General features: G+C 72.7%; 34 protein-coding genes and 1 tRNA gene. 26 read left to right on the plus strand and 9 right to left on the minus strand.

Going from position 1 to position 43,250, the window contains the following annotated elements; all coding sequences use genetic code 11:
- Positions 1-754 precede the first annotated feature (754 nt).
- Entirely contained in the window at positions 755-2,212 is a 1,458-nt protein-coding gene (locus ABD879_RS17205) for a glycosyltransferase family 2 protein (RefSeq protein WP_345022445.1), read from the plus strand.
- Between the two features lie 312 nt (positions 2,213-2,524).
- Positions 2,525-4,318, plus strand: coding sequence for a hypothetical protein (locus ABD879_RS17210; protein WP_345022446.1), 1,794 nt, complete (start codon positions 2,525-2,527; stop codon positions 4,316-4,318).
- Between the two features lie 28 nt (positions 4,319-4,346).
- Here ABD879_RS17210 and ABD879_RS17215 read toward each other — a convergent pair whose 3' ends face one another.
- Positions 4,347-5,948 (minus strand): ArnT family glycosyltransferase, encoded by a 1,602-nt coding sequence (locus tag ABD879_RS17215; protein ID WP_345022447.1) that lies wholly within the window; start codon positions 5,946-5,948, stop codon positions 4,347-4,349.
- A gap of 194 nt (positions 5,949-6,142) precedes the next feature.
- On the opposite strand from ABD879_RS17215, the gene ABD879_RS17220 reads away from it, so the two are divergent.
- From ABD879_RS17220 to ABD879_RS17250, 7 genes are all read left to right on the plus strand, one after another.
- Entirely contained in the window at positions 6,143-6,973 is an 831-nt protein-coding gene (locus tag ABD879_RS17220; protein ID WP_345022448.1) for a TatD family hydrolase, read from the plus strand.
- A gap of 213 nt (positions 6,974-7,186) precedes the next feature.
- Entirely contained in the window at positions 7,187-7,990 is an 804-nt protein-coding gene (locus tag ABD879_RS17225; protein WP_345022449.1) for a resuscitation-promoting factor, read from the plus strand.
- 75 nt (positions 7,991-8,065) lie between these two features.
- Positions 8,066-9,064 carry a 16S rRNA (adenine(1518)-N(6)/adenine(1519)-N(6))-dimethyltransferase RsmA gene (rsmA, locus tag ABD879_RS17230; RefSeq protein WP_345022450.1) on the plus strand — a complete coding sequence of 333 codons (999 nt, stop codon included), beginning with the start codon at positions 8,066-8,068 and terminating at the stop codon, positions 9,062-9,064.
- The gene (locus tag ABD879_RS17235) at positions 8,979-10,010 is read left to right on the plus strand and encodes a glycoside hydrolase family 26 protein (RefSeq protein WP_345022451.1); all 1,032 of its coding nucleotides are present in this window, start codon (positions 8,979-8,981) and stop codon (positions 10,008-10,010) included. The genes rsmA and ABD879_RS17235 overlap by 86 nt, the downstream gene beginning before the upstream one ends.
- A 76-nt stretch (positions 10,011-10,086) precedes the next feature.
- Complete coding sequence (locus tag ABD879_RS17240; RefSeq protein WP_345022479.1) at positions 10,087-10,986, plus strand: 4-(cytidine 5'-diphospho)-2-C-methyl-D-erythritol kinase; 900 nt, start codon at positions 10,087-10,089, stop codon at positions 10,984-10,986.
- Positions 10,987-11,010: 24 nt separating this feature from the next.
- The gene (locus ABD879_RS17245; RefSeq protein ID WP_345022452.1) at positions 11,011-11,208 is read left to right on the plus strand and encodes a hypothetical protein; all 198 of its coding nucleotides are present in this window, start codon (positions 11,011-11,013) and stop codon (positions 11,206-11,208) included.
- Between the two features lie 48 nt (positions 11,209-11,256).
- The gene (locus tag ABD879_RS17250) at positions 11,257-13,053 is read left to right on the plus strand and encodes an ABC-F family ATP-binding cassette domain-containing protein (RefSeq protein ID WP_345022454.1); all 1,797 of its coding nucleotides are present in this window, start codon (positions 11,257-11,259) and stop codon (positions 13,051-13,053) included.
- A gap of 28 nt (positions 13,054-13,081) precedes the next feature.
- Here the strand turns inward: ABD879_RS17250 and ABD879_RS17255 are convergent, their stop codons facing one another.
- Entirely contained in the window at positions 13,082-13,600 is a 519-nt protein-coding gene (locus ABD879_RS17255) for a MarR family winged helix-turn-helix transcriptional regulator (protein ID WP_345022455.1), read from the minus strand.
- Positions 13,601-13,675: 75 nt separating this feature from the next.
- Here ABD879_RS17255 and ABD879_RS17260 point away from each other — a divergent pair, with 75 nt between their 5' ends.
- Positions 13,676-14,479: a trans-aconitate 2-methyltransferase gene (locus tag ABD879_RS17260; protein ID WP_345022456.1), complete on the plus strand. Its 804-nt coding sequence runs from the start codon at positions 13,676-13,678 to the stop codon at positions 14,477-14,479.
- Positions 14,480-14,792: 313 nt separating this feature from the next.
- Here ABD879_RS17260 and ABD879_RS17265 read toward each other — a convergent pair whose 3' ends face one another.
- On the minus strand, positions 14,793-15,491 hold the full coding sequence (locus ABD879_RS17265; protein WP_345022457.1) for a TetR/AcrR family transcriptional regulator: 699 nt from the start codon (positions 15,489-15,491) through the stop codon (positions 14,793-14,795).
- 53 nt (positions 15,492-15,544) lie between these two features.
- A complete protein-coding gene (locus ABD879_RS17270; protein WP_345022458.1) occupies positions 15,545-16,504 on the minus strand; it encodes an acyl-CoA desaturase in 960 nt (319 codons plus the stop codon).
- A 485-nt stretch (positions 16,505-16,989) separates the two neighbouring features.
- Here ABD879_RS17270 and ABD879_RS17275 point away from each other — a divergent pair.
- The 12 genes from ABD879_RS17275 (at position 16,990) to rfbD (ending at position 29,799) form a co-directional block, all read left to right on the plus strand.
- Positions 16,990-17,060 (plus strand) — tRNA-Gln (locus ABD879_RS17275).
- Between the two features lie 257 nt (positions 17,061-17,317).
- Positions 17,318-18,778 (plus strand): bifunctional UDP-N-acetylglucosamine diphosphorylase/glucosamine-1-phosphate N-acetyltransferase GlmU, encoded by a 1,461-nt coding sequence (gene glmU / locus ABD879_RS17280; protein WP_345022459.1) that lies wholly within the window; start codon positions 17,318-17,320, stop codon positions 18,776-18,778.
- A 365-nt stretch (positions 18,779-19,143) separates the two neighbouring features.
- Positions 19,144-20,112: a ribose-phosphate diphosphokinase gene (locus ABD879_RS17285; RefSeq protein ID WP_378271828.1), complete on the plus strand. Its 969-nt coding sequence runs from the start codon at positions 19,144-19,146 to the stop codon at positions 20,110-20,112.
- A gap of 239 nt (positions 20,113-20,351) precedes the next feature.
- The gene (locus ABD879_RS17290; protein WP_345022461.1) at positions 20,352-20,969 is read left to right on the plus strand and encodes a 50S ribosomal protein L25/general stress protein Ctc; all 618 of its coding nucleotides are present in this window, start codon (positions 20,352-20,354) and stop codon (positions 20,967-20,969) included.
- Positions 20,970-21,148: 179 nt separating this feature from the next.
- Positions 21,149-21,724 carry an aminoacyl-tRNA hydrolase gene (gene pth, locus ABD879_RS17295; RefSeq protein ID WP_345022462.1) on the plus strand — a complete coding sequence of 192 codons (576 nt, stop codon included), beginning with the start codon at positions 21,149-21,151 and terminating at the stop codon, positions 21,722-21,724.
- 246 nt (positions 21,725-21,970) lie between these two features.
- On the plus strand, positions 21,971-23,449 hold the full coding sequence (locus tag ABD879_RS17300) for a sugar transferase (protein WP_345022463.1): 1,479 nt from the start codon (positions 21,971-21,973) through the stop codon (positions 23,447-23,449).
- Positions 23,450-23,591: 142 nt separating this feature from the next.
- On the plus strand, positions 23,592-24,407 hold the full coding sequence (locus tag ABD879_RS17305) for a 3'(2'),5'-bisphosphate nucleotidase CysQ (RefSeq protein ID WP_345022464.1): 816 nt from the start codon (positions 23,592-23,594) through the stop codon (positions 24,405-24,407).
- Positions 24,408-24,497: 90 nt separating this feature from the next.
- Positions 24,498-25,412, plus strand: coding sequence for a sulfate adenylyltransferase subunit CysD (gene cysD, locus ABD879_RS17310; RefSeq protein WP_345022465.1), 915 nt, complete (start codon positions 24,498-24,500; stop codon positions 25,410-25,412).
- A gap of 50 nt (positions 25,413-25,462) precedes the next feature.
- Entirely contained in the window at positions 25,463-26,725 is a 1,263-nt protein-coding gene (locus tag ABD879_RS17315) for a sulfate adenylyltransferase subunit 1 (RefSeq protein ID WP_345022480.1), read from the plus strand.
- 178 nt (positions 26,726-26,903) lie between these two features.
- On the plus strand, positions 26,904-27,971 hold the full coding sequence (locus ABD879_RS17320) for a glucose-1-phosphate thymidylyltransferase (protein ID WP_345022466.1): 1,068 nt from the start codon (positions 26,904-26,906) through the stop codon (positions 27,969-27,971).
- Positions 27,968-28,957: a dTDP-glucose 4,6-dehydratase gene (rfbB, locus tag ABD879_RS17325; RefSeq protein ID WP_345022467.1), complete on the plus strand. Its 990-nt coding sequence runs from the start codon at positions 27,968-27,970 to the stop codon at positions 28,955-28,957. The genes ABD879_RS17320 and rfbB overlap by 4 nt, the downstream gene beginning before the upstream one ends.
- On the plus strand, positions 28,954-29,799 hold the full coding sequence (rfbD, locus tag ABD879_RS17330) for a dTDP-4-dehydrorhamnose reductase (RefSeq protein ID WP_345022468.1): 846 nt from the start codon (positions 28,954-28,956) through the stop codon (positions 29,797-29,799). The genes rfbB and rfbD overlap by 4 nt, the downstream gene beginning before the upstream one ends.
- A 32-nt stretch (positions 29,800-29,831) precedes the next feature.
- On the opposite strand, the gene rfbC is transcribed toward rfbD, so the two are convergent.
- The 4 genes from rfbC to ABD879_RS17350 all read right to left on the minus strand — a co-directional run bounded on the left by rfbC (position 29,832) and on the right by ABD879_RS17350 (position 34,397).
- Entirely contained in the window at positions 29,832-30,431 is a 600-nt protein-coding gene (rfbC, locus tag ABD879_RS17335; protein WP_345022469.1) for a dTDP-4-dehydrorhamnose 3,5-epimerase, read from the minus strand.
- Between the two features lie 22 nt (positions 30,432-30,453).
- Positions 30,454-31,806: an O-antigen ligase family protein gene (locus ABD879_RS17340; protein WP_345022470.1), complete on the minus strand. Its 1,353-nt coding sequence runs from the start codon at positions 31,804-31,806 to the stop codon at positions 30,454-30,456.
- Positions 31,807-31,900: 94 nt separating this feature from the next.
- A complete protein-coding gene (locus tag ABD879_RS17345) occupies positions 31,901-33,709 on the minus strand; it encodes a right-handed parallel beta-helix repeat-containing protein (protein WP_345022471.1) in 1,809 nt (602 codons plus the stop codon).
- A gap of 76 nt (positions 33,710-33,785) precedes the next feature.
- Complete coding sequence (locus tag ABD879_RS17350) at positions 33,786-34,397, minus strand: hypothetical protein (RefSeq protein ID WP_345022472.1); 612 nt, start codon at positions 34,395-34,397, stop codon at positions 33,786-33,788.
- 334 nt (positions 34,398-34,731) lie between these two features.
- On the opposite strand from ABD879_RS17350, the gene ABD879_RS17355 reads away from it, so the two are divergent.
- Positions 34,732-37,842, plus strand: coding sequence for a LamG-like jellyroll fold domain-containing protein (locus tag ABD879_RS17355; RefSeq protein WP_345022473.1), 3,111 nt, complete (start codon positions 34,732-34,734; stop codon positions 37,840-37,842).
- A 180-nt stretch (positions 37,843-38,022) separates the two neighbouring features.
- Complete coding sequence (locus ABD879_RS17360; RefSeq protein WP_345022475.1) at positions 38,023-39,651, plus strand: PQQ-binding-like beta-propeller repeat protein; 1,629 nt, start codon at positions 38,023-38,025, stop codon at positions 39,649-39,651.
- A 136-nt stretch (positions 39,652-39,787) separates the two neighbouring features.
- Here the strand turns inward: ABD879_RS17360 and ABD879_RS17365 are convergent, their stop codons facing one another.
- Positions 39,788-40,918 carry a DUF1972 domain-containing protein gene (locus ABD879_RS17365; protein WP_345022476.1) on the minus strand — a complete coding sequence of 377 codons (1,131 nt, stop codon included), beginning with the start codon at positions 40,916-40,918 and terminating at the stop codon, positions 39,788-39,790.
- Between the two features lie 197 nt (positions 40,919-41,115).
- On the opposite strand from ABD879_RS17365, the gene ABD879_RS17370 reads away from it, so the two are divergent.
- On the plus strand, positions 41,116-42,369 hold the full coding sequence (locus ABD879_RS17370; RefSeq protein WP_345022477.1) for a glycosyltransferase family 4 protein: 1,254 nt from the start codon (positions 41,116-41,118) through the stop codon (positions 42,367-42,369).
- Positions 42,366-43,250 (plus strand): GumC domain-containing protein (locus tag ABD879_RS17375; RefSeq protein WP_345022478.1); only part of this gene is annotated, 885 nt, incomplete at its 3' end. The genes ABD879_RS17370 and ABD879_RS17375, both read left to right, overlap by 4 nt.

Raw genomic sequence — 43,250 nt, forward strand, 5'->3', positions numbered from 1 at the left:
AAGGAGTTGGTGAGTGATGTTGTCTTCCTAAGACCGCTTGGCCTCCGACTTCGCGCGGCCGCCTCGGCGGCGCGGCGGCCCGTCCGCAGCGCCCAGGGCCCGGCCTGCCGCCACGACAGCGCGCGCACCCGCCCGGCCAGGGCCCGCGGCCGGGACGTGGACGCGGGCGACGTGGACGCGGGCGACGTGGACGCGGGCGACGTGGACGCGGCCGACGTGGCAGTGGACGAGGATGAGGCGTCCGGCGGCTCCTCGCCATCGGACCCGGTGCGCCGCGTCGTGCTCCGCGGCGTCTTCGGCGCGGCCGTCACTCGCCGGCTCCGGAGCCGTCCGGGCGCGCCCCCGCAAGCGCCGCCGCCCCTTCGGACCGCGTGGTCTCCGCGTCCTGTCCGAGCATCGTGCCCCGCGCCGCGATTCCCGCCACGGCCGCACCTCCCACTCGTTGTCCGTCGCCGGTTCCCCGTTCGGCGGCACACCCTCGCCGCGTCATCGAGCCGTGCCGCGGCACGGCCGACCCGCCCCCGCCGGACCGCGGTGCCCGTATGCTTGTCCCCCCTAGCCTGCCGCCCGCGGCCGTGACGGAGCGGGTGTTCGGGTAGCAAGTGCGCAACACGATACGGGCGCTCTTGGCGGGAGCGGCGCGCAACGCCCCTCCCGGGCAGGCATCATTGCGTACGACAGGCCGCCCGGCGGGACATGACGAGATTAGTGGAAAATACCGCAGACGGTCACCAGGGGTAACGAAGGAGATCGTGTGGAACTCTCCGTAGTGATGCCGTGCCTCAACGAGGCCGAGACGGTGGAGACCTGCGTCCGCAAGGCGGTCGGGTTCTTCGAGGAGCACGGCATCGACGGCGAGGTCGTCGTCGCCGACAACGGCAGCACCGACGGCAGCCAGCAGCTCGCCCGCGACGCCGGGGCCCGGGTGGTGCCCGTCATCGACAAGGGGTACGGCAACGCCCTGATGGGCGGCATCCGCGCGGCCCGCGGCAAGTACGTGGTCATGGGCGACGCCGACGACTCCTACGACTTCACCTCGCTGCTGCCGTTCCTGGAGGAGCTGCGGGACGGCGCCGACCTGGTCATGGGCAACCGCTTCAAGGGCGGCATCGCCCCGGGCGCCATGCCCCCGCTGCACCGGTACCTGGGCAACCCGGTGCTCAGCTTCATCGGCCGGCTGTTCTTCGGCAGCAAGATCGGCGACTTCCACTGCGGGCTGCGCGCCTTCAACAAAGAGTCGATCATGCGGCTCGGCCTGCAGACCGGGGGCATGGAGTTCGCCAGCGAGATGGTGGTGAAGGCCACGCTGGCCAAGTACGACATCCGCGAGGTGCCCACCACGCTGTCGCCGGACGGGCGCTCGCGTCCGCCGCACCTGAACACCTGGCGGGACGGCTGGCGTCATCTGCGCTTCCTCCTGCTCTACAGCCCGCGCTGGCTGTTCCTCATCCCCGGCCTGCTGTTTATGACGCTCGGGCTGGTCGCCGGGATCGCGCTGTCCTTCGGCCCGGTGACCGTGGGCGAGATCGCCTTCGACGTCGACACCCTGGTCGGCGCCTCGGCGGCCATGATCATCGGCTTCCAGTCGGTGATCTTCGCCCTGCTCACCAAGGTCTATGCGATGCAGGAGGGATTCCTACCGCACGATCCGCGGGTCAAGCGCGTCATCGACTGGTTGAGCCTGGAGCGCGGCCTGGTGCTCGGCGGGCTGCTGGCCCTGGCGGGCCTGGCCGGCCTGGTCGCCTCGCTGCTGCACTGGCGCGTCAACAACTTCGGCGAACTCAACCCGCGCGAGTCGCTGCGCATCGTCGTCCCGGCCGCCACCGCCCTGATGATGAGCCTGCAGGCGGTGTTCGCCGCGCTGTTCGTGAGCATCCTGCGCATCCGCCGCCGCCAGCACCCGCCGGTCGTGGACGTGGCCGAGGAGGCCGCGGGCGTGGTGGACGCCGCCGCCCACCGGGTGTCGCGCGAGGCCGCCGAGGCCGCCAAGGCGGACGAGGACGCCGCGCCCGCGAAGGCCGCCACCGGTGCCAAGGCCGCCAGGACCGCCAGGACCGCGAAGGTCGCGAAGTCGGCGAAGGGCGACAAGGCCGCGAAGTCCGCCGAGGCTCCCAAGCCCGCGGAAACCTACGGCGGCGGCAACGTCAAGATCGTCAACGTCAAGCCCAAGAAGGCGGACGACTCCGCCGGGGACGGGGACGCCGAGCGCTGACCCGATCCGGCCGGGGCGTTCCGCGCCCGGCCGCCCGATCGCGTCCCGCCCACCGCCGGACCGCCGAAAGCGCAACGTCATGTCATCCCGCGAACCCGTACGCACCCGCGCCGTGGCGCAGCGTGACCGGCATGTCGCGCGCCGCGCCGGACGCCGGGAGCGCCGCGCCGGACGCCGGGAGCGCCGCGCCGTATCCCGAGAACCGGCTGAGCGTTTTCTACCCTTGTACGCCTTGACTGCCGGATTGTGACAGGCTGACTCGGCGATGGATCTTCCACCCGTGGGGCCCGGCGACCGTCCCGGCGCGCCGTGATGGGCCCGCAGACGGCGACGCTTCCGGCCGCGCGCACCCCGGTCCGCTCCACCGGTCCCCGGGCCGTGCGGGCGGCGCGTCGGCTGCGCGGCTGGGGGGCGCTGCTCCTGCTCGGCTGGCTGGGGCAGGTCGCGGTGCGGCTGTGGCTCGCCTCGGGGCAGACCCTGCCGGTCGCCACCCCCGACGAGACCGGCTACCTGTTCGCCGCCCGGGTGCTGACCGGCGGCCCGGACGCCGACCTTTCCTGGAGCACGATCTACCGCGGCGGCTACCCGCTGCTGCTGATGCCGGCGTACTGGCTGGCCGACGAGCCGGTCTCGGTCTACCGCCTGTGCATCGGCATCAACGCGCTGATCAGCGCGGGCATGCTGCCGCTGGCCTTCGTCCTGCTGCGCCGCCTCGGGCTGTCGCGGCGCAGCTCGTACGCGCTGGCGCACGCCACCGCGCTGATCCCCGCCGTCGTGTTCTTCGCCGAGTTCGTGCTGACCGACGCGGTGCTGCCGGTGGTGGTGCTCGGCTGGCTGCTGCTCGCGCACTCGTGGCTGACCGCCGAGGCGTCCCCGGCGCGGACGACGCTGTACGGGGCGGCCGCGGGGCTGCTGGCCGCCTACGCCTACACGACCCACACGCGCGGCATCATCGTCCTGCTGGTGCACGCGGGCCTGGTCGGCCTGGTCGCCGTGTTGCGCTGGCGGCCCTGGCGCGCCACGGCCCTGGGCGCGCTGCCGCTCGCCGCCGCCACCGCGGCGGGGACGATGCTCAACGGCTACCTGCTGCCGCACATGTACCCCCACGGGGACAACAACCTTGAGGCCAACGTCGTGCAGCGGCTCACCACCCTCGACGGCTGGGGGTGGATGCTGTCGCTGGGCACGGGCCAGCTCTGGTACCAGATCGCGGTCACGGGCGGCCTGGCGGGCGTCGGCCTGGCGGTGACGGTGGCGGTGGCCGTCCGCCGGGGCACGCCGCCGCGGCTGCGCGCCCTGGCCCTGGCCCTGCTCGCGCTGCTGGCGGGCATCGCACTGGCCACGTCGGCGGCGCTGCCGGACGAGTACCGCGTGGGCAACTACGCCTACGGCCGCTACCTGGCGTGCGTGGTGCCGATCCTGTTCGCGGTGGGCGCGGCGTTCGTGCTGCGCGCGCCCCGCAGGGACGTGCTGGCCGCGGCGGGGGCGGCGGCCGGGCTGGCCCTGCTGACCGCCTGGGCCGTCCAGTGGTACGCGGGGGACCGGCTCACCACCTACGCCTTCACCCAGTACGACTTCCCCGAGCCGTCGTTCCTCACCTGGAACTGGAACGAGTTCCGGCTGTGGCCCGCCACGTTCGCCGGTCTGGCGCTGCTCGCCGTGGCGCTGCTGGCGGTCCAGGTGCCCAGGCACGGGTACCTGGCGCTGGCCGTGCTGTTCGTCGGCCTGCACCTGGCCATGAACGTCACCGCCACCTGGTACATCGCCCGGCCGCTGGTGCGCGACTACACGGCCATGACCGACGTGCGGCAGATCGCCGACCCGCGCGAGCAGCGCACCGTGGCGATCGACTGGTCGGTCGCCTGGAAGATCCGGCTGCCGCAGATGTACTGGGTGTGGTGGACCGAGGTGCGCGGCTTCGACGGCCTCAACCAGGCGCCGCCCACCGACGTGGACCTGGTGATCCTGGCCTGGGACAAGAGCACGTCGGCGTCCGCCACCTGGCGCACCGCGCCGCCCGGCTGGCGCGTCGTGGCCCGGCACCGCACCGCCGAGGGCGACTGGGTCGCCTGGCAGCGCCCCTCACCGGGCGCGGCCCAGAAGTGAACGGCCCGCGGGCGGAGCGGCCCGCGGGTCAGCCGTCGCGGCCGGAGTGGTCCCAGATCTCCAGCACGCCGTCGGACGAGCGCCACAGCAGCCGCCACCCGTTCTGCGGGCCCGGCCGGTACCCGGCGGCGATCTGCGACTCCATGCCGCGCCAGCGCGTGTAGAGCATGGGGGCCTGGTAGGCGCCCGCCGGCAGGGCCTGGGTGTAGTGCTCGAAGTCGCGGATCCGGCCGTGCCACCGCACGTCGCCCCACATGGTCCGGGTGTAGAACGTCATGGTCTGCGCCAGGCGCCGGTCGGCCCAGATCACCGGGATGTCGTCATGGTCGGCGAGCCAGCCCCGCAGCTCGTCCCAGGCGCGGTCGCGCGGCAGGTCGGGCACCGCCTGCACGGCCGTCACCGCGTACGCGGCCGCCAGCACGGCCGCGGCGGCGCCGCCCGCCGCCCGGAACCGGGCGGCCGCCGCGGGCAGCCGCCGCGCCAGCAGGATGAGCGCGCCGAACCCGCCCGCCAGCAGGGCGGGCAGCACCGAGAACCAGTAGCGCACCAGCCAGCCCCGCAGCGAGATGTCGTGCGGGTCGATCACCCCGGACAGCAGCGTGATCGGCACGCACAGGGCCAGGAACCACACCAGCACCAGCGCCAGCCGCCGGTCCCGGGTCACCGCCCAGCCCACCACGGTCAGGCCGAGCGCCACCAGGAAGACGACGCCGAGCCAGTGCCAGTCCTCCATGGCGCGGGGGAACGAGCCCGCCGCCCAGAGCCGCGTCACCGGCTCGTTGGGCTCCCCGCCGTGCCCGGCCGCCGACCGCAGCCCCGCCATCGGGGTGCCCCACACCAGCGCGTTGTGCACCAGGTTGAACGCCAGGACCGCCACCATCGGCGCGCCCACCACGATGTTGCGGCGCCACGGGATCCGCAGCAGCCACAGGTACAGCGGGATGGGCAGGAACAGGAACGCCAGGAACTCGCGGACCAGGTACGAGGACCCCAGGAAGAACCCCGCGGCCAGCAGCAGCCGGGTCTGCGCCCGCCCCGTCCGGCGGCTCGCCGTGACCAGCGCGGCCATCCCGATCGCGAACAGCCCGGCCCCGGGCATGTCCGGCAGCATCACCCCGGTCGACCAGGTGATCTCGTGGCCGAACGGGTTGGTGATCGTGAAGAACGGGTGGACGATCATCAGCAGCGCGGCCGCCACTCCGGCCGCGTCGCCGAACAGCGACCGCACCACCAGGTAGCAGCCGACGAAGAACAGGCAGCCGCCCGCCGCCGCGACCGTGAAGTAGGCCGCCTGCCCCTGCCCCAGCACCTCCATGACCAGCCGGGCGGGCAGCACCAGCCCGATCCGCGTCACCTGGTGCGGGACCTCGCTGAACGGCCACTGGTCCAGCGGGATGTCCGGCCAGTGCCGGGCCGCCTCCCACACGTAGTACGGATCGAAGTACAGCGGCGGCACCATCAGCACCCACTGCGCCAGCACCGCGCACGCCGCCACGAACAGCGACAGCAGCACCGCGCGGCGCCGCGAGGAGACCCGCCGCGGCCACGCAAGCGGCCGCCGCCGTCCGCGTGACCGCCCCTTTGACGCGCTCGTCGGGGCGGCCGTCTCACGCATCGTGGTCTCGGTCATCTGGCTGCTGCTCTCCGCGTCCGGGTCCGGGCCTCCCGCAGGTTATCGGCTGAACCCGGAGCGGCATGGCGAACCGGGCCCAAAGCGCCGTCCAACACCGCGTCGCCGGGGTCGAGAGCGCCCGGCCGGGCCCGTAGTCTTGATTGCGTGGCCTCGTCCCCTTCGGCGAGGAACGGTGCGATGGAAGGTGGGCAGTGAGCGAATCCGGCAGCTCCAACGGCTACGCGGCCGAGCGGTTCCCCCCGCTTCCCGACCCGCTGCCGGTGCACGTCTTCGACAGCCACTGCCACCTGGACATGCTCGATGTCCCGGTGGAGGAGGCGCTGGCCGCGGCCAAGGCGGTGGGCGTCACCCGGATCGTCACCATCGGCTGCGACCTGGCGTCCTCGCGCTTCGCCGCCGACGCCGCCGCCGAGCACGACGACGTGTACGCGGGCGTGGCGATCCACCCGAACGAGACCACGGGCATCAGCGACGCGGTGCTCGACGACGTCGCCAAGCTGGCCGCGCTGCCCCGGGTGCGGGCGGTGGGGGAGACCGGCCTGGACTACTACCGCGACTGGGCCCCCAAGGACGACCAGCACCGCTCGTTCCGCGGGCACATCGACATCGCCAAGCGCACCGGCAAGGCCCTGGTGATCCACGACCGCGAGGCCCACGACGACGTGCTGCGCATCCTGCGCGAGGAGGGCGCCCCCGACAAGGTGGTGTTCCACTGCTTCTCCGGGGACGCCGCCATGGCCAAGGAGTGCGCCGACCGCGGCTACGTGATGAGCTTCGCCGGCAACGTGACGTTCAAGAACGCCGAGCCGCTGCGCGAGGCCCTGCGGGCGGCCCCGGCGGACCTGCTGCTGGTGGAGACCGACGCGCCGTTCCTGACGCCCGTCCCGCACCGCGGCAAGCCGAACTCCTCGTACCTGATCCCGCACACCGTCCGCTTCATGGCCGAGGTCAAGGGCGTGGACGTGGACGAGCTGTGCGCCGCGATCGCCGCCACCGGGGAGCGCGTCTTCGGCCCCTGGTGATCCGCCCCCGGTCTGCGGGCGGCAACCTTTTCCTCGTCCTGTGTGCTCGATCCTCCGGCTTCCGGGCGCCGCCTGACGGGTCGTCCGCTATGTCATTCGCCGTCACATCTGCCGTTGTGGTGGCGGAGGGTGGTCGGGTGGCTCTAATGTGCTGCGCCGTCGGCCGAGCCCTTTGTATGCCTCGGCGCCCCCTTGGCGTAGCTGGAGGATTAGGTGCGTCGTTCCCCCCGTACCTCGGCGTTCTGCGTGCTCCTGACGGTTCCCCTCGCCCTGGCGGCCGGTTGCGGCGGTGACGGCAAGCCCGCGCCGCGCAACACCGCCGCCGTCGCGGACGCGCCGCGCACCAGCGCCCCGCCCGCGCGCAAGGTCGTGATCGTGGTGGACGGCAAGAAGACCACGGCCATGACGACCGGGACGACCGTCGACCAGGTGCTCGCCGAGGCCAAGATCACGCTCGGCCCCTACGACCTGGTGGCGCCGCCCCGAACCGCCCGGGCCGGCGACACCATCAAGATCAGGCGGCTGCTGTCCAAGCCGGTGACCACGACGGTCAAGGTGCCCGCCCCGGTGGTCCGCAAGAAGTCGTCGTCGCTGCCGCCGTTCAGCGAGAAGGTGCTGCGCAAGGGCCAGGACGGGCTGAAGGTCGTGCAGACCGCCTACGTCAAGCGGCGCGGCAAGAAGGTCAAGGTCGTGCTGGCGCAGAAGGTCAAGCGCAAGCCGGTGGCGCAGATCATCGGGATCGGCCCCAAGCCCAGCGGCGCCGGCGCGGCCTCCCGGCTGAACTGGGCGGCGCTCGCCAAGTGCGAGTCCGGCGGCAACCCCAAGGCCGTCAACCCGGCCGGGTACTACGGGCTGTACCAGTTCTCGCTCCAGACGTGGGCGTCGGTCGGCGGCACCGGCAAGCCCAGCGACGCCAGCGCCGCCGAGCAGACCTACCGCGCCCAGCTGCTCTACAACAAGGTGAACGGCCGCTGGCAGGGGCAGTGGCCCAACTGCGGAAGCCGCCTGTTCTCCTGATCCCCGGGCGCTCGGCGGACGGCCGCGGCCACGTGGGTGGCGTGAGCTGCCGTGAACCACTGGGACACTGGACGGGTGGGGGACTGCGAAGCGCTGCTGGGCCCGGCGGACATACGCGAGCTGGCCGGACGGCTCGGCGTGCGGCCGACCAAGACGCTCGGGCAGAACTTCGTCGTCGACGGCAACACGGTGCGGCGGATCGTCCGCGCCGCCGAGGTGGCGTCCGACGACGTGGTGATCGAGGTGGGGCCGGGGCTGGGGTCGCTGACGCTGGCGCTGCTGCCGGCGGTGCGCCGGGTCGTGGCCGTGGAGATCGACCCGGTGCTGGCCGAGGCGCTGCCCGGCACGGTCGCCGAGCGCGCGCCCGGCCTGGCCGACCGGCTGGAGGTCGTCAACGCCGACGCGCTGCGGCTGACCCGCCCGCCGGGGCCCGAGCCGACCGCGCTGGTCGCCAACCTGCCCTACAACGTGGCCGTGCCCGTGGTGCTGCACCTGCTGGCCGCGCTGCCGTCGCTGCGGCGCGCGCTGGTGATGGTGCAGGCCGAGGTCGCCGACCGGATGACGGCGGCGCCGGGCGGCAAGATCTACGGCGTGCCGTCGGTGAAGCTGGCCTGGTTCGGGGAGGCGCGCCGCGCCGGACCGGTGGGCCGCACGGTGTTCTGGCCGGTGCCGAACGTCGACTCGGGCCTGGTGGCGTTCGAGCGCCGCGACCCGCCGCCCACCACCGCCACCCGCGAGGAGGTCTTCGCGGTGATCGACGCGGCCTTCGCGCAGCGCCGCAAGACGCTGCGGGCCGCGCTTTCCGGCTGGGCCGGAAGCCCCGACGCGGCCGAACGGGCGCTGCGCGCGGCGGGCGTCGACCCGCGAACCCGGGGCGAAGCTCTGGACGTGGCCGCCTTCGCCCGCATTGCCCAGTATGGTCCTGGAGGCGGACCGGAACCGGCGGGCGACCGGACGACCGGGCGTAACCGGAATGAGGCGGAGGAACATGTTCAAGGCGCGTTCGCGGGCGGCGCGGGCCCTGGCGCCCGCGGCGGCTCTGGCCGTGACGGCGGTCGCGGCCGGGTGCGATAGCAGCGGCGCGGTCGCCACACCCAAGATCAGCACCACCGCCCGGGCGGGCGTCGCCCCCACGCCGCCCGGCAAGGGCGCCTACTTCGGCGCGTGGGTGCCCGCCGAGCAGGGCGGCGACGCCGAGGACGCGCCGGGCGGCCCCGGCATGGCGGCGGTCACCGGGTTCGAGCGCGGGCTCGGCCGGAGCCTGGACATCGTGCAGACCTTCCACGGCTGGAAGTCGCAGTTCCCCGACAAGACCGACACCGCCGTCGCGCAGAGCTCCCGCTACCTGCTGCTCACCTGGTCCGGCACCGACACCCGGGAGATCGTCCGCGGCGAGCACGACGCGCTGATCCGGGAGCGGGCGCGCGCCGTCAAGGCCCTCGGCAAGCCGGTGTTCCTGCGCTGGCAGCGCGACATGGACAAGGACGGCCTGCAGGCCAAGGTGCACTCGGCGGGCGACTACGTGGCCGCCTGGAAGCACATCCGCGCGCTGTTCGCCCAGGAGAAGGTCGCCAACGTGGCGTGGGTGTGGTGCCCCACCGCCGGCGGGTTCGCCTCCGGCAAGGCCGAGCCGTTCTACCCCGGCGACGACCAGGTGGACTGGATCTGCGCCGACGTCTACCCGGGCGCCGACTACGAGTACCGCGACCTGTCCGAGCCGATCCGCGGCTTCCTGGAGTGGGCCGGCGGACGGGCCAAGCCGATCATGGTGGCCGAGTTCGGGGTGCCGCGCTCCTACGGCGAGCGGCGCGCCGAATGGCTGCGCAAGGCCGCCCAGACGCTGCAGCACCCGCAGGTCAAGGCCGTGGTGTACTTCAACTCCAACGAGAACGCCACCGATCCGCGCGACGAGCGCCGCAAGTACTCGGTGACCGGCGACCGGCACGCCGTCTCGGCGCTGCGCGAGTTCGCCACCGTCCCGTACTTCAACCCGCGCAACCTGCCGGTCAGCGGCGGCTGAGGGGGTGCGGCACGGTGTTTGCGGCGCGGGCCCTCCGGCGTCGGGTCTGGCATAGGGTTGTCGTTCCGTGACCGCCATTACCGTTCGGGCGCCCGCCAAGGTCAACGTCCGGCTCAGCGTCGGCCCGCCGCGCGAGGACGGCTACCACGACCTGGTGAACGTCTTCCACGCCGTGTCCCTGTTCGACGAGGTGACCGCCGAGCCCGCCGACCGGCTGCGGATCGAGGTGCGGGCCGCGCCCGGGTCGCCGGTGCCGGTCGCGGACGTCCCGGTCGACGACGGCAACCTGGCGGCGCGGGCGGCGCGGCTGGTCGCCGCGCGGCTCGGCGTCGAACCCCGCGTGGCGCTGCGCATCCGCAAGGCGATCCCCGTGGCGGGCGGCATGGCGGGCGGCAGCGCCGACGCCGCCGCCGCGCTGCTGGCGTGCGCCCGGCTGTGGGACGAGGGCGGCCGGCTCGACCTGATGGAACTGGCCGCGGGCCTCGGCAGCGACGTGCCGTTCGCGCTGCTGGGCGGCACGGCCGTGGGCCTGGGCCGCGGCGAGCGGCTGACCCCGCTGCCCACCGGCGGCACCTTCCACTGGGTGTTCGCGACCGCCCACGGCGGCCTGTCCACGCCCGCCGTCTACGCCGAGTGCGACCGGCTGCGCGAAGGGCGCGACGTCCCGCCGCCCGAGGCGTCCGACGCGCTCGCCGCCGCCCTGGCCTCGGGCGACGCCAAGGAGCTCGGCGCGGCCCTGCACAACGACCTGCAGCCGGCCGCGCTGTCGCTGAAGCCGGAGCTGCGCCGCACCCTCGACGCCGGCCTGGAACTCGGCGCCCTGGGCGCGCTGGTCTCCGGCTCGGGCCCCACGTGCGCCTTTCTCGCCGAGACCGGCGCCCACGCCGCCGACCTGGCCGCGGCCCTGGCGGAGAAGGGCGTCGCCGCCTCCCTGCTGTGCGCTCACGGCCCCGTTCCCGGCGCCACCGTCGTCTAGTCCGTCCTCACCTGGGAGCCCGGCATGGTCTCTTCCCTCCTCCTGGTCCTGTTCGTGCTCCTGGGCGTGGTCGTGCTGGCGGCGCTCGTGGTGGTGGTCGCCGTCATGGTCAGGAAGAGCGACGCGCCGGCGCCCTACCCGCCCGCCCAGCAGCCCCCGTACGGCCAGGGGCCGCAGCAGTACGGGCAGGCGCCTTATGGGCAGGGGCCGTTCGGCGGCTGACGCCGTGCGAGCCGCGCACCTGGCGGGATCGGTAGCCTTGAGGACGTCGTGAATCTGATCAATCTGGAGAACGTCGGCAAGGCCTACGGGCCGGTCCCGCTGCTGGAGTCGGTGTCGCTCGGCCTCGACGACGGCGACCGCGTCGGCGTCGTGGGACGCAACGGCGGCGGCAAGAGCACCCTGGTGTCGATCATCGCCCGGCGGATCGAGCCGGACGAGGGCCGCGTCACCCACGCGCGCGGGCTGCGGCTCGGATACCTGACCCAGCGGGACGAGTTCCCCGAGGGGGCGACCGTGCGGTCGCTGGTGCTCGGCGACCGCGCCGAGCACGAGTGGGCGGGCGACACCCGCGTCCGCGACGTGCTCGCCGGCCTGCTGGCCGATCTGGACCTGGACGCGCCCGTCGCCGGGATGTCCGGCGGCGAGCGGCGCCGCGTCGCGCTGGCCCGGCTGCTGGTCCCCGAGCACGACCTGCTGGTGCTGGACGAGCCCACCAACCACCTCGACATCGAGGCCATCGACTGGCTGGCCCGGCACCTGAGGGCCCGCGGCACGGCGCTGCTGGTCGTCACGCACGACCGGTGGTTCCTGGACGAGGTCACCGACCGCACCTGGGAGGTCGTCGGCGGCCGCGTCGAACGCTACGACGGCGGCTACTCGGCGTACGTGCTGGCCAAGGCCGAGCGGGCGCGCATCGCGGCGGCCGCCGAGGCCAAGCGGCGGAACCTGCTGCGCAAGGAGCTGGCCTGGCTGCGCCGCGGCCCCCAGGCCCGCACGTCCAAGCCCAAGTTCCGGGTGGAGGCGGCGCAGGCGCTGATCGCCGACGAGCCGCCGCCGCGCGACACCGTGGAGCTGACCCGGTTCGCCACCGCGCGGCTCGGCAAGACCGTCATCGACGTGGAGGACGCCACCGTCACGGTCGGCGGCACGGACCTGTTCGAGCGCCTGACCTGGCGGCTGGGCCCCGGCGAGCGGGTGGGGCTGGTCGGCGTCAACGGCAGCGGCAAGAGCACGCTGCTGCGGCTGCTGGACGGCGGCGTCACCCCGGCGGCGGGGCGGGTCGTGCGCGGCAAGACCGTCCGCCTGGCGCACCTGTCGCAGAACCTGGCGGAGCTCGACCCGGGCCGCCGGGTGCTGGAGTCGGTCGAGGAGATCAGGCGGCGCATCACCGTCGGCAAGCGCGAGTGGACCGCGAGCCAGCTGCTGGAGCGGCTGGGCTTTCGGGGTGAGCGGCAGTGGACGCCGGTCGGCGACCTGTCCGGCGGCGAGCGGCGCCGGCTGCAGCTGCTGCGGCTGCTGATGGACGAGCCGAACGTCCTGCTGCTCGACGAGCCCACCAACGACCTGGACATCGAGACGCTCAACGAGGTCGAGGACCTGCTCGACGGCTGGCCCGGCACCCTCGTCGTCGTCAGCCACGACCGCTACTTCCTGGAGCGCGTCACCGACCGCGTCATGGCGCTGCTGGGCGACGGCAGGCTGTCGCTGCTGCCCGGCGGGGTGGACGAGTACCTGGACCGCCGGCGCCGCGGCGCGGCCCCCACCCGCACGTCGGCCGCCCGCACCGGCGGGGCGCCCGCCGCCAGGGCGTCCAAGGAGGCCACGGCGCCCGAGGCCAAGCCGAAGAGCTCCGCCCAGGCGTGGCGGGCCCGCAAGGAGCTCGACCGGCTCGAACGGCGGCTCGACAAGCTCGCCGCACGCCAGGCGGAACTGCACGAGCTGCTCGCCGCGCACGCCACCGACTACGAGCGCCTCCAGGAGCTGGACGCCGAGCTGAAGGCCGTCCAGGCCGAGGCCGCGCAGGTCGAGGAGCAGTGGCTGATGCTCGCCGAGGAGGCCGGCTGAGCGGCCGGCCGAGCGGCCGGCCGAGCCGTCACGCCGGGTTCCGCGGCGCGGCTTCGGCGTCGGCGTCGAACGGGATCAGCAGGGTGCGCAGCAGCCCGGCCAGCGCGTCGCGCTGCTCGGGGGTGAGCGACTCCAGGATGGCGTGCTCGCGGTCCAGCAGGTCGGCGAACGCCGCGTCCACCCGGGCCCGGCCGGCCGCGGTGAGCCGCACCAGCACGCCGCGCTTGTCCTGCGGGTCGGGATGCCGCTCGACCAGCCCGGCGGCGGCCAGCCGGTCGATCCGGTTGGTCATGGTGCCCGAGGTGACCAGCGTGGCGCGCAGCAGGCGGCCCGGGCTGAGCTGGTAGGGGGCGCCCGCCCGGCGCAGCGCGGTGAGCACGTCGAACTCCCAGGGCTCCAGCCGGTGGGCGGCGAACACGGCGCGCCGGGCACGGTCCAGATGGCGCGCCAGCCGGGACACGCGGCTGAGGACGTGCAGCGGCCGCACGTCGAGATCGGGCCGCTCGGCGTGCCACGCCTCGACCAGCCGGTCGACCTCATCCTGCATGCGCACAGCCTACTCGTCTTGATATCGAGACGACTTTCTTGACATCAAGATATGAGCCGGGCATGATGTATCTCGATGTCGAGACAAGCAGGGGCCGCCGTGTGGGATCCGGCGCAGTACGGGGCGTTCGCCGCCGAGCGCTCCCGTCCGTTCGCCGAGCTGCTCGCACGCGTCGATCTGGCCGCGCCGCGGCGCGTCGCCGACCTGGGCTGCGGCTCGGGCGAGCTGACCGCCGAGCTGGCCCGCCGCTGGCCCGAGGCGCGGATCGAGGCCTTCGACAGCTCCGCCGAGATGATCGCCGCGGCCCGCGCGCACGCGATCCCCGGGCGGCTCGACTTCTCCGTCGGGGACGTCGCGACGTGGCGGCCCGCCGAACCGGTCGACCTGATCGTCTCCAACGCCGTCCTGCACTGGGTGCCCGGTCATGAGGACCTGCTGGTCCGCTGGGCGACCGAGGCGCTCGCCCCGGGCGGTCGGCTGGCCTTCCAGGTCCCCGGCAACTTCGACGCGCCCAGCCACGTCCTGCTGCGCGAGCTGTGCGAGTCGCCGCGCTGGCGCCACCGCCTGGGCGGACTGGCCCGGCCGGCCCCGGTGCGCGACGCCGCCGGCTACCTCGACCTGCTGACCCGGCACGGCTGCGCGGTCGACGCCTGGGAGACCACCTACCTGCAGGTCCTGCACGGCGACGACCCGGTGCTCGAATGGGTCAAGGGCACCGCGCTGCGCCCCGTGCTCGCCGCGCTCGGGCCCGCCGAGGCGACCGAGTTCCTCGACGTCTACGGCGCGTGTCTGCGCGGCGCCTACCCGTCCACCCCGGCCGGGACGGTCTTCCCGTTCCGCCGGATCTTCGTCGTGGCGGCCGCCCGCGAGGGCCCCTAGAGCGTGGTGCCGCCCGCCGCGCGAGAAGCGAACCTTTCCCCTGGTGTGCCGGCTCGCGCGACGGGCGGCATCCAGGCGCGCCGCACCCGGCGCGCCGCCCAGACCCCGGACTCGCGATCCGAGCCCGGCGACCCCGGCCGGTGGCCGCACGAACGAACTTCACGCGGCCACCGGCTCAGTATGTCCGCGCCCGCCCGGCCTGCGGAACGGCAGGGCCGGTCCGGCGCCGCCCGCGCGGCGGGCGGAACGGATGCGCAAACGAAGGGCGGCCGGGGGAACACCGCCCCGGCCGCCCCGCGCCGCCGCGGCCGGCTCAGTGCTCCTCGGCGCGGCGGGCCTGCTTGCGCTGGGCCTTCTCGGCCTTGGCGGCGGCCTTCTCCGCCGCCTTCTCCATGCGCTCGCGTTCCTTGCGGCGGCGCTTGGGGTCCAGGGACGGGCGCGGCTCCAGGCTGGACAGGCCGTTCCACGCCAGGTTGACCAGATGCGCGGCGACCTCCTCGCGCTTGGGCTTGCGCACGTCCAGCCACCACTGCCCGATCAGCGCCACCATGCCGACCAGCATCTGCGCGTACATCGGCGCGTTCTTGTCGTCGTACCCGTGCCGGTCGAACTCACGGGCGAGGACGTACTCGACCTCGCCCGCGATCTCGCTCAGCAGGCTGGCGAAGCTGCCGGTCCCGGTGCCGCCGTGCGAGTCGCGCACCAGGATGCGGAACCCGTCGGGGTTCTCCTCGATGTAGGCCAGCAGCGCCAGCGCCGCCTTCTCCAGTTTGCTGCGGTAGTGGATGGCCGAGGTCAGCGCCTCGGTGATCAGGGCGAGGAGTTTCTCGAACTCCCGGTCCACCACCACCGCGTAGAGCCCTTCCTTCCCGCCGAAGTGCTCGTACACGACCGGCTTGGACACGCCCGCCGCGCCGGCGATCTCCTCGACCGAGGTGCCGTCCAGGCCGCGCTCGGCGAAGAGTGTGCGTCCAATGGTGAGCAGCTGCTCCCGTCGTTCCTTTCCGGTCATGCGCTTGCGTCTCGACCGGGGGGCAGGTTCAGTCACATCGCCAATTGTCTCGCTCAGGCGGCCTGCTTCGCGCGCTTGCGCTTGGCCGCCAGGCGCTCCTCGTTGGGCCAGCGGACGTCGTAGGTCCAGCCGGCCTTCTCGAACGCCCAGATGATCCGGGCGCTGATGTCGATCTGCCCCTTCAGCACGCCGTGCCGCGCGCAGGTGGGGTCGGAGTGGTGCAGGTTGTGCCACGACTCGCCCAGCGACGGGATGGCCAGCCACCATACGTTGCGGGACTTGTCGCGCACCTCGAAGTCCTCCTTGCCGAACACGTGGCAGATCGAGTTGACCGACCACGTGACGTGGTGGACCAGGGTGACGCGCACCAGCCCGGCCCAGAAGAACGCGGTCAGCGCGCCCTGCCAGGACATGGTGAGCAGGCCGCCGAGCGCGGCGGGCAGCAGCAGCGACACCGCGACCAGCGCCGGGAAGAACCGGTGCACCCGCATCACGTCGCGGTCGCGCAGCAGGTCCTTGGCGAACCGCTCCTTGGAGGTGCGGTTGCCGTCGAAGAGCCAGCCGTAGTGCGCCCAGGCCAGTCCCTTGGTCAGCGCCTTCCAGTCGTTGCCGAACCGCCACGGCGAGTGCGGGTCGGCCTCCTTGTCGGAGTGCTTGTGGTGGCGCCGGTGGTCGGCCACCCAGGTGATGACCGCGCCCTCCATGGCCAGGCTGCCGGCCACCCCGAGCGCGATCTTCAGCCAGCGGCGGGCCTTGAACGAGCCGTGGGTGAAGTAGCGGTGGTAGCCGACGGTGATGCCGGCGGCGGAGACCAGGTAGAAGACGACGGCCAGCACCACGTCCGTCCAGCCGAGGATGCGGTTCCAGGCCATGGGGACGGCGGCGAACAGGGCGAGGAACGGGACGCCGGTGAACACCGCGACGAGGACCCGTTCGAACATCCCCTGCGGCTCCGGCTCGATCTCGGGACGAGGCTCTCGGCGAGGGGGATCGAGGACGGGGGCTGAAGTCATGCGGTCACCACTTCCTGCGACTCGGAACCAACCGTACCTACGCCACCGTAACCTACGCTGCCGTAAGTTGGACAGGCCCGATTCGTAAAATCGGTGGGAATCTGTCCCAGCGGTCACAAAACTCACGCCGGTCGCACGGCCGCACACCGTCCGCAGCCTCCGCTCGGAGAACGGGCGTGGAGCGCTTGCGCAGCCCTCCCCGCACGAACGCGCGACACCGCCGCGAAGTTCGCCGCCCCGGCCTCCTTGCCGTGGCGGCCGTCTGTCACCTGTCTCACGTGCTCGTCTTCGGCCGCCCTAAACCACGATCAGCGCGTCACAAAGTGTTCACGCCGCGTGTCCGGGCGAGTCCGCGCGGACGGCGAAGATCCCCCCGAATGCCCCCCAGGGGCGGGGAAATAGAGGTGGGCCCCTGTGAAGGGAGTCGGTATCGTTAAGCCCGGCGAACCGGCGCCCCTTGTACGGGGCCGCCCGGGTTCGGCCGGTCCCGGGTCGTCTAGGGGCAGGACTACTGATTTTGGTTCAGTCAACGGAGGTTCGAATCCTCCCCCGGGAGCTCCATCGTCGTGACGCCGACGCGGCGGCGCACCGCACCCGTCCCGCCGGTCCCATGGCGCACCCTGCCTGGTAGCGGACCGGAAAGGACGTACCGCCCCCGGGGTGACAGAAGGCAGACGGGCGGTATCCTTCCGATGTCGGGTGAGCCGCGGCCTGCCGCCTGCCCCCCATTCGGGCAGGTCGCCAGCCTGTTGGACATCTCCATACGGTTGCGCCCGTGCCGAGTTCCCAACCGCGATGCCGAGGAGCCTCCCAGTGAGCGCTAGCCGCCCGGCTGCCGTCATCGTCCTCGCCGCGGGCGAGGGCACCCGGATGAAGTCCCGTACCGCGAAGGTCCTCCACGAACTGGGCGGGCGCACCATGCTCGGCCATGTGCTGGCCGCCGCGGAGGAGCTGGACCCCGAACGGCTGATCGTGGTCGTCGGGCACCGCCGGGAGCAGGTGCTCGCCCATCTGGAGCGCGACTGGCCCAAGGCCGAGGCGGTCGTCCAGGAGCGGCAGGGCGGCACCGGGCACGCGGTCCGCACCGTCCTGGAGCAGGTCGGCGAGCTGCGCGGCACCGTGGTCGTCACCAACGGCGACCACCCGCTGCTGCGCGGCGGCACGCTCGCCGCGATGGTGCGCACCCACGAGGACGAGGGCAACGCCGCCACCGTCCTGACCACCGAGATCCCCGACCCCGCCGGCTACGGGCGCATCCTGCGCGCGGCCGACGGCTCGGTCGCCGCGATCGTCGAGCACAAGGACGCCACCGACGAGCAGCGCGCCATCCGCGAGGTCAACGTCGGCATGTACGCCTTCGACGGGACGCTGCTGGGCGCCGCGCTCAAGCGGGTCACCACCGACAACGCCGGCGGCGAGGAGTACCTGACCGACGTGGTGGAGATCCTGCGCGGCGACGGCCACCGCGCCGGGGCGCACCTGGCCCCCGACTGGGTGGAGACGCAGGGCGTCAACGACCGCGTCCAGCTCGCGCAGGCGCGGCGGCAGCTCAACGACCGGCTGCTGGAGGCGCACATGCGGGCCGGGGTCACCGTCGTCGACCCGGCCACCACGTGGATCGACGTGGACGTGACCATCGAGCGGGACGTCGAGATCCTGCCGGGCACCCAGCTGCACGGCCGCACCCACCTCGCCGAGGGCGCGCGGGTCGGCCCCGGCTGCACGCTCACCGACACCCGGGTCGGCGCGGACGCCACCGTGGTCAACGCGGTGTGCGTCGAGGCCGAGATCGGCCCGCAGGCGTCGGTCGGCCCCTACGCCTACCTGCGGCCCGGCACGCGGCTGGCCCGCAAGGCCAAGGCCGGCACCTACGTCGAGATGAAGAACGCCCAGGTCGGCGAGGGGTCGAAGGTGCCGCACCTGACCTATGTCGGCGACGCCGAGATCGGGCAGGGCAGCAACATCGGCGCCAGCACCGTGTTCGTCAACTACGACGGCGTCAGCAAGCACCGCACCGTGGTCGGCGACCACGCCCGGGTCGGCAGCGACACCATGCTCGTCGCGCCGGTCACCGTCGGGGACGGCGCGTACACCGCGGCCGGCTCGGTGATCGTGCAGGACGTGCCGCCGGGGGCGATGGCGGTCGCCCGCGGGCGGCAGCGCAACGTCGAGGGCTGGGTGGAGCGCCGCCGCGCGGGCACGCCCGCCGCGGAGGCGGCCCGCCGCGCCAGGGAACGGGCCGCCGTCGACGAGGACGGCCGCGACGCCCGCTGACGGCCGCCTGGCCGAAACGAGGGCCGTGAGTCCGGGTGATGGCCGACAGGCCCGATGACAGCCGCCGTCCGGTGCCGTCCGGGCGGCGGGCGGGCGGGGCGTGCGCGCCCCGCCGACGGCAGCGTCCGCCGGCCGACGAAGAGGTCCGTCGGCGGAGCGCGGGCGCGGGCAGCCGCGCGTCCGCGTGCGACGGCTCATCGGCCGGGTTCCTCCGGTCGGCGGGCGGGTGGGGGTCCTCCCCACGCACAACGACATCAGAATCCCTGCGAAACCGCCGAACGGCTTCTTTCGGCGTGCGTGGAGTGGGGACAACACCCACGTAAGAACCATCCATTGAGGGGGAGTTGTCAGAGGTGAGTGGGATCATGGCGAACGGCCAGAAGAAGCTGATGCTCTTCACCGGCCGAGCCCACCCGGACCTGGCCAAGGAAGTGGCCGCCAACCTCGACGTCGAGCTCACGCCGACCTCGGCGTACGACTTCGCCAACGGTGAGACGTTCGTGCGCTTCCTGGAGTCGGTCCGCGGTTCGGACGCCTTCGTGATCCAGAGTCACACGGCTCCCATCAATCAATGGATCATGGAGCAGCTGATCATGGTGGACGCGCTGAAGCGGGCGTCCGCCAAACGGATCACCGTCGTGGCCCCGTTCTTCGGCTACGCCCGCCAGGACAAGAAGCACCGCGGCCGCGAGCCGATCTCGGCCCGGCTGATGGCCGACCTGTTCAAGACCGCCGGCGCGCACCGCCTGATCACCGTGGACCTGCACACCGCGCAGATCCAGGGCTTCTTCGACGGGCCCGTCGACCACCTGTTCGCGCTGGACCTGCTGGCCTCGCACTTCGAGAAGCGGCTGGACCTGTCGCAGGTCACCGTGGTCGCGCCGGACGCCGGCCGGGTGCGGGTGACCGAGCGGTGGAGCGACCGGCTGGGCGGCGTGCCGATGGCGATCATCCACAAGAAGCGCGACCCGGACGTGGCCAACGAGGTCAAGGTGTTCGACGTGGTCGGCGAGGTGGAGGGCCGCACCTGCGTGGTGGTGGACGACATGATCGACACCGGCGGCACCATCGTGAAGGCGGCCGACGCGCTGTTCGACCACGGCGCCAGCCGCGTCGTCGTGGCCGCCACGCACGGCGTGCTGTCGGGTCCGGCGGTGGACCGGTTGAAGAACTCGCGCATCTCCGAGGTCGTGCTGACCAACACGCTGCCGATCCCGGAGGAGAAGCAGTTCGACAAGCTGACCGTGCTGTCCATCGCCCCGCTGGTGGCGCGCGCCATCAACGAGGTGTTCAGCGACGGCTCGGTGACCAGCCTCTTCGGCGGCCACAGCTGACCGGCGGCCCGGTAACCGGCGCCCTGCGGGCGCTCGGGCGGTCGCACATCGGCTAAACTCGGGGAACCTGCGTAAGCCCCGGGTCGTTCAGTGCGGCTCCGCGTCGGACACCCGCTCCCCGGGGGAACGCACAGAGTCTTCGAGGCGCCCGACGCATCGAGCAACCGCCTGATCGCTTTGTCCGTAGCGGACGTCCGTGACCGGACGGCCGTGGATCGCAAGAACGAGGAGTTTTCGCCGTGTCCGAGGTACGCATCGCCGCCGAGCCGCGCACCGAGTTCGGTAAGGGGGCCGCACGGCGGGCCCGCCGGGCCGGCAAGGTGCCCGCCGTCCTCTACGGCCACGGCACCGCCCCGCAGCACATCTCGCTGCCCGGGCACGAGCTGATGCTCGCGCTCAAGACCCCCAACGTGCTGCTGCGCGTCGAGGGCCTGAACGGCGGCAGCGAGCTGGCCCTGCCCAAGGACGTGCAGCGGGACCCGATCAAGGGGTTCCTGGAGCATGTCGACCTGCTGCTGGTCTCGCGCGGTGAGAAGGTCACCGTCGAGATCCCGGTGAACGTCGTCGGCGACGTCGTGGCCGGCGGCCGGGTGGCGCAGGAGGTCGTGCAGCTGTCCGTGGAGGCCGAGGCCACGCACATCCCCGAGGCCGTGGAGGTCGACGTCACCGGCCTGGCGGTGGACACGCAGGTCCTGGCGAAGGACCTGAAGCTGCCGACCGGGGTGTCGCTGGCCACCGACGAGGAGACGCTGATCCTGCAGATCGGCGACGCCTCGGCGTCCACCGCCCCGGCCGCCGAGGCCGCGGCCGAGGAGGCCGAGGCGGAGGCCGCGCCCGCCGCCGCGTCGGCCGAGTAGCCGAGTACTCGCACGGCCGAGCAGTCTTCCGCCGGGCGCGCGTCGCCGCGCGCGGCACGAGACCGTCGACGGCCCCCGCCGGTCGCGCACCGGCGGGGGCCGTCGGGCGTGCCGGGCGGTCGTTTCGGGGGGCGCGCCGGACCGTCGGTTGGGACGACACGCGCTGAGGAGGTGCGGTGGTGAGCGCCGAGCCGTGGCTCGTGGTCGGCCTGGGCAACCCGGGGCCGTCGTACGCGGGCAACCGGCACAACGCCGGGTTCATGGTGCTGGACGCGCTGGCCGGGCGGGTCGGCGGCCGGTTCAAGGCGCACCGCGGGCGCGCCGAGGTGGTCGAGGGGCGCCTGGCGGGCGAGCGCGTCGTGCTCGCCAAGCCCCGCAGTTACATGAACGACTCGGGCGGCCCGGTGAAAGGGCTGCGCGACTTCTTCAAGGTCCCCGTCGAACGCGTCGTCATCGTGCACGACGAGTTGGACATCCCTTACGGTGCGATACGGCTCAAGCAGGGCGGCGGTGACAATGGCCACAACGGGTTGCGGTCGATCACCAAGTCGCTGGGCGACAGGAATTACCTGAGGATCCGCTTCGGCGTGGGGCGTCCCCCCGGACGCATGGATCCGGCCGCGTTCGTCCTCAAGGATTTCTCGGCCGCCGAGCGCAAGGAGCTGGACCTGCACGTCGAGCGCGCCGCCGACGCGGTGGAGGCGTTGCTCACCCGGGGGCTCGGTGCGGCCCAGAACCTTTTCCACGCGTCCTGATCGGCGGGCCGCGCCCGGGGGTGGCCTCCGAAAGGTCACCATTTTGGGCCCCCGCGGTGAGCCGATCCTTTAGCTTGGGTAACAAAACCGCGGCTGACCGTCCGTTTTGCGAGCCCCGCGGGGTGAAGCGTCCCTAAGATGCGGCCATCTGAGGTTCGCACACATGTGAACCTCAAAGGCCGTTCAGCCGTCTCCGAGGTGGACCTCGTCTTACGGGGCGCATGTGGCAGGGGTGGTGAGACGTCTATGGCCGTCGTTGACAGGGTCCAGGTGGCGGACGCGTCCGAGCAGGACAGGCCGCGGCAGGGGAATCCGGTCAACTGGACGAACTCCTACCGCCGGCGTGCGCTGACCCTGGACTTCCTCAGCATGCTCACCGCCGGCGCGATCGCGTTCGTGCTGCGCTTCCCCGGCATGCCGGGCGAGTTCACGCTGCCGTACGTCGCGCTGACCGTCGCCCTGCCGCTGGCGTGGCTGCCGATCCTGGCGCTGTGCCGCGCCTACCAGCCCCGTTACATCGGCGTCGGCTACGAGGAGTTCCACCGCGTGCTGCGCGCGGGGTTCATCCTCACCGCCACCGTGGCGATCGTCGCCTACGCCACCAAGACCGAGGTGGCCCGCGGCTACGTGGTGATGGCGCTGCCGCTCGGCACCTTCCTCGGCCTGGTGGCGCGCTACCGGCTGCGCAAGTGGCTGCACCGGCGGCGCTGGGAGGGCGAGTGCATGCGGCGCGTCGTCGCCGTGGGGCACCGCACGTCCGTCGCCGACCTGATCCGGCTGCTGCGGCAGAAGCGCTACCACGGCATGGACATCGTCGCGGTGTGCCTGCCGCCCGCGCTGGTCGAGGGCGAGGACGCGGTCACCGAGGTGGAGGGCGTCCCCGTGCTGGGCGACTTCCGCGAGACCGCGGCCGTCGTGGAGCGGGCGGGCGCCGACTCGGTGGCGGTGCTGGCCTGCCCGGAGATGGACGGGGTGGCGCTGCGCCGCCTGGCCTGGCAGCTCGAACGCGACGACGTGGAGCTGGTGGTGGCGCCCGCGCTGATGGACGTGACCGGGCCGCGCATCTCCATCCGCCCGGTGTCCGGGCTGCCGCTGCTGCACGTGGAGCATCCCGAGCTGGACGGCGGCCGCCAGGTCGTCAAGGACCTGTTCGACCGGGTGGGGGCGCTGGTCGCGCTGGTGCTGCTCAGCCCGCTGCTGCTGACCGTCGCCCTGCTCATCAGGCTGACCAGCAAGGGGCCGGTGCTGTTCAAGCAGACCCGGGTGGGCCGCGACGGCCGCGAGTTCACCGTGCTGAAGTTCCGCACGATGGTGGTCGACGCCGAGGCCCGCAAGACCGAGCTGCTGGTGCACAACGAGCACGACGGGGTGCTGTTCAAGATCCGCAAGGATCCGCGGATCACCCCGATCGGCCGCAAGCTGCGCCGCTACTCGCTGGACGAGCTGCCGCAGCTGTTCAACGTGCTGCGCGGCGACATGTCGCTGGTCGGGCCGCGGCCGCCGCTGCCGGAGGAGGTCGCCCGCTACGGCGGCGACGTCTACCGGCGGCTGGCCGTCAAGCCGGGCCTGACCGGGCTGTGGCAGGTGAGCGGGCGCTCGGACCTGTCCTGGGAGGAGTCGGTCCGGCTCGACCTGCGCTACGTGGACAACTGGTCGCTCGCCCTCGATCTGCTCATCCTCTGGAAGACCTGGTCGGCCGTGGTCCGCGGCTCCGGCGCCTACTAGCCCGCCCGCGGCCGCCGCCTGAACCCGTGCGGGCGTCCGGGAGGCGTCCGGAAGAGGACGCGCGACCCCGGCCGCGGGTTGGACAGGCGGTGTAGGCGACAATGGAGACCAGAGCGATCAGGCGAGCAGGAAATGGCGAGTGATGACGCAGAGCCCGCAGGATGACCATGCCCTGGCGGCAGCGCTGGCCCGCGGCGCCGGGCGGCTGCTGCTGGAGGTGCGCAAGGAGGGGTTCGCCGACGTCGACGCCCTGAAGAAGGCCGGTGACCTGCGCTCCCACGAGTTCCTGACCGCCGCGCTGGCCGAGCGCCGCCCCGCCGACGCCGTCCTGTCGGAGGAGGGCAAGGACGACCTGGCGCGGCTGGACGCCGACCGGGTGTGGATCGTCGACCCGCTCGACGGCACCCGCGAGTTCGGCGAGGAGGGCCGCACCGACTGGGCCGTCCATGTGGCGCTGTGGCGGGCCGGCGAACTCGTCGCGGGAGCCGTCGCGCTGCCCGCGCGGGGGGTGACGCTCCGCACGGCGCCCGGCGGCGCGCTCGTCAGCCCGTGGGACGGCGCGCCCGACCGCCCGCTGCGCACCCCCGAGCCCGCACCCGGGAGGCTGCGCGTCGCGGTCAGCCGCACCCGGCCGCCCAAGTTCCTGGACGCGCTGGTCGAGCGCCTCGACCGCGGGGTCGAGCCGGTGCCCATCGGCTCGGCCGGGGCGAAGATCGCCGCGGTGCTGCTCGGCGAGGTCGACGTCTACGTCCACGCGGGCGGGCAGTACGAATGGGACTCGGCCGCACCGGCCGCCGTCGCGCTGGCCGCGGGCGCCCACGTGTCCCGCGTCGACGGCACCCCGCCCCGCTACAACCAGAAGGACCCCCGGCTGCCGGATATCCTTGTCTGTCACCCCGTGTCGGCATCGATGCTGCTGACCGGCATCCGGGACGTGGGCGCGGCCCTGCCGGGCTGAGCCGGCCGGACCGCCCGCCCCGACCCGCGGGGACGGCGTCATCCCGGCCACCGGTGCATCTGCCAGAGAGCGTGGAGAGAACCCCAGACCATGCAGCGCTGCGATTACCTGCTGTCTCAGCTTGACGTCCTTGAAGCGGAGTCCATTCACATCATCCGGGAGGTGGCGGCCGAGTTCGAGCGGCCGGTGCTGCTGTTCTCGGGCGGCAAGGACAGCATCGTGATGCTGCACCTCGCCCACAAGGCCTTCTGGCCGGCGCCGATCCCGTTCCCGGTGATGCACGTCGACACCGGCCACAACTTCCCCGAGGTGCTGGAGTTCCGCGACCGGCGGGTGGCCGAGCTGGGCGTGCGGCTGGTCGTGGCGTCCGTCCAGGAGTCGATCGACAAGGGCCGCGTGGTGGAGCAGACCGGCCGCTGGGCCTCCCGCAACCGGCTGCAGACCACCACCCTGCTGGACGCCATCGAGGAGCACCGCTTCGACGCCGCGTTCGGCGGCGCCCGCCGCGACGAGGAGAAGGCGCGCGCCAAGGAGCGGGTGGTGTCGTTCCGCGACGAGTTCGGCCAGTGGGACCCCAAGAACCAGCGGCCCGAGCTGTGGAACCTGTACAACACGCGGATCCGGCAGGGCGAGCACGTGCGGGTGTTCCCGCTGTCCAACTGGACAGAATTGGACGTTTGGGACTACATCCGGCGTGAGGGCCTGGAGATCCCGTCCATCTACTTCGCGCACACCCGGCGGGTGTTCGAGCGCGACGGGCTGCTGCTGGACGACAACCCGTTCGCCAACCGGGGCGACGACGAGCCGGTGTTCGAGGCGATGGTGCGGTACCGCACGGTGGGCGACATGTCCTGCACGGGGGCGGTCAAGTCGACCGCGACCACGCTGGACGAGGTGATCGAGGAGATCGCCGCGACCAGGATCACCGAGCGGGGGCAGACCCGCGCCGACGACCGCACCAGCGAGGCCGCGATGGAGGACCGCAAGAAGGAGGGCTACTTCTGATGGCCGCCGCCGACACCGCCCAGGACGCCGCCGCGCCCCAGGGCAAGCCGATGGACATGCTGCGGTTCGCCACCGCCGGGTCCGTGGACGACGGCAAGTCCACGCTGATCGGGCGGCTGCTGTACGACTCCAAGTCGATCTTCGAGGACCAGCTGGAGGCGGTGGAGCGCACCAGCGCCGACCGCGGCGAGGAGCACACCAACCTGGCCCTGCTGACCGACGGGCTGCGCGCCGAGCGCGAGCAGGGCATCACCATCGACGTGGCGTACCGCTACTTCGCCACCCCGCGCCGCAAGTTCATCATCGCCGACACGCCGGGCCACATCCAGTACACCCGCAACATGGTGACCGGGGCGTCCACCGCCGACCTGGCGATCATCCTGGTGGACGCGCGCAAGGGCATCCTGGAGCAGTCCCGCCGGCACGCGTTCCTGGCGACGCTGCTGAAGGTGCCGCACCTGGTGGTGGCGGTCAACAAGATGGACCTGGTCGACTACGACCAGGCGGTGTTCGAGTCGATCGTGGACGAGTTCACCGCGTTCGCCGCCAAGCTGGAGGTCGGCGACCTGACCTTCATCCCGATCTCGGCGCTGCACGGCGACAACGTGGTGCAGCGGTCGGTGAACATGCCGTGGTACGAGGGCACGTCGCTGCTGCACCACCTGGAGCACGTGCACATCGCCTCCGACCGCAACCTGATCGACGTGCGGTTCCCGGTGCAGTACGTGATCCGCCCGCACGCCAGTACCGACCCCGAGCTGCACGACTACCGCGGCTACGCCGGGCAGGTCGCCGGCGGCGTGCTCAAGCCGGGCGACGAGGTGGTGCACCTGCCGTCCGGGCTCACCACCACCATCACCCACATCGACGGGCCGAACGGGCCGGTGACCGAGGCGTTCGCGCCGATGTCGGTGACGCTGCGGCTGGCCGACGACATCGACATCTCCCGCGGCGACATGATCGCCCGTCCGAACAACCGGCCGCAGGTCGCCCAGGACCTGGAGGCGATGGTGTGCTGGATGACCCCCGAACGGCAGCTCACCCCCCGCACCAGGCTGCTGATCAAGCACACCACCCGCACCGCCAAGGCGCTGGTGAAGGACCTGCACTACCGGCTGGACGTCAACACCCTGCACCGCGACGAGCAGGCCGGCGCGCTCGGGCTGAACGAGATCGGCCGGATCAGCCTGCGCGTCACCCAGCCGCTGTTCATCGACGAGTACGCGCGCAACCGGCTGACCGGCGGGTTCGTGCTGATCGACGAGGCCACCAACAACACCGTCGCGGCAGGCATGATCACCGGCGCGTCCTGACCCGCGCCGCGGCGGCCCCGGCCCGTCCGAAGGCGGACGGCCGGGGTCCCCGCATGTCGGATCCCGGTAATGTCGAGTTCACGTCCTCGTCACCGACGTCGCCGAACGACGTCCCTGGCCGTGCTGGAGCCGCAGTGAAACCCTTCCTCCCCCCGACCCCGGCCGTCCGGAGCGCCCGGTGAAGGCGCTCGTCCTGGCGGGCGGGTCCGGTTCGCGCCTGCGGCCGATCACCCACAGCTTCGCCAAGCAGCTGGTTCCGGTCGCCAACAAGCCGGTGCTGTTCTACGGCCTGGAGGCCATCGCGGACGCCGGCATCCGCGAGGTCGGCGTGGTGGTCGGCGACACCGAGGCCGAGATCAGGGAGGCGGTCGGCGACGGGTCGCGGTTCGGCGTGCGGGTCACCTACCTGCGGCAGGACGCCCCGCGCGGGCTGGCGCACGCGGTACTGATCGCCCGGGACTTCCTCGGCGACGACGACTTCGTCATGTACCTCGGCGACAACTTCATCGTCGGCGGCATCAACGACCTGGTGGAGCGGTTCCGCCAGGAGCGCCCGCACGCCCAGATCATGCTCGCCAAGGTGTCCGACCCGCGCGCGTTCGGCGTCGCCGAGCTCGACGACACCGGCCGCGTGGTGGCGCTGGAGGAGAAGCCCGAACGGCCCAAGAGCGACCTGGCCCTGGTCGGGGTGTACCTGTTCGGTCCGGCCGTGCACGAGGCCGTGCGGCGGCTCAAGCCGTCCCGGCGCGGCGAACTGGAGATCACCGACACCATCCAGTGGCTGATCGACCAGGGGCACCGGGTGGAGTCCACGATGGTGTCCGGCTACTGGAAGGACACCGGCAACGTCGCCGACATGCTGGAGGTCAACCGGCTGGTGCTGGAGGGCCTGGAGCCGGCGGTGGCCGGCGAGGTGGACTCCGCCAGCGAGCTGATCGGCCGGGTGGTCGTCGAGGAGGGCGCGCGCGTCAGCGGCTCGCGCATCGTCGGGCCCGCCATCATCGGCCCCGGCGCGGTCGTCCGCGACTCCTACATCGGCCCGTTCACCTCCATCGACCGCGACTGCACGGTGATCGACAGCGAGATCGAGTACTCCATCGTGCTGCGCGGCGCGTCCATTGACGGGGTGGGACGCATCGAGGTCTCGCTCATCGGAAGGCAGGCACGGGTCACGCCCGCTCCGTCCGTGCCGAGGGCACACCGTCTCGTCCTGGGAGACCACAGCAAAGTGCAGATCAGCAAATGAGGGCCCGGCGGATACTGGTCACCGGCGGGGCCGGGTTCATCGGTTCGCACTACGTCCGCGAGCTGGTGACGGGCGGCTACCCGGCGTGGGCGGACGCCGAGGTGACCGTCCTGGACAAGCTCACCTACGCGGGCAACCTGGCCAACCTCGAACCGGTCGAGGGCCGCTACACGTTCGTGCACGGCGACATCTGCGACGCCGAACTGCTCGCCGAGGTCGTGCCGGGGCACGACGTGGTGCTCAACTTCGCCGCCGAGTCGCATGTCGACCGGTCCATCGCCAGCGCGGGCGAGTTCGTGCGCACCAACGTGCTGGGCGTGCAGACCCTCATGCAGGCGTGCCTGGACGCGGGCGTCCCGCGCGTGGTGCAGATCTCCACCGACGAGGTGTACGGCAGCATCGACACCGGCTCCTGGGACGAGGACGCCCCGCTGGCGCCCAACTCCCCGTACTCGGCGGCCAAGGCCGGCGGCGACATGATCGCCCGCGCCTACGCGCGCACCCACGGCCTGCCGGTCAGCATCACCCGCTGCGGCAACAACTACGGGCCGTACCAGTACCCCGAGAAGGTCATCCCGCTGTTCGTCACCAACCTCATGGACGGCCGCACCGTCCCGCTGTACGGCGACGGCGGCAACGTGCGCGACTGGATCCACGTGTCCGACCACTGCCGCGGCATCCAGACGGTCGCCGAGCGCGGCGAGCCCGGCGAGGTCTACCACATCGCGGGCACCGCCGAGCTGACCAACCGGGAGCTCACCCGGCGGCTGCTGGACGCGCTGGGCGCCGACTGGAGCCGCGTCGAGCACGTCCCCGACCGCAAGGGCCACGACCGCCGCTACTCGCTGTCGGACGCCAAGCTGCGCCGTCTCGGCTACGCGCCCCGCATCTCGTTCGACGACGGCATCGCCGAGACCATCCGCTGGTACGCCGACAACCGGGCGTGGTGGGAGCCGCTGAAGAAGCGGGCGGAGGACGCCGGGTGAGCTGGCTGGTCATCGGCGCCGGCGGCATGCTCGGCACCGACCTGGTGCACCGCCTGCGCGCGCACGGCCACGACGTGGCCGCCCTGACCCGCGCCGATCTCGACGTGTGCGCGCCGGACGCCGTCCGGCGGGCCCTGCGCGAGCACCGCCCGGCCACGGTGGTCAACTGCGCCGCCTGGACGGCCGTGGACGACGCCGAGACGCACGAGGACGCCGCGCTGGCCGTCAACGGCACCGCCGTGGAAGCCCTGGCCGACGCGTGCGCGGACGTCGGCGCCACCCTGGTGCAGATATCCACCGACTACGTCTTCGACGGCCGCAGCGACCGCCCCTACCCCGAGGACGCCGCCCCGGCGCCCGTCAGCGCCTACGGCCGCACCAAGCTCGTGGGGGAGCGGGCCGTCCTCGGCACCGGGCGCGGCTACGTGGTGCGCACGGCGTGGCTGTACGGGGCGCACGGGGCCAGCTTCGTCCGCACCATGATGCGCCTGGCCGCCGAACGCGACACCGTCGAGGTGGTGGACGACCAGCACGGCCAGCCGACCTGGACGGGCGACCTGGCCGAGCAGATCATCGCGCTGGCGTCGTCGGACGCGCCCCCGGGCGTCTACCACGGCACCAACGCGGGGCAGACCACCTGGTACGGCCTGGCCCGCGAGGTGTTCACCCTGCTCGGGCTCGACCCGGACCGCGTCCGGCCGACCACGACCGACCGGTTCCCGCGGCCCGCGCCGCGGCCCGCCTACAGCGTCCTCGGCCACGCCCGCTGGGCGGAGGCGGGGCTGGCGCCGATGCGCCACTGGCGCGAGGCCCTGCACGCCGCCTGGCCCGAGCTGCGCTGACCGCGTCCGAGCTGCGCTGACCGCGGCGCGCGTCAGGCCGGCCGGCCGAGCTCGGCGTAGTAGTCCAGGCAGGTCCGGTAGTCGGGCAGCAGGCCGGTCTTGTGCGCCTCGGCCAGGCTCGGCGCGGCCGCGTCCTTGGCCGACAGCACCGGCTCGACGTCCTGCGGCCAGGCGATGCCGAGGTCGGGGTCGAGCGGGTGCACGCCGTGCTCGCGCTGCGGCGCGTACGGCTGGGAGCACAGGTAGACGACGGTGGCGTCGTCGGTGAGCGCCATGAACGCGTGCCCGAGCCCCTCGGCGATGTAGAGGCACCGGCGGGTCCGGTCGTCCAGCCGGACGGCCTCCCAGCGGCCGAAGTCGGGCGAGCCGACGCGCAGGTCCACCACCACGTCGAGGATCGCGCCGCGCAGGCAGGTGACGTACTTGGCCTGCCCGGGCGGGACGTCGGCGAAGTGCACGCCGCGCAGCACGCCCTTGGCCGAGACCGAGCAGTTGGCCTGGGCGAGGTTCAGCTCGTGCCCGACCCGGGCGCGCAGCTCGTCCGCCCGGAACCACTCGTGGAAGGACCCCCGGTGGTCACCGTGGATCTTCGGGGTGAACGAGAACGCGCCTTTGATGCCGAGTGGTTCCACACGCGCAAGAATGCCACATCCCTCAGAAAGCGGCCGTCGCGTGCTGGGGTTCGGCCGCCCCCGCCGGGGCGGCCTCCTCCTGCGGCGGGGCCGCGGCCACCGGCGGCGGCGCGTCCAGCACCCTGGCCTGGCGGCGCAGCGTCTCCGTCCACGCCACCATGATCAGCAACCAGATCCCCGACACGTTCGCGGGGGTGGCCAGGCCCTCGGTGGTCATGCTGTCCACCAGGAAGAACCCCAGCAGGCCCAGCAGCAGCCCCGCGTCGGGCCGCAGCGGGCGGTACCGGCACAGAAGCAGCAGCACGAAGCCGAGGACCACCAGCAGCACGGCGAAGATCGCGGCGCCGGCCGCGCCGTTGTCGACCAGCGCGTTGACGAACGCGTTGTGGCCGCCGCCCAGCCCGATGTCGTCCAGGAACAGCCCCCGGGAGGCGCCCAGCCCGCGGCCGAACACCGGCTCCTCGGCGTAGGCGCGCATCGCCAGCTTCCACAGGTCGGTGCGCGAGTTGAGGGACAGCAGCTTGTCGGCCGTGTCGCCGCGCGCCACGAACGCCATGATCTCGTCGGAGAACGCCAGCACCGCCAGCACCGCCACGGCCGCGCCGACCACGATGACGTCGGCCCGGCCGTGCGGCCCCCGCGCGGTGGCCAGCAGGACGACGAGCCCGGCCGCGCAGCCCAGCGCCGCGCCCCGGGTGCCGGTGGCCACCAGCGCGCCGCACAGCACCGCCAGGGCCCCCAGGTACACCACGGGAGGCCAGAGCCGGTGCTCGGGCCGCTCGCGGCGCACCAGGTAGCTGACGACCAGCAGCACCGCCACGGCCAGGTACACGCCCGCGATGACGGGGTGCACGTACAGCCAGTTGAAGCGTTCCTGGGTGTGCGCGGTGCGCGGGAACGGATGCACCACGCCGATGACGACCGACAGCAGCACGATCACGATGAACGCGTGCGCCAGCCGGTGCAGGTCCCGCGGCTGCGCGCGCGTCGCGACCGTGTAGAGCACCGTCATGGTGATGAGCAGCTGCACGCCGCGCACCACGCCGAGCGCCGGATACGGCGACCACAGCGCCGTCAGCGCCACATATCCGGCGAACGCCCACGCGGCCAGCAGCAGCCCGGTGGGCCGCCGCGCCGGAGGCCGCAGCCGGAACCGGTGGTGCAGGTACAGCGCCGCGCCCCCGTAGATCGCGATCTCGACCAGCACGGTCAGGTCGGCGCTGCCGCTGACCGCCTGGTCGACATCGCGGCTGCGCAGCTTGTAGTCGCTGGACAGCATGAGCGCGAGCGGCAGCACGACCACCCACCAGCCCGCGCTGGGCACGACAGCCCGCTGCCGCCGACGCGGCAGGAGGGACACCTTGGCAAGCTTCAACGGCCGCTCCCGAAAACGAATCGCCCCACAGAATATGACCGCCCGACCGCCGCCCAGGTGCACGTTCACCCAAGCCTGCGGGCGGTGCGGGGGATCAGTTGGGGGCGGACAGGCTCCAGGCGCCGGTGTGGCGGCTGCCGGCGGGGCGTTCGACGAGCTTGGCTATGCGCTCCGGCAGGGGGAGGGGAGTGGGGCGGGCGCGGCCCTTCGGCTGCGGGGCGAGCCGGCCGTCGGGGGCGGCGGCGTTGGGGTCGTCGACGGCCAGGCCCTTCTTCTCCTGGCCGGTCTGGGCCCGGAAGGCGTCGAGGGTGGCAAAGGTGGCGGCGCCGCCCGCCCGCTGCCAGACGACCGTGAAGAACGGGCTGCCGCGGCCGGGGCGGACGTAGACGTTGCCGTTGGCGGTGATGCGCATCTGCTCGGCGCTGCGCGGACGCTCGGAGTGGTCCTGCACGCACAGCAGGCACGGCGCGCCCGAGCGGGCGTCGGCGAGGACGTTGTTGCCCAGCGTGATGTCCTGCACCAGCCACGGCACGGTCGGGTCGGGCAGCTTCTGCCGCGGGTCGTGGCCGGGAGTGGACAGGTCGGTGGCGCGCCGGCGGTCCTGCACCAGGTGGACGGTGCGGCCGTTGCCGGTCAGGGTGTTGTTCCAGATCTGCGCGTCGCCGCTGTCGTTGAGCCGCAGCCCGTCGCCGCCGTTGCCGGCGATGACGTTGTCGGCGACCACCGCCTTGGCGCTCAGCTCGATGGAGATGCCGTGGTCGCTGTTGCGGGCGACGCGGTTGCCGATGATCGTGATGTCGTAGACCGACTCGTCGAGCCACAGGCCCTTGCCGCGGTTGCCGACGGCGGCGCCGCCGACCAGCGCCACCTTGCGGGAGCGGGTGATCTTGACGCCGCCGGCCACCGGGGCCGGCTTGAAGTGCTCGGTGTTGTTGGTGGCCGCGCGCACCGCCTCCAGCCGCAGGTCGTCGGCCTGGTTGGCGTGCACCCCGAGCATGCCGTTGCGGGTCGCGGTGACGCGGCGGATGCGGGCGTGCGCGGCCAGCACGCTCAGGCCGGTGGTGGCCGAGTCGGTGAGCGCCACGTTCTCGACGGTGACGTCCGGCGCCGCGACCTTCACCATGCCGAGCTGCGGGATCGAGGTGGCGTAGCGGCGCACGCCGATGCCGCGCAGCGTGGACCCGGCGCCGCGCACGGTGATGCCCTCGGCGAGGGTGCTGGCGCGCACGGCCCGCCCGCGCGGGTCGGTGCCGACGTACAGCCGCCGCGCGCCCTCGTCGACGTAGAAGGTGCCGCTCTTGACCTGGGCGCGCGACTCGACCTGCCGCTGCGCGACGCCGTCGATCCACACCTGGTCGGGGTGGGCGGCCATGGGGTGGGCCGGGTCGACGAAGCGGAAGTCGTCGTCGCGGCTGGGGGCGGCGCCCTTGGTGTAGCTGGGCGAGGAGTCGAACCGGGCCGTCCAGCCGTCGACGGCCCACACGCCGTTGCGCTTGACCCAGCCGGTCACCGGGGAGCTGCCGTCGAACCAGACCGCCTCGCCCGGGTAGGCCTGCAGGGTCAGCTTCTTGCCGGCCGGGATGGTGACCGACTCGTGGTAGGTGCCGCCGCGCAGCACGATGGTGTCGCCCGAGCGCGCGCGGCGGATGGCCGCGCCGACGGTGCGCAGCGGCGCGCCGCGCTCGCCGGAGGCCGAGTCGCTTCCGGACGGCGCGACGTACAGGGCGCCGTCGGGCGCCGGGTACCGGGTGCTGCCGACCTGGGCGGCGCCGGCGGTGTTGGCGACCGTCTGGGCGGGCTGCTCGCCGCGCGGCACCAGCCAGCCCAGGACGGCCACGGCGGCGACCGCCGGCAGGGCCGCCGCCCTGATGATCCACGTCCTGCGGGTGCTGCTGCCGGTCATAGCGCGAACCCTAGCCGGTCGGTGGGACGGTCGAGGCGGGTGTGACCGCTACCGGAAGGCGACCATAACGGCTCGGTCAGGCTTCTATGGCCCCCGTAAACACGGCGACCTTGTGCGTCTCGCTGAACTTCACGCCCAGCGTGACCTTGCCGTAGCCGGAGGTGGGCAGGTCGAAGGCGTAGGACGCCGACCTGGCCTTGCCCGGCGCCACCGTCCCGTAGAAGTCGTTGAGGTTGGCGTAGGAGGTCGGGCTGGCCTGCGTGCCCTTCGCCCCGTAGCGCGCCACGACCCGCACCTGGTTGAGGTCCAGCGTGCGCGACGAGCCGTTGGTGAAGCGCAGCGTGAAGATGGTCAGGGTGCGGCCGGTCATCTCGCCCGGCCCCGTCTTGCTGTTGCGCACCGTGCGGATCGAGGTGACCTGCACGGTGATCTTGTCGTCGTAGGTCACCGGCTTGCGCAGGCCCTGCGACAGGCGCATGCTCTTCGCGCCGGGCGCGGCGTTGGCCTCCGCCTCGGACTGCTGGCTGGGCGAGGGCGGCGGCGATCCGACCGCGTCGGCCTTGTCCTTGTCGTCGCTGGAGCATCCGGTCACGGCCAGCGCGAACGCCAGGATGAGCGTCAGGCCGGAACCGGCCACGCGGTGCGCCTGCCGGGTCGGCCGGGACGAACGCGTAACCGAACGGGGCATGCGGCTATCTCCTCGGGCATCGCGGATCGGGGGCACGGACGCCGGCCAGTGGAGCGGGCGTGCTGACGCGTAGTGGATCCCCTGGACTGGCCAACAGTGTAAAAGAGCGGCAATGATGAACAGCCGACTTATGGCAACTGACCCGGATTTCGGAGCAGGCAGTGCCACGGGGCAGAACGTGCCACCGGTGGAGAAGGACTAGGGGTTGCGTCCAATGAGAGGTCTCCTGCGCCGCGTTGCGGCCGCCGCGACCGCGGGGCTCCTCGCGTCGACGGCGGTCGCCGGCGTTCCGGCGTCCGCCGACACGGCGCCGCCTGAGGGAACGCCCGCGACGGTGAGCGTGGATCCGCTGCCCACCTGGCAGGTGGACGGCGTGGTGTGGAGCATGACGACGGTCGGCAACACCGTCTATGCGACGGGCAACTTCACCAAGGCGCGTCCCCCGGGGACGGCGGCCGGCAGCTCGCAGGAGGTCAACGCGCAGAACATCTTCGCGTTCGACATCCGCACCGGCGAGCGGGTCGCCTCGTTCCAGCACTCGCTGAACGGCCAGGGCCTGCGCATCGTCGCGTCCCCGGACGGCAAGCGGGTCTACGTGGGCGGCGAGTTCACCACGGTGGACGGGCAGCCGCGGTCGCGGCTGGCGGCGTTCGACACCGCCACCGGCGACCTGGTCGAAGACTTCGCCCCGACCGTGTCGGCCAAGGTCCGCGCCATCGCCGCGACCAACTCGACCGTCTACTTCGGCGGCAACTTCTTCAACGTCAACGGCAAGTCCCGCACCCGCCTGGCGGCGGTGAAGGCGTCGGACGGCTCCAACATCGACACCTGGAAGCCCACCGCCGACGACGACGAGGTGTTCGCCATGGCCATGGCGCCGGGCGAGCAGCGCGTCATCATCGGCGGCCGCTTCCAGAAGCTCAACGGCGCGACGCAGGTCGGCATCGGCGCCGTGGACGCCACGACCGGCGCGTCCGCCACCTGGACCAGCCGCCCCATCCCCACCAAGTCGGGAAGCAACTACTCGTACGTCACCGACCTGTACGTGTCGGGTGACACGGTGTACGGCTCGGCCAACGGCGAGGGATGGCACTGGTTCGACGGCCGCTTCGCCGCCAAGGCGTCCAACGGCGACCTGGTGTGGCTGGACAACTGCTACGGCGCCACCTACGGCATGTTCGTCCAGGGCCAGGCGGTCTACAGCGTGTCGCACGCGCACGACTGCTCCTCGCTGGGCGCGTTCCCCGAGACCAGCCCGACGACGTGGCACCGGGCCCTGGCCGAGACCAGCTACCCCACCGGCACCGACCAGGCCGCCCCCGGGGCGGGCAGCAACTACTCCGGCCAGCCCGTGCCGAGCCTGCTGCACTGGTTCCCGACGCTGGCGATGGGATCGTTCACCGGCCAGTACCAGGCCGCGTGGGCGGTGACGGGCAACTCCGAGTACGTCGCCATGGGCGGTGAGTTCCCGCGCGTCAACGGCGTCGCCCAGCAGGGCCTGGTGCGGTTCGCCGTCAAGGACAAGGCCCCCAACGAGAAGGGCCCCGAGTCGTCCGACCTCGGCACCCCCAAGGCGACCGCGCTGCCCGACGGGCGCATCCGCGTGTCCTGGAAGACGACCTGGGACATGGACAACAACAACCTCACCTACGAGGTGCTGCGCGACAACGAGACCACGCCGATCGGCCGCGTCACCAAGGCGTCCACGTTCTGGAACATGCCGGACGCGGCGTTCACCGACGCCGCCCCGCCCTCGGGGGCGCACACCTACAAGGTCCGGGTGAAGGACCCGTTCGGCAACGCCGTCACCAGCGCCGCGTCCAACTCGGTGACCGCCGTGTCCGCGACGCCCAGCGCGTACGCCAAGATGATCGCCGACGACGGGGCGGCCGACCACTGGCGCCTGGGCGACAGCGGCAGCGGCCCCGCCTACGACCACACCGGCCCGTACGACCTGACGCTCCAGTCCGGGGTCACGCGCGGCCAGGCGGGGGCCATCAAGGACGACTCCGACAAGGCGATGACGTTCAGCGGCACGTCCTCCGGCACGTCCAGCACGGCCGCCGTGGCCGCGCCCGAGAACTTCACCCTGGAGGCGTGGGTCAAGACCACCAGCCGCTCCGGCGGGAAGATCATCGGCTACGGCAACCGCAACAGCGGCACCAGCACGGTCTACGACCGGCACCTGTACATGACCAACGACGGCCGCGTCGTGTTCGGGGTCAAGCCGGCGTCGTCCGTGGTGACGATCCAGAGCGGCACCGGCCTCAACGACGGGCGCTGGCACCATGTCGTCGCCACGCTGGACTCGTCCGCCGGCATCCGGCTGTACGTGGACGGCGCTCAGGTCGCCGCCAACGCCGACGCCAAGAACGGCGAGAAGAACTCCGGCTACTGGCGCGTCGGCGGGGACAACCTCGGCTCCTGGCCGAACCGGCCGACGAGCAACTTCCTCGCCGGCACCCTCGACGAGGTGGCGGTGTACCCGCGGGCGCTGACCGCCGCGGAGGTCGCCGAGCACCACGGCGTCGGCGTCGGCACCGTCGTGCCCAACCAGCCGCCCACGGCCTCCTTCACCGCCGACTGCGAATGGCTGACCTGCACGTTCGACGCCACCGGCTCCACCGACGCCGACGGCACGATCACCCAGTACTCCTGGGACTTCGGCGACGGGGCGACCGGCACCGGCGCCAACGCCTCGCACACCTTCACCACCCCCGGCGAGCACACCGTCAAGCTCACCGTCACCGACGACGACGGCGCCACCGACGAGGCCGAGCGCACCGTCACCGCCCGCTCCCAGACGGTCGCCTCGGACGCCTTCGACCGCACCGTCAGCGGCGGCTTCGGCACCGCGGACGTCGGCGGCGCCTGGTCGGGCGTCGGCACGGTCAGCGGCCTGTCGGTCAGCGGCGGCGCCGGGCGCATGAACCTCGCCACCGCCGGCGCGGCCATGGGCGCCTACCTCAACAGCGTGTCCGCCGCCGGAACCGACGCCACCGTCAAGCTGTCGGTCGACAAGGAGGGCACCGGCAACGGCGTCTACCTGTGGCTGGCCGGGCGCCGCGTCTCCGGCGCGGGCGACTACCGGGCGCGGGTCCGGCTGCGGCCGTCCGGCGTGGTCTCGCTGCAGATCAGCCGCACCAACGCCAGCAACAGCGAGACCGCCATCGGCTCTGAGCAGACCATCTCCGGCCTGACCTACACGCCCGGCACGCCGCTGCGGCTGCGCCTGCGGGTGACCGGCACCGCCCCGACCACGCTGAGCGCCAAGGTGTGGGCGGACGGCGCCGCCGAACCCGACTGGCAGGTCACCGGCACCGACTCCACCGCCGAGCTGCAGGCGGCCGGCGCCGTGGGCCTGCGCTCGCAGCTCGCCGGCAGCGCGACCAACGCCCCGGTCGTGCTGTCGGTGGACGACTTCACCGTGCAGGCCGTGGAGTGAGCGCCGTGGCGTGAGCGGAGTGGGACCTGCCGCCGGACAGATCGTCATTTCGGCAGGTCTCCTCCGGAGAAGGTGACAAATTCATACGATGCCGCCGTGTCCCCTGCGGAACCGCACTACGATCTGCGGATCGAAGTGACCGCAGGGGTCACAGAGGCCATCTGGCAAGGGATCTGACTCGTGACAAGTCCTTCGCTTCGACGTCGTCGCGTCGCCGCCACCGCCGCCGCGGCCTCGACCGTCCTGCTCGGCGCGTCCGCCGTGCCCGCGGCGGCCGACACCGCGCCGCCCTCGGGAACACCGGCCACCGTCAGCGTGGACCCGTTGCCCACCTGGCAGGTCAACGGCGTCGTGTGGAGCATGACGACGGTCGGGAACACCGTCTACGCGACCGGGAAGTTCACCAAGGCGCGCCCGCCGGGCACCGCCGCCGGCAGCAGCAAGGAGGTCAGCGCCCAGAACATCCTGGCCTTCGACATCCGCACCGGGAACCTGGTCACCTCCTTCAAGCACTCGCTGAACGGCCAGGGCCTGCGCATCGTCGCGTCCCCGGACGGCAAGCGGGTCTACGTGGGCGGCGAGTTCACCACGGTGGACGGGCAGCCGCGGTCGCGGCTGGCGGCGTTCGACACCGCCACCGGCAAGCTGGTCTCCAGCTTCGCGCCCAAGGTGTCCAACAAGGTCCGCGCCATCGCCGCGACCAACTCGACCGTCTACTTCGGCGGCAACTTCTTCAACGTCAACGGCAAGTCCCGCACCCGCCTTGCGGCGGTGAAAACCTCGGACGGCTCGCTGGTGGACGCCTGGCGCCCCACCGCCGACGACGACGAGGTGTTCGCCATGGCCATGGCGGGCAGCAACCGCGTCATCATCGGCGGCCGCTTCCAGAAGCTCAACGGCGCGACCAAGGTCGGCATCGGCGCGGTCAACACCACCACGGGCGCGTCCGCCACCTGGACCAGCCGCCCCATCCCCACGCGCCAGGGCAGCCGGTACTCCTACGTCACCGACCTGTACGTGTCGGGCGACACGGTGTACGGCTCGGCCAACGGCGAGGGGCTGCACTGGTTCGACGGCCGGTTCGCCGCCAAGGCGTCCAACGGCGACCTGGTGTGGCTGGACAACTGCTACGGCGCCACCTACGGCGTGTTCGTCCAGGGCAAGTCGCTCTACAGCGTGTCGCACGCGCACGACTGCTCGTCCCTGGGGGCGTTCCCCGAGACGACCCCCGCGACGTGGCACCGCGCCCTGGCCGAGACGACCTACGCCACCGGCAAGGACCAGGCGTCCCCCGGCTCCAACAGCAACTACCGCAAGCAGCCGGTGCCGAGCCTGCTGCACTGGTTCCCGACGCTGTCGGCGGGGACGTTCACCGGCCAGTCGCAGGCCGCGTGGGCGGTGACGGGCAACTCCGAGTACGTCGCCATGGGCGGTGAGTTCCCGCGCGTCAACGGCGTCGCCCAGCAGGGCCTGGTGCGGTTCGCCGTCAAGGCGAAGGCGCCCAACAAGTCCGGCCCGGTGCAGTCCGACCTCGCCGCGCCCAAGGCCGTCGCGAGCCTGGGCGGCATCAAGGTGTCCTGGAAGGCCACCTGGGACATGGACAACAACAACCTCACCTACGAGGTGCTGCGCGACAACGGCACCACCCCCATCGGCACGGTGACCAAGGCGTCCACGTTCTGGAGCAAGCCCTCCCTGTCCTTCACCGACACCAAGGCGCCGAAGGGCAAGCACACCTACAAGATCCGCGTGAAGGACCCGCTCGGCAACACCGTGACCAGCGCCGCGTCCAACGCGGTGACCAGGTGACGCGCACCGCCTGACGGGCCGCGCCACCGGACCGTGTGAACGACGACGGGCCGCGCACCGGGGTCGCCCCTCGGCGCGCGGCCCGTTCGCGTGACCGCCGCCGGCCGCTCAGGAGACCGGTGGCGGCCGCGGCCGATCACCTGGCGCGGATCGTCTTGCGGGTCAGCCGGCGGGCGAGCAGGTCCTCGCAGAGCCGCTCGTAGGCGGCGGCCACGTCGTCCCACACGTAGTTCTCCGAGGCCCGCTTGCGCGCCGCCGCGCCCCGGTCGGCGGCCGCGCCCGGGTCGTTCTCGGCGGCCTCGATCTCGGCGGCCAGGTCCTGCGGGCCGGTGAAGAACCGGCCGGCCTCCTCGCCCAGCACCTCGCGGTTGAAGTTGACGTCGAACGCCACGACCGAGGCGCCGGCGCCCATCGCCCGCAGCAGCGACGGGTTGGTGCCGCCCACCGAGTGCCCGTGGATGTAGGTGAGCGCGCCCGCGTACAGGGCGTCGAGGAGGTCCTGGTCCCAGACGCCGCCGAGGAACGTGATCCGCGGGTCGTCCCCGGCCAGCTCCTTCACCCGCGCGGTGTAGGCGTCGGAGTACGGCGCCGACCCCACCACCACCAGGGGGTGCTCGGCCTTGCTGAGCCGGTAGCCCTCGACGGCCAGGTGCACGTGGTTCTCCGGCTCGAACCGCGCCACGACCAGGTGGTACCGGCCCGGCTCGTAGCCCGCCTCGGCCAGCTTGGCGTTGTCGGGCTCGGTGAGGATCGGCGCGCCGTAGGGGATGAACACCGACGAGGCGCCGAAGCGCTCCCGGTAGTAGTCCTCGATGCCGCGGGCGTCGGCGATCAGCGCGTCCGACCAGCGCACCGCCAGGCTCTCGGCGGTGCGGTAGTAGCGCTGCCCCGCGCCGCTCCACTTGGTGCGCTTCCACTCCAGCCCGTCGACGTGCGTGGCCACCGGGATGCGCAGCGCCCGCAGCATCGGCAGCATCGGCGCGTTGGCGGCGTTGAACACCAGCGCCACGTCGGGGCCGCGGCGTGCGATCCGCCGGCCGGACGCGTGCAGCACCGACAGCGCCGTGTGACTGAGCGTCTCGGCGACCTTGGCGCGCACCGCGGGCAGGTGCACCAGCCGCATGCCCAGATACTCGCGCTCGGGATGCCGTTCGCCCCGGCAGTACACCGTCACCTGGTGGCCGGACGCGGCCAAGCGGCGCCCGATCTCCTCCACCGCCGTCTCGAAGCCGCCGTAGCGCGCCGGAACTCCGCGAGTCCCCACCATGGCGATGCGCACCTTGACCCCCTGCCTGAGCATTACCTTGTCGAACCGGGATCCAGCCGCGGTCGTACAACCGCAAGGTCTGATCAGGCCAGCGTAAGGCGAGCGGACATCTCGCGCGTCCTGTAAGTAAAGCCCGGTTAATCTGAGGGTGGCGCGACAGCGGTCGCCGGGGTCGCCGGCGCCGGAAGGAGGGGGCCGTGGACGAGGGTGACGAGAGATCCGTTGTGGTGCTGGCGCACCCGTCGCCCGATCTCTACGGTTCGGACCGCATGCTCGTCGAGTCGGTCCGGGCACTGGCGGCCGAACACCGCGTGGTGGTGACCCTGCCCGCCGACGGGCCGCTGTCGGAACCGCTGCGGGAGGCGGGAGCCGAGGTCGTCGTACTGCCCGTGCCCGTGCTGCGCAAGGCGTACATGTCGCCGACCGGCGTGCTGCGGCTGGCGGCCGCGTCGGTGCGGGCGCTGCCGCGCGCCGTGCGGCTGCTGCGCCGCGAACGCGCCGCCGCCCTGTACGTCAACACCGTCACCATCCCGCTGTGGCTGGCGGCGGCCCGGCTCGCCCGCGTCCGGGCGCTGTGCCACGTGCACGAGGCCGAGGAGGGCGTGCCCCGCCCGGTGCGCGCGGCGCTGGCGATGCCGCTGCGGCTGGCCCGGTCGGTGGTCGTCAACAGCCGGGCGAGCGCGGCGGCGCTCGGGCCGGTCGGCCGCCGGGCCCGCATCATCTACAACGGGGTGGCCGAGCCCGATCCGGCGGAGGTCACCGAGCCGCGCCCCGTCCTGGACGGGACGGTGCGGGTGACGCTGGTCGGACGGCTGTCGCCGCGCAAGGGCTCGGACGTGGCGGTGCGCGCCGTGCGGCTGCTGCGCGAGCGCGGCCGCGACGTGACGCTGACCCTCGTCGGCAACGTCTTCCCCGGCTACGAATGGTTCGAGGAGGAGCTGCGGGCCCTGGCCGGCGACGACGGGACGGTGGAGTTCGCCGGTTTCCGCCCCTCGGTGTGGGACTCGTTCGCCGCCGCCGACGTGGCGGTCGTGCCGTCCCGGGTCGAGCCGTTCGGCAACGTCGCGGTGGAGGCGATGCTGGCCGGGCGGCCCCTGGTGGCCAGCGCCACCCAGGGGCTGACCGAGATCGTCAGCGACGGCGACAACGGCGTGCTGGTGCCGCCCGACGACCCGCAGGCCCTCGCCGACGGCATCGCCCGCCTGCTGGACGACTGGGACGGCGCCCTGGCCATGGCCAAGCGGGCCCGCGCCGATGCGGCCCACCGCTTCGGCGAGGAGCGCTACCATCGCGAGCTGCGCGCCGCCGTGCGCGCCCTGATCTCGCCCGGATCCGCCGCCGCGGCCGCATCCACGTCCGAGCCCGCGTCAGGGCCCGCGTCAGGGCCCGCGTCAGGGCCCACATCAGACGTCTCCCCATCCGTTCCCACGAGGACCCAGAGCAGCCGATGACAGCACAGACTCCCGTTCCGGCCTCCGTCCCGCCCACGCCGGAGATCAGTCTCGTCGAGGCGGTGTGGCGCTTCCGGACGATGTCGCTCATCATCGTGCTCGTGTCCGTGCTGCTCTCGTCGGCGGTCACGCTGCTGCTGCTGGGCGGCGCCACGGCCACCGCCAGGTTCGCGGTCACCGACCCCACCAACAAGAACAACGTGCTGCGCATGGGCGTGGTCTCGGGGCAGGGCTTCGCCACCTACACCGCCCAGCGTGCCGCGTTCGCCGGGTCCACGCCCGTGCTGACCAAGGCGACCGAGATCATCAAGCGCAAGGGCGGCCCGACCATGACCAGCGCGCAGCTGCGCGGCCGGGTGTCCACCTCCAGCAAGGCCGACGGCGGCGTGGTGCTGGTCGAGGCCAAGGGGTCCGACATGCGCGAGGCGGCGATGATCGCCAACGCGGTGGTGGCCGCCTACCAGGAGGTGACCGTCGCCACCAACATCGCCAAGCTCGACGAGCAGCTGAAGACCATCCAGCAGACCCAGCAGCAGGTCACCCAGCAGATGGAGGCCACGACCGTCGGCAGCCGCAACTACCGGCTGCTGGCCAACCGGCTGACCAAGCTGCAGGCCGACGAGAGCGGCGTGCTGTCGGCCCGCGCCAACACCAACGACGGCGTGCAGTTCGTCGACACCGCCGACCCCAGCGCGGCCGAGCCGAGCAAGCTGCCGCGCAACGCCGCCATCGGCTTCGCCGTCGGCCTGATCGCGGCGTGCGTGGTGTCGTTCCTGCGGGCCGCCTCGCCGAACGCCCGGCGGCGCATGCAGCCCGCCGCGGCGGGGGGCCCGCCCGACCCCGGTGACAGGGTGGCGGCGCCGCTGGCCGCGCCCATGTCC

The organism is Actinomadura keratinilytica (assembly GCF_039539665.1).
Classification (GTDB): Bacteria; Actinomycetota; Actinomycetes; order Streptosporangiales; family Streptosporangiaceae; genus Spirillospora; species Spirillospora keratinilytica.

Excerpts from the sequence above, each read along its gene's own strand:
- ABD879_RS17210 (WP_345022446.1), top strand. The coding sequence starts at position 2,525 with ATGGGCCCGCAGACGGCGACGCTTCCGGCCGCGCGCACCCCGGTCCGC.
- ABD879_RS17215 (WP_345022447.1), bottom strand. The coding sequence starts at position 5,948 with ATGACCGAGACCACGATGCGTGAGACGGCCGCCCCGACGAGCGCGTCA.
- ABD879_RS17235 (WP_345022451.1), top strand. The coding sequence starts at position 8,979 with ATGTTCAAGGCGCGTTCGCGGGCGGCGCGGGCCCTGGCGCCCGCGGCG.
- ABD879_RS17245 (WP_345022452.1), top strand. The coding sequence starts at position 11,011 with ATGGTCTCTTCCCTCCTCCTGGTCCTGTTCGTGCTCCTGGGCGTGGTC.
- ABD879_RS17255 (WP_345022455.1), bottom strand. The coding sequence starts at position 13,600 with ATGCAGGATGAGGTCGACCGGCTGGTCGAGGCGTGGCACGCCGAGCGG.
- ABD879_RS17260 (WP_345022456.1), top strand. The coding sequence starts at position 13,676 with ATGTCGAGACAAGCAGGGGCCGCCGTGTGGGATCCGGCGCAGTACGGG.
- ABD879_RS17265 (WP_345022457.1), bottom strand. The coding sequence starts at position 15,491 with ATGACCGGAAAGGAACGACGGGAGCAGCTGCTCACCATTGGACGCACA.
- ABD879_RS17270 (WP_345022458.1), bottom strand. The coding sequence starts at position 16,504 with ATGACTTCAGCCCCCGTCCTCGATCCCCCTCGCCGAGAGCCTCGTCCC.
- ABD879_RS17285 (WP_378271828.1), top strand. The coding sequence starts at position 19,144 with ATGGCGAACGGCCAGAAGAAGCTGATGCTCTTCACCGGCCGAGCCCAC.
- ABD879_RS17300 (WP_345022463.1), top strand. The coding sequence starts at position 21,971 with ATGGCCGTCGTTGACAGGGTCCAGGTGGCGGACGCGTCCGAGCAGGAC.
- ABD879_RS17305 (WP_345022464.1), top strand. The coding sequence starts at position 23,592 with ATGACGCAGAGCCCGCAGGATGACCATGCCCTGGCGGCAGCGCTGGCC.
- cysD (WP_345022465.1), top strand. The coding sequence starts at position 24,498 with ATGCAGCGCTGCGATTACCTGCTGTCTCAGCTTGACGTCCTTGAAGCG.
- ABD879_RS17315 (WP_345022480.1), top strand. The coding sequence starts at position 25,463 with ATGGACATGCTGCGGTTCGCCACCGCCGGGTCCGTGGACGACGGCAAG.
- rfbB (WP_345022467.1), top strand. The coding sequence starts at position 27,968 with ATGAGGGCCCGGCGGATACTGGTCACCGGCGGGGCCGGGTTCATCGGT.
- ABD879_RS17345 (WP_345022471.1), bottom strand. The coding sequence starts at position 33,709 with ATGACCGGCAGCAGCACCCGCAGGACGTGGATCATCAGGGCGGCGGCC.
- ABD879_RS17350 (WP_345022472.1), bottom strand. The coding sequence starts at position 34,397 with ATGCCCCGTTCGGTTACGCGTTCGTCCCGGCCGACCCGGCAGGCGCAC.
- ABD879_RS17365 (WP_345022476.1), bottom strand. The coding sequence starts at position 40,918 with ATGGTGGGGACTCGCGGAGTTCCGGCGCGCTACGGCGGCTTCGAGACG.